General features: G+C 69.7%; 33 protein-coding genes and 3 pseudogenes (2 of these 36 running past the window's edge). 13 read left to right on the forward strand and 23 right to left on the reverse strand.

Going from position 1 to position 57671, the window contains the following annotated elements:
- Both ACN27F_RS23595 and ACN27F_RS23600 read right to left on the reverse strand, forming a co-directional pair.
- Positions 1–1166, reverse strand: partial view of a helix-turn-helix domain-containing protein gene (locus tag ACN27F_RS23595; RefSeq protein WP_421436983.1) — the 5' portion only. It extends 67 nt beyond the left edge of the window; 1166 of the gene's 1233 nt are visible here — the first part of the coding sequence; it begins with the start codon at positions 1164–1166; the stop codon falls past the left edge of the window.
- Positions 1163–1306, reverse strand: coding sequence for a hypothetical protein (locus ACN27F_RS23600; RefSeq protein WP_421436985.1), 144 nt, complete (start codon positions 1304–1306; stop codon positions 1163–1165). The genes ACN27F_RS23595 and ACN27F_RS23600 overlap by 4 nt, the downstream gene beginning before the upstream one ends.
- A gap of 244 nt (positions 1307–1550) precedes the next feature.
- On the opposite strand from ACN27F_RS23600, the gene ACN27F_RS23605 reads away from it, so the two are divergent.
- From ACN27F_RS23605 to ACN27F_RS23625, 5 genes and pseudogenes are all read left to right on the forward strand, one after another.
- Entirely contained in the window at positions 1551–2924 is a 1374-nt protein-coding gene (locus ACN27F_RS23605) for a hypothetical protein (protein ID WP_421436987.1), read from the forward strand.
- Between the two features lie 33 nt (positions 2925–2957).
- Complete coding sequence (locus ACN27F_RS23610; protein WP_421436989.1) at positions 2958–3146, forward strand: DUF397 domain-containing protein; 189 nt, start codon at positions 2958–2960, stop codon at positions 3144–3146.
- Positions 3147–3196: 50 nt separating this feature from the next.
- Positions 3197–3488, forward strand: a pseudogene (locus ACN27F_RS23615) (transposase); the annotation flags it as partial.
- Positions 3489–4022: 534 nt separating this feature from the next.
- A complete protein-coding gene (locus ACN27F_RS23620) occupies positions 4023–5804 on the forward strand; it encodes a reverse transcriptase domain-containing protein (protein WP_421436992.1) in 1782 nt (593 codons plus the stop codon).
- 110 nt (positions 5805–5914) lie between these two features.
- Positions 5915–6058 (forward strand): annotated as a pseudogene (locus ACN27F_RS23625) (IS5/IS1182 family transposase); the annotation flags it as partial.
- Positions 6059–6355: 297 nt separating this feature from the next.
- On the opposite strand, the gene ACN27F_RS23630 reads toward ACN27F_RS23625, so the two are convergent.
- The gene (locus ACN27F_RS23630; protein WP_421436994.1) at positions 6356–6799 is read right to left on the reverse strand and encodes a hypothetical protein; all 444 of its coding nucleotides are present in this window, start codon (positions 6797–6799) and stop codon (positions 6356–6358) included.
- A gap of 28 nt (positions 6800–6827) precedes the next feature.
- Positions 6828–14630 (reverse strand): ricin-type beta-trefoil lectin domain protein, encoded by a 7803-nt coding sequence (locus ACN27F_RS23635; protein WP_421436997.1) that lies wholly within the window; start codon positions 14628–14630, stop codon positions 6828–6830.
- A 395-nt stretch (positions 14631–15025) separates the two neighbouring features.
- Here ACN27F_RS23635 and ACN27F_RS23640 point away from each other — a divergent pair, with 395 nt between their 5' ends.
- Together ACN27F_RS23640 and ACN27F_RS23645 are read left to right on the forward strand one after the other, a co-directional pair.
- Positions 15026–18154 carry a DNRLRE domain-containing protein gene (locus tag ACN27F_RS23640; RefSeq protein ID WP_421436999.1) on the forward strand — a complete coding sequence of 1043 codons (3129 nt, stop codon included), beginning with the start codon at positions 15026–15028 and terminating at the stop codon, positions 18152–18154.
- A gap of 99 nt (positions 18155–18253) precedes the next feature.
- Complete coding sequence (locus ACN27F_RS23645; protein WP_421437000.1) at positions 18254–18673, forward strand: PRC-barrel domain-containing protein; 420 nt, start codon at positions 18254–18256, stop codon at positions 18671–18673.
- 135 nt (positions 18674–18808) lie between these two features.
- Here the strand turns inward: ACN27F_RS23645 and ACN27F_RS23650 are convergent, their stop codons facing one another.
- The gene (locus ACN27F_RS23650; RefSeq protein WP_421437003.1) at positions 18809–20263 is read right to left on the reverse strand and encodes an Nramp family divalent metal transporter; all 1455 of its coding nucleotides are present in this window, start codon (positions 20261–20263) and stop codon (positions 18809–18811) included.
- Positions 20264–20462: 199 nt separating this feature from the next.
- Here ACN27F_RS23650 and ACN27F_RS23655 point away from each other — a divergent pair, with 199 nt between their 5' ends.
- Together ACN27F_RS23655 and ACN27F_RS23660 are read left to right on the forward strand one after the other, a co-directional pair.
- A complete protein-coding gene (locus tag ACN27F_RS23655; protein WP_421437006.1) occupies positions 20463–21719 on the forward strand; it encodes a hypothetical protein in 1257 nt (418 codons plus the stop codon).
- A gap of 61 nt (positions 21720–21780) precedes the next feature.
- Positions 21781–22110, forward strand: coding sequence for a hypothetical protein (locus ACN27F_RS23660; RefSeq protein WP_421437007.1), 330 nt, complete (start codon positions 21781–21783; stop codon positions 22108–22110).
- 39 nt (positions 22111–22149) lie between these two features.
- On the opposite strand, the gene ACN27F_RS23665 is transcribed toward ACN27F_RS23660, so the two are convergent.
- Complete coding sequence (locus ACN27F_RS23665; protein WP_421437009.1) at positions 22150–22803, reverse strand: DsbA family oxidoreductase; 654 nt, start codon at positions 22801–22803, stop codon at positions 22150–22152.
- A gap of 87 nt (positions 22804–22890) precedes the next feature.
- Positions 22891–26610 (reverse strand): RICIN domain-containing protein, encoded by a 3720-nt coding sequence (locus tag ACN27F_RS23670; protein WP_421437012.1) that lies wholly within the window; start codon positions 26608–26610, stop codon positions 22891–22893.
- Positions 26611–26774: 164 nt separating this feature from the next.
- Between ACN27F_RS23670 and ACN27F_RS23675 the strand changes: the two genes are divergently transcribed.
- Entirely contained in the window at positions 26775–26999 is a 225-nt protein-coding gene (locus ACN27F_RS23675; protein ID WP_421437014.1) for a hypothetical protein, read from the forward strand.
- Between the two features lie 46 nt (positions 27000–27045).
- On the opposite strand, the gene ACN27F_RS23680 is transcribed toward ACN27F_RS23675, so the two are convergent.
- The 10 genes from ACN27F_RS23680 to ACN27F_RS23725 all read right to left on the reverse strand — a co-directional run bounded on the left by ACN27F_RS23680 (position 27046) and on the right by ACN27F_RS23725 (position 39295).
- A complete protein-coding gene (locus tag ACN27F_RS23680) occupies positions 27046–28410 on the reverse strand; it encodes a NarK family nitrate/nitrite MFS transporter (RefSeq protein ID WP_421437017.1) in 1365 nt (454 codons plus the stop codon).
- A 128-nt stretch (positions 28411–28538) separates the two neighbouring features.
- Complete coding sequence (locus ACN27F_RS23685) at positions 28539–28886, reverse strand: Rieske (2Fe-2S) protein (protein WP_421437018.1); 348 nt, start codon at positions 28884–28886, stop codon at positions 28539–28541.
- On the reverse strand, positions 28883–31396 hold the full coding sequence (nirB, locus tag ACN27F_RS23690) for a nitrite reductase large subunit NirB (protein ID WP_421437020.1): 2514 nt from the start codon (positions 31394–31396) through the stop codon (positions 28883–28885). The genes ACN27F_RS23685 and nirB overlap by 4 nt, the downstream gene beginning before the upstream one ends.
- A gap of 1 nt (position 31397) precedes the next feature.
- Positions 31398–31745, reverse strand: a complete 348-nt coding sequence (locus tag ACN27F_RS23695; RefSeq protein WP_421437022.1) for a molybdopterin oxidoreductase — start codon at positions 31743–31745, stop codon at positions 31398–31400.
- Between the two features lie 14 nt (positions 31746–31759).
- Positions 31760–33889 (reverse strand): molybdopterin oxidoreductase family protein, encoded by a 2130-nt coding sequence (locus ACN27F_RS23700; RefSeq protein ID WP_421437024.1) that lies wholly within the window; start codon positions 33887–33889, stop codon positions 31760–31762.
- 122 nt (positions 33890–34011) lie between these two features.
- Entirely contained in the window at positions 34012–34503 is a 492-nt protein-coding gene (locus tag ACN27F_RS23705; protein ID WP_421437027.1) for a hypothetical protein, read from the reverse strand.
- A 40-nt stretch (positions 34504–34543) separates the two neighbouring features.
- Positions 34544–35767: an ABC transporter permease gene (locus tag ACN27F_RS23710; protein ID WP_421437030.1), complete on the reverse strand. Its 1224-nt coding sequence runs from the start codon at positions 35765–35767 to the stop codon at positions 34544–34546.
- Positions 35755–36576, reverse strand: coding sequence for an ABC transporter ATP-binding protein (locus tag ACN27F_RS23715; protein ID WP_421440413.1), 822 nt, complete (start codon positions 36574–36576; stop codon positions 35755–35757). Before ACN27F_RS23715 ends, ACN27F_RS23710 begins: the two co-directional genes overlap by 13 nt.
- A 14-nt stretch (positions 36577–36590) precedes the next feature.
- Complete coding sequence (locus tag ACN27F_RS23720; protein ID WP_421437033.1) at positions 36591–37820, reverse strand: efflux RND transporter periplasmic adaptor subunit; 1230 nt, start codon at positions 37818–37820, stop codon at positions 36591–36593.
- Positions 37821–37897: 77 nt separating this feature from the next.
- On the reverse strand, positions 37898–39295 hold the full coding sequence (locus tag ACN27F_RS23725) for an efflux RND transporter periplasmic adaptor subunit (protein ID WP_421437036.1): 1398 nt from the start codon (positions 39293–39295) through the stop codon (positions 37898–37900).
- Between the two features lie 248 nt (positions 39296–39543).
- Between ACN27F_RS23725 and ACN27F_RS23730 the strand changes: the two genes are divergently transcribed.
- Positions 39544–40119: a hypothetical protein gene (locus ACN27F_RS23730; RefSeq protein ID WP_421437038.1), complete on the forward strand. Its 576-nt coding sequence runs from the start codon at positions 39544–39546 to the stop codon at positions 40117–40119.
- Positions 40120–40131: 12 nt separating this feature from the next.
- Here ACN27F_RS23730 and ACN27F_RS23735 read toward each other — a convergent pair whose 3' ends face one another.
- Positions 40132–41367 carry an alpha/beta fold hydrolase gene (locus ACN27F_RS23735; RefSeq protein ID WP_421437041.1) on the reverse strand — a complete coding sequence of 412 codons (1236 nt, stop codon included), beginning with the start codon at positions 41365–41367 and terminating at the stop codon, positions 40132–40134.
- Positions 41368–41761: 394 nt separating this feature from the next.
- Here ACN27F_RS23735 and ACN27F_RS23740 point away from each other — a divergent pair.
- Both ACN27F_RS23740 and ACN27F_RS23745 read left to right on the forward strand, forming a co-directional pair.
- Positions 41762–41851: pseudogene (locus tag ACN27F_RS23740) on the forward strand (N-acetyltransferase); the annotation flags it as partial.
- A gap of 76 nt (positions 41852–41927) precedes the next feature.
- Positions 41928–43193, forward strand: coding sequence for an alpha/beta fold hydrolase (locus ACN27F_RS23745; protein ID WP_421437044.1), 1266 nt, complete (start codon positions 41928–41930; stop codon positions 43191–43193).
- Between the two features lie 65 nt (positions 43194–43258).
- Here ACN27F_RS23745 and ACN27F_RS23750 read toward each other — a convergent pair whose 3' ends face one another.
- From ACN27F_RS23750 to ACN27F_RS23770, 5 genes are all read right to left on the reverse strand, one after another.
- Complete coding sequence (locus ACN27F_RS23750; RefSeq protein WP_421437047.1) at positions 43259–44581, reverse strand: FAD-dependent oxidoreductase; 1323 nt, start codon at positions 44579–44581, stop codon at positions 43259–43261.
- Between the two features lie 35 nt (positions 44582–44616).
- Positions 44617–54162, reverse strand: coding sequence for an SDR family NAD(P)-dependent oxidoreductase (locus ACN27F_RS23755; RefSeq protein ID WP_421437050.1), 9546 nt, complete (start codon positions 54160–54162; stop codon positions 44617–44619).
- A 182-nt stretch (positions 54163–54344) separates the two neighbouring features.
- Complete coding sequence (locus tag ACN27F_RS23760; RefSeq protein WP_421437051.1) at positions 54345–55730, reverse strand: ferric reductase-like transmembrane domain-containing protein; 1386 nt, start codon at positions 55728–55730, stop codon at positions 54345–54347.
- Positions 55731–55925: 195 nt separating this feature from the next.
- Positions 55926–57398 (reverse strand): DHA2 family efflux MFS transporter permease subunit, encoded by a 1473-nt coding sequence (locus tag ACN27F_RS23765; RefSeq protein ID WP_421437054.1) that lies wholly within the window; start codon positions 57396–57398, stop codon positions 55926–55928.
- On the reverse strand, positions 57395–57671 hold the 3' portion of the coding sequence (locus ACN27F_RS23770; protein ID WP_421437056.1) for an AMP-binding protein. Its footprint extends 884 nt past the window's final position; the window shows 277 of its 1161 coding nt (coding positions 885–1161); the start codon falls outside the window, past its right edge; the stop codon is at positions 57395–57397. The genes ACN27F_RS23765 and ACN27F_RS23770 overlap by 4 nt, the downstream gene beginning before the upstream one ends.

Here is a 57671-nt window from a genome sequence, read left to right on the forward strand (position 1 = left end):
AGTGTGGTGATGATGGTGTGGGCGGTGGGTCGGGTGCGGGTTTCGGCGGGGGCGATCTGGTCGGCGGCGATGATGGCGCGGGTGGCGGCGGTGGGGTTGCCGGTGTCGAGGTAGGCGCTGGTGATGTCGATGAGGTGGGCGGCGCGGTGTTCGGCGGGTAGCTCGCGCCAGCCGTGGCTGGTGGTGGCGTGTTGGTGGTGGGTGATGGCGTGGTGCGGGTTGCCGAGGGCCGCGGCGATGTGGGCTTGGGCGAGCGCGACCGCGGTCGGTCCGAAGGCGGTCGTGGAGGTGTCGCTGTCGTCGGGTCGCCGCTGGTGGTGGCTGATGGTGGCGGCGAGTTTGTCGGCGCGGTCGGTGTGCTGGTGGGCGGTGGTGGGGTCGTTGCTGGTGGCGGCGGCGAGGGCGGCTTCGATCAGCAGGGTGCCGGCGATGGCGTGGTCGTCGGGTGCCGGGTGGTTGGTCGTGGCTGGGTCGATCAGTGGTACGGCGGTGAGCGCGGCTTGGGTGGCGAGGGTGGGGCGGTGCAGGGCGCGGAGTGCTTGGGCGAGTGCGATGGCGGCTGTGGCGGTGTGTCGGGGGTGGCCGGCGGCGGTGGCGATGGCGCGGTCGGCGGCGAGCCAGGCGAGGTGGGGTTCGTCGAGTTTGGTCAGTAGGTGGGCGGTGAGCCGGTACACGCGGGTGAGTAGGTACGTGGTGTCGGGTGGTGCGTTGCTGGTGGTGGTGTGGCGGGTGTGGGTGAGCAGGTCGGGCAGCATTCGCAGTAGTTGTGGGTGGTGGGCGTGCTGGTAGGCGGTTTGGGCGTACTGGATGCGGCGGTGCAGGTCCTCGGCGGACGGTGACGGTCGGTCGGGGATGACGGTGTCGTATCGGGCGAGGGCGGCGCGCAGGTGTTCGACGGCGGCCGTGACGTTGGTGGTGGGTTCGGGTTGGCTGGTGGCGGGGCCGAGGATGGTTTCGGGGGTGACGCCGAGGACTGCGGCGACGGTGTGGATGATGGAGATGCGGTCGAGGGAGCGGATGCCGCGTTCGACCTTGTCGACCCAGGAGTGGGATTTGCCGATGCGGTCGGCGAAGACCTGTTGGGTGAGGCCGCGTCGGGCGCGGAGTTGGGCGATTCGTCGGCCGATGGGGAGTTCGGCGATGCGGTGGCGGCCGGGCGCGGTCATTGGCGCATGTTCCGGTGGATGGCTTCGGTGGTCGTGCCGCAGCGGGGGCACCACTGGGACTTGACGCGGAAGGCGAACAGGCCGAGTAGGAAGCCGGGCATCAGGCCGGCGAAGACGATCGGTAGCAGTCTGGCGATCACGAGCACTCTCACCTTCTGGCGAGGCCGGAGGGCCGGAGCGTTGCCGCGCCCCGACCCGCCGACCCGTTTCACCGGAATCGGATTCGGGTCACCGCCGGAATCCGATGTGCCCAGTTGACCTCAGTCGGGTACTGACAGGAGGAGGTGCGCGTGGTGCGTATCGGTGCGGATCAGTGTTGGGGCAGCCTGCCGGACACCGGGTCCGCTACTGTGCGTGTGAGCGACCACTACGGGTGAAGGGTCGATGCCGGTGGCAGTCAGCGGGGACGGGATCACGCGTTTGCTGGCCGAGGCGGGCTGGCAGCCTGAGCAGCTTGCTCGGCGGCTGAACGAGTGCGTCGAGCGGCATGGTCGTGCGGAGCGGCTGCATCTCAAGACGCCGTACAAGTGGAAGAAGGGCGAGGTGCCGCGTAGCCCGTGGCCGTCGCTGGCCGTCGCGTTGCTGTCCGAGCAGTTGCAGCGGACGGTGACCCTTGATGAGCTGGGCTGGCCCGATGACGGCTTCGACGCCGCACCGGCGTCGGCTGGTCTGGAACTACCGTGGACACCCGCCGGGGCCTTGCAGGCAGCCATGGTCGTGAACGAACCTGAGACAATGACGCACCGACGGATGTTCCTCGCTCTGCTCGGTTCCGCGCTGACGTCACCGGCGCACGAGTGGATCATCGCCCAGCAGTCGTCGGACGTCGCTTCCACGTCCGGCCGCCCGTTGTCCGGTGAGGTCGTCGACCACCTGGATGCCATCACGGCGAGCCTGCGGCGGATGGACGACCATCTCGGCAGCGGCCAGACGCTCGGCCTGGTCCGTCAGCATTTGGCGTCCGTGGTCCAGGTGCTACGCGAGCGGCGCTACACCGACTCGGTGGGGCGGCGGCTGCACGGCACCGCCGGTGAGCTGATGCGCCTCGCCGGCTGGCTGTCGTTCGACGACGGCAACCACAGCCAGGCGCAACGGTTCTGGATCGCCGGCCTCTACCAGGCCCACGCAGCCGGTGACCGTGGCCTCGGCGCGAACATCCTCGGCTTCATGTCCTGCCAGGCTAAGGACCTCGGCCAGCTCCGGCAGTCGATCACCCTCGCCGAGACCGCGCGGGCCAGCTACCCCGCAACCAGTCCGAAAGTCGGGACGATTCTCGACCTGCGTGCCGCTGAGGCGTACGCCAACAACCACGCAGTCACCGACACCCGGCGCGCGCTCGACGGCGCCTTTGACCGGTTCACCGACGAACGTCCGGACCACGGCGACCCGGACTGGGCGTACTGGATCAACGAAGCCCAGGCCCACGCCCAGGCCGGCTACTGCTACGTCAAACTCGAAGACTGGACCCGAGCCCGCGAACACCTCCGGGCAGCACTGCGACTCCAGGACGACGAGTTCAGCCGCGAAGGCGCGCTGCGCAACGCCCTGCTCGCCACAACCTACGTCCGGCAGGACCAGCCCGAGCTGGACAAGGCACTCGCCCTCGGCGACCAAGCCGTGCAAACCCTCACCGGGCAGGTCACCTCTGCCAGGTGCATCAAACACGTACGCAACCTCGTCGGCGCTCTCGGCCCCTACCGGCGCACCCCCGCCGTCCGCCGCTTCTGCCAGGACGCCAAAGACCTGATCGCCACGTGAATACGCCAGCAGCCGTTGGACGAGGGAGCGAGCATGGAACGTAACGCCTGGCGGACGTCGAGCCGGTCCGGCAGCAACGGCCAGTGTGTCGAGGTCCGTGACCGGGGCAGCCAGGTCGACGTACGAGATTCCAAGGCCCCCGCCGCCGGGATGCTGACCTTCGATCCCGCCGCTTGGACCGCCTTTACCACCACCATCAAGACAGACGGCACCAACCCATAGTCCCTGGCTCCACTGCTCGTGGGGCTTTATGCCGATCCCGGCATAAAGGCAAGAAGATCGTAGGCCCGCAAACGCGGCATCATCACCGACGCGCTCGGCCTGCTCCTCGCCGTCATCGTCACCGCGGCCAGCGCCAGCGACAACGCCATCGGCGCAGACCTGCTCGACCAGGCCACCACCGCCTACCCCACCCTGACCAAGACCTGGGCCGACGCCGGATTCAAGAACCGTGTCGTTGAACACGCCGCCACGCTCGGTATCGACGCCGAGATCGTCCCACGTAACACCGAAACCCGAGGCCTCCACGTGGTCAAGCGGCGCTGGGTGGTGGAGCGCACCCTGTGCGCCGCGAGGCGCCCTGTTGTATCCCCGGTTCAGCCGGGAGGGACTTGGAGGGAGGTTCCTGGGTCGAATGGCTTACCTGACGACGAAAGGCTGAGGGGACAAGAGCATGCCAGCTAACCCGGCGACCGGGTCCAGTGGTCAGGGACGGTGTGCCGGGGGGACCCGCGTGATATGGCGAAAGCTGGATTGCCTGAATCCTAATCTCCAGTCGATGCAAGTTCCCATCCACCGGAAAGACCTCTGAAACCGGTGCCGTGCTCTGCGTCGGAATCGAAGTGTGGGCTGACGCAACCTCCAGAGCGCGGGGCGACGCCCAGCGAGGGTGTTGAAGGAGATGAGTGGGGCGCCTACGTCACGCTACTACGTACGACAGGGACGAACGCGGGATCGCCTAACGGACGCGAGTCCTATGGCGACGGAGGCCTCGTAGTAGTCGCCGGAGTAACGCCCGGCCAGGGAGGACGGGAAAGCCGTCTACACGGGCGAAGGGGGCCAGGTGATGGGACACCACCAGACCGGGAGGTATGCGTAATGCAGAGCGCCACAACGGTGCTGGGTGTCCTGCGTGAGCGCGGCAGGCGCGGCCTGCCGCTTGACGAACTGTATCGACAGCTGTTCAACCCGCAGTTGTATCTGCTGGCCTACGGGCGCATCTACGCCAACCACGGCGCGATGACTCCCGGGGTCACGCAGGAAACCGTGGACGGCATGTCCCAGGCGAAGATCGGCCGCATCATCGCGGCGATGCGTCACGAGCGCTACCGATTCGCCCCCGTCCGGCGGGTCCACATCCCAAAGAAGAACGGGAAGACCCGTCCGCTGGGACTGCCGACCTGGTCGGACAAACTCGTCGGCGAGGTGGTGCGCTTGTTGTTGGAGGCATACTACGAGCCGGCGTTCTCCGACCGGTCCCACGGATTCCGGCCACGGCGAGGCTGTCACACCGCACTGCGGGAGATCGCCAACACCTGGACCGGAACGGCCTGGTTCATCGAAGGAGACGTCGCCGACTGCTTCGGGTCGCTTGATCACGATGTGATGGTCACGATCCTGTCGGAGAGGATCCACGACAACCGGTTCCTGCGGCTGGTGCGTAACATGCTCACGGCCGGATACCTGGAGGACTGGAAATGGGGTGCGACTCTGTCCGGGGCTCCCCAGGGCGGGGTGGCCTCACCGATCCTGTCCTCGATCTACCTGCACAAACTGGACCAGTTCGTCGAGACGGTCCTGATTCCGGAGTACACCCGAGGGGGACGCAGGGCGCGTAACCCTGCCTACCTGGACCTGCAAAACCAGCTGGCCAAGGCCCGGCGACGTGGTGACCGCCCACTGACGCGAGCACTGCGACGGCGGATGGTCAGCCTGCCCAGCGCCGACCCGGACGATCCGGGATACCGGCGGCTGCGGTATTGCAGGTACGCAGATGACCATCTGCTCGGGTTCACCGGCCCGAAAGCCGAAGCTGAGGAGATCAAACAGCGCCTGGCCGAGTTCCTGCGCGACGAACTCAAACTCGAACTCTCCCAGGACAAGACGCTGATCACCCACGCCCGCACAGGCGCGGCCCGCTTCCTCGGCTACGAGATCACCGTCCAGCACAACGACACGAAGAAGACCGGCCGTTACCGACGTATCAACGGTCAGGTCGCCCTCCGGGTCCCGCTGGACATGATCAAGGCCAAATCCGGCCCCTACCTGCACCGCGGCAAACCCGCCAAGCAGAAGGCCCTGACCAACGGCAGCGACCACACCATCGTTGCCACCTACGGGGCCATCTACCGGGGCATCGTCCAATACTACCTGCTCGCCGGGGACGTCTACCGGCTTCACCGGCTGCGCTGGGTCATGGAGACCTCCATGCTCAAGACCCTGGCAGGCAAGCACCGCTCGACGGTGACGAAGATGGCGGCCAAGCACAAGGCCAAGATCCAGACACCATACGGGCCACGCACCTGCTTCGAGGCACATATCGAACGCGACGGCAGGCAGCCACTGGTCGCACGGTTCGGTGAAACACCGCTCCAGCGGCAGAAAACGGCGACGGTCACCGACCGTCAACCGACCCGGGTCGACTACCCGCACAAGGAACTCGTCACACGACTCCTCGCGGACGTCTGCGAGGTCTGCCAGCAACCCGGCGAGGTGGAAGTCCACCACGTCCGCAAGCTCGCCGACCTCGGCCAACCCGGGCCGCTGCAGCCCCAGTGGGCCAAGGCCATGGCCAACCGGAGACGCAAGACCCTCGTGGTCTGCGCTTCCTGCCACAGCCTCGCCCATACCGGGCAACCAGCCACACCGCTCACGCAGTAGTCACTGGAGAGCCGGACGATCGGGAAACCATCAAATCCGGTTCGGCGGGAGGCCGCGCGGAAAAGGACCAGCCCCAACGGCTGGCACCTCGCCGCGCGGCCCACCCATCCGGCTGGCTCATGCACCACCGCCGACTCGTACGCGACTACGAAGCCCGACCCGACAACTCCGCCAGCATGATCACCATCGCGATGATCGACAACCTCGCCAAACGACTCACCGCCGAAACCACCTCAACCTGGCGATACGGCTAAATCAGCATTATTGACACAAAATATGTGAATCAGACGTCCTCTGAGTGCGCCAGGAGCTACAGGCCAAGAGGGCGATTCAACTTGTTTGACCTTGTCTACGTGAAATCCTTTGAGTGACGCCCCGATACCCCGCCTCTTCAGATCAACTCGAACATACCGCCACCTGCAGACGCTACTGCGGCGGCTTGTACTGCACCCATTTGGCACCACTCACATCTAAACCACTTGAAGGGCGGAGTCAAACGGTCATGGCGACACCCAGCTATTTAACCGCTGTAGCACCAGCAACGATCCCGATCAACTAGCTGGGGCATTCTCGGCTCGGATACCTACAAGCCTCTCCGCAGCCTCCTGCAGCGTGGACGTCAGTGCCTTGATCGCCGTTACTCTCCGCTCGAGCAGCACAGCATCGGGGGCATCAAGCTCACTGACGGCATTGAGTACTTTCCACGCCTCGTAAACGATCCGGGCCTGCTCCATCGGCACCTCCCGGAGCAATGCAGACTTCTTCATCTCCCAACCAGCGGTCTGGACTTTCTCGATAAACCACATGTCGTACAGCGCCTCCTCCGTAACGAAACGCCCAATCGCAGCACGCGCCTCAAACCCAAGGAACTCGCATGAGAGTAGCCGAATTACCAAGTTGACCTCGGGGTACGGAGTGGGAGTTTGCAGGTCAGGGGGCGCTTCCCACTCATCCGGTAGATCCTCAAGCCACTCCCACCCCTGCGGCATCGACATCGCCCAACTCCTTCCCTGCATCGGACACTTACCCGAGTTGCTCAAAGAACCACCTCTGCGCCGCACCCGGAGTCGTCGGCACTCCCTTTACACCTCCAGCCTGTAGCACCTTTGCACAGTAGGTCACGCAACTCTGAGTCCTCAGACTGTACGCCGGATAAGTTCCCTTGGCCGTCTTGTCCATCATAACTTCAGCGTACGCCATGGCAGCGTCCGCATTTGGTATGCGAATATTAACATTGATGATTTTCTTGGAATCTAGCGTGGCGGGATCGAAGGTTTCGACCCCTGCCCGCGGATTTTGCGGGCTCCCGAACTGGTGCGTGGAGAGCACTTCCCCAGCGTCGCTCCTGACGGTGATTAGTGCGTGCTTCGCCTCAGGGTTACTGAAGTCCAGGTGGACAGTCGCCTCACCACCGCAGTTGTGGGTGAGTACGGGTTGGTTGCCGGCGAGTACATGGTACGTGTGGGTGTGGCTGGTGGTGAGGTTGTGGACCGTGGCCTGAGACACGGTCCAGTGGTGGATTGCGGTGATTTGCACCCAGGTGCCGGCGCTGGTCTGGAGCCATTGGCCGGCCTGCAGGTCGGTGGCGTCGATCCACTGGTTCAGCTCCGGCACCCAGAAGGGGTGTCCGTCGGTGGCGGTGACCTGGGCGGTCTCGGAGTCGTTGCCGGTGTCGATGGTGATGGTGACGAGGTGTTTGACGCCGTCGCCGGTGATGGTGGCGGTGACGGTCTCGGTGGTGGTGGTGCCGGTTTCGGGGTCGGTGGCGGTGACTTTATCGCCGGTTTTGACCTGCTCGATGGGTTTGGTGGTGCCATCGCCCAGGAGGACGTGGGTGCCGGGGGTGAAGCTGTTGGTGAGGCAGCTGTCGTTGGCTTTGCCGTTGCCGCCACCTCCGGTGGTGCCGGCGTTGCTGCGGGTGGAGCCGCCGGCCGTACCGCCGGGTTTGGAGCTGGCTTTGCTTCCGCCGCCGCTGCCGCCGCGTCCGCTGGCGGCGGTGGAGGCTTTGGGGTTGGTTTTGGCTTGCGCCTGTTTCTGGACGGGGTTACCGGTCTTCTTGCTGGTGGTGACGGCGCGGTTGCTGGTTGTGTTGACCTTGTCGGCGGCTTTCTTCTTGGCGGCCTGGGCGGCGCGTTTGGCGCGTTCGAGGGCAGCCTTCTTGGCGTTCAACGCGGCGGTTTCGGCGGCGCGTGCGGCGCGGAGGATGGCCTGGGCGGCGCGTTTGGCCTTCTGCCAGGCCTGGATGGCGTTGATCGTGCGGTTGACTGCCTTGATGACACGGGGGATCGCCTTGAACGCCTTGGTCCAGGGAATGGCTTCGGTGATGAGGTCGACGCAGGACCACATGTTTCCGCCGAAGCAGCCGAGGGCGGCGTTGAGGCCGATGAACTCCTTCAGCACGTCCCAGGCGACGGAGAGGATGAGCGAGGCCAGGGAGCGGCCCATGGTGGACTGGGCCTGGGCGACCTGGGCGGCGGACAGGCCGGCGCCGGCGAGCGCGGCGGCTTTCTCCGAGGGGGTGAGTGAGATGGACAGGCCGGTGGGGTCGGCGTGGGTGACGGGGTTGTTGTGGGCGTAGGTGTAGCCGTTGGCCTGTGCCGGGTCGGTGAGGTCGAGGACCGGGTCGGGGGAGAGGAACCGGCCCACCGCGGGGTCGTAGAGGCGGGCGCCGAGGGGAACGTAGCCGGACGGGTCGTCGCGGGTGGCGCCGAGAAAACCGGCCTGGGTTTTGAGGTTGGTGGCGAGGGTGTCGGTGGCGCGGGGGTTGCCGAACGGGTCGTGTTTGACGATCCGGACGGGCATGGTGGCCTGGGTGGTGCCGATCTCGGCGTACGGGCTGCCCTGGTGGTCGGTGGCGATCGCGGTGAGTTCGGCCGGGGCAGCGCCGTAGGCGTAGCGGAGCATGCTGCCGCCGGGGACGGGGTAGCTGCGTTGGCTGTTGATGTTGACGCCGCCGGCGGCGACGGTCACCACCGAATCGGCCAGGTGCAAGGTGGCCTGCTGGTTCTGGATGGTCAGCAGCCGGGTGCCGTCGGGGCCGTAGATGTGGTGGGTTTCGTCCTGCGCCGCCCACTGTTGGGCGGTCGCGGTGGCGTCGCAGATGGCGAGCTCGATCGGGGTGCTGTTGGCGGTGGCACCGCCGCGTACGGCGAGGCACAGGTCGGACGCGGTGTGGCGGAGTTGCCCGGCGGCGGTGCGGGCCAGTTGCTGGCCGGTCGAACCGTCACATTCGTGCAGTTGGACGGCTGATCCGGCGGTGTCCATGGCGGGTTGGACGCACCAGTCGTCGTAGATCCGCAGGGTGCCCAGATCCGCGTCGGGCTGGCCGTCGACCGGGGCGAAGGTCCATTTCTGGGCGGTCGTGCCGTTGCATTCGAACAGTTGGATCGGCCGGCCGGCAGCCGCGGTGCCCGTCAGCAGGTCCAGGCACCTTCCGGCCGGGCCGACGTACGCGGTCCGGCCGCTCGCGCCCTGGCCGGAGATCCGGTCGATCTTGCCGTCGTAGGTCCAGGTCAACTCCTGGGCGTCGCCGGTCTGGACCGACGTCACCGACTTCGTCTCGCCGGTCAGTTCGTACAGCCGCTGCGCTTCGGCGGTCACCTCGGCGCCGGCCGGTGTGACGTAGTCCTTCGTCACCGTGGTCAGGGTGCGCGGCTGGCTGCCGTCGGCCCGGCCGTAGTCGTACGTGGTGGTGGCGTCCTTTGACGTGTCGCCGGTCAGGTCCTTGTCGACCAGTGTGGTCCGGTTGCCGAGCAGGTCGTATTCGTACTCCTGCCAGTAGCCGGCACCGTCCGGGCCGGCGGCGACCGTGCCCGGCCCGGGTGCCGCCGCCGCGCACGAGGCCTGGTTCACCGCCGTCCAGGCGCGCAGCAGCTGACCTGTCGAGCTGTGGTTGAAACACTGCCGTTCCTCGATGCCGGTCGCGTGTTCCCGGATCGCGAGAACGTTGCCGGATCCGTCGTAGAAGTAGCTGCGCCGCGACACGAGGTTGCCGCCGACGACCGAGGTGTCGCCGGTCTGCTCGCGGTAGACCTGCTGGTCCAGCAGGGCGCCGCTGGCGTCGTCGTACGACGCCATGGTCCACACCCGGTACGGCTGGGCGCCCAGCGTGGACCGCAGCACCTGCCCGTACGGCGAGTAGACGGTCTCCGAGCCGTACCAGTCCCGTCCCGACACGGTCAGCGGCAGCCCGTCGGCGGTGTAGCGGACCAGCACCTTCTCGGCCGGCAGGCTGCCGACCGCCGGCAGGCTGGTGGCAGCCGGCAGACCGGTGTCGGTGTACGTGTACCCGTAGGTGTACGACGTGGCCAGCCCCCACGCGTCGGCGACCGACTGCGGCAGCGTCAGCGTCGTCGACGTCGGCTGGTAGTCGTCGGTGTAGCCGCCGACCTGCTGGGTGTACGCCGATCCGTCGGTGTAGCGCGTCGCGCTGGCCGGCAACCCGACCCCGCCCGGCGCGGTGTCGTAGGCGTACTCGGCCAGCAGCGTGCCACCGGCCCCGCCGAGCCGCTGCTGAGTCGGCCGGGACAACTCGTCGTAGCCGTTCCACACCGTCACGCCACGGGCGTTCGTCGAGGTCAGCGGTCGGTCCCGGTGGTCGTAGCCGAGAGTGGTGGTGCCGGCGTCCGGGTCGGCGGCGGTGACCAGCCGGCCGCGTTGGTCGTACTGCCAGGTCCATGGGTGGTCCGGGTCGGCCGAGTGCCACGCCCTGGCCAGCTGGCCGCGCGGGTCGTACTCGTAGCGCGTCGAGGTGAACGCGGTGCGGGCGTTGTCGGTGAAGGTGTCAACCCGTACAGTGCGGCCGACCGCGTCGGTGAACAGCCGGTACGACGCCGAGTTGATCGGGTTGATCACCGTGGAGTGGTCGGTGCCGTACTCGTAGCGAGTGGCCCGGTCCGGGGTTTCCACGCCGGCGAGCACCGGCATCTCGGTGACCACCCGGCCGAGGCCGTCGTAGGCGTAGCGGGTGGCGTTGGGCACGGCGGTGTCGGCCAGCGGGGTGAACAGCTGGCCACTGGGCGAGCCGTCGGCGAAGTAGGCGTTGTTGGTCTGCCACACCTCGCCCGAGTTGTTGTAGAGGGTGTCGCTGATCAGCCGGCCGCCGCCGACGGCCTCCTGCTGGCTCTGCCGCTCCCGGCCGAGCCCGTCGTAGAGGGTCACCGCGGTCTGCACCCGGCTGTCGTGGCCGCGCACCTTCGTCACCACGTACGGCGGTTTGCCGGCCGGCAGGTGGTACTCGGCACGGAAGTCGGGCACCGCGCCGGGCGCCGGGGCGCGGCCGGGCGCCCACGCCTCGACCAGGCGGCCCAGCGGGTCGTACGACGCCTGGCTGGTGTGCCCGTTGGCGTCGGTGGTCCGCCCGACGGTGCCCCGACCCGGCTCGATCTCCTGCGTCTGCTCGTGGCCGAGCGGGTTGCGTTCGGTGACCTGATAGGTCTGGCCGGTGGCCGGGGTGAACGTGGTGGTCGAGGTTTCGCCGTCCGGGTCGGTGCGCGACACCGAGCGCCCGATGGCGTCGAAGCCGGCGGTGCCGTCGGACTGGAAGCCGGAGCCGTCGGCCTTGACCGACCAGGTCTGGGTGACCAGGGCCCGGGTCGAGGCGGCGAGGGCGGCACCGTACGCCTGGCCGTCGTAGCCGACGCGGCTGGCGGCGCTGAGCGTGGTCAGGTCGTCGAAGTCGGCGTCGGCGCACAGCGTCGGGCTGGTCCGCAGCTGCCGGGTCAGCCCGATCAGGTTCTTGTCCGCCCGGTGCAGGTATTCGACGTACGTGCAGGATTCGTCGCCGGGGCGGCCGGTGTCGCCCCGGGACTCGATGTGGGTGGGTAGCCCGTGGGTGGCCTCGTACGTGGTGCGGGTCTCGACGACCCGCTGGGTGCGGGTGTCGTCGCCGGTGCCGGAGGACCGGGTGTACGTGATCTGCCGGGGTTCGGTGACCCGCCAGGCGCGCAGCGGGCTCAGGCCGTCGTCGCGGTCGCGCCGGCCGAGTTCGGTCGCGGCGGGCACGGTGACGCTGCGGGTCAGCCAGCCGCTGTCGGCGTCGTCCGGGCTGGTGTAGGTGAGTTCCTCGGCGATCCGCCCGGCGTACGGCTCGGCGTCGGTGGCGATCGCGACGCCGTCGATGTCGAGCACCGGCACGGTGTCGCCCAGGCCCCGGAAGTAGCGGGTGACGGCCTTGGTCCGCCGGGCGCCCAGCGCCGGGTCGTCCGCCCCGGTCAGCACGGTCACCTGCGCGAATCCGGCGAACCGGGAATACGTGCGGGTGGATTTCTTGGTGAACTCCTGCTCGGCGAGTTTCCAGCCGGGGTCGGTGTAGGCGTACCGGGTGACGGTGCTGAACGCGCCGTCGATGTTGGGCAGTTCCTCGACGCTGTCGACGACGTACTTGTGGAACCAGTCGATGTCCTCGACGGCCGGGTCCGGGTGCCAGAACGACGGGTAGCAGAGCCGGTCGTTGTCCCGCAGCGCCGCCGTGTCGTCCTTGCCGGGCAGCCCGACGCCGGTGGCGCAGGCCCCGGTGGGCTGCTGGTACGTGACGATGGTCTCGCCGCCGTACTCGTTGATGACCCGGCCGACGCGCAGCCGGGAGAAGCTGGGGCGGTCGTCGCGCCGGACCCGGTTGGGCATGTCGTCGGGGTTGGCCTCGAACCGGACCGCGTTGAGGCTGATCGTGTCGGTGCCGGCGCCGCTGCGGCCGTAACCGGTACGGGTGACCGACTCCAGCCACAGCGCGGTGTTCGGCCCGGTCCGCAGGATCGGGAACGACTGCTTGAGCTGGTACTCGTCGACCTTCTGGCGCTGTGTGCCGCCGGACTGCCGCTGCGCCCAGGTGGTGATGGTGGCCAGGCGTTTGCGGGTGAAGAACGACGGTGACGCGTTCCAGCACTTCTCGCCGGCGGCGCAGCGCAAGTCGGCCGGGGTGTCGTACCAGATGCGGTACTTGCTGGGATCGGTGCTGGTGAAGTTGGTTTCGGTGCAGGTCAGCGGACCCTCGGCGAAGCAGCGCTCGGCGACGGTGAAGGACACCTGGGCCAGCGGCGCGGCGGAGAACATGGTGTCGGCGCGCTGGCCGTAGTCAATCCGGGTCAGGTAGCCGCCCCGGTGGTAGGAGACCGGATCGGCGAAGGCGAAGTTGCGGGCGTAGTGGTTGCTCTCCCGGGCCCACCACAGGCTCATCGCGTTGCCGTGGACGTCCTCGACGTAGTCCAGGGACCAGCGCCAGGCCTGGGTGCAGACCGAGCCGGCCCAGTTGCCGGCCTGGTAGCACGGCTCACCCGGGTGGTTGCCGTACACCGGTGCGGTGAGCACCGAGTCGGTCACCGGGTCACCGGACGACCAACCGGGCAGCCGGTGCCGGCCGAAGTGGTGCCGGGTGCCGTCGCGGGTGGTGACCACCCAGTACTCGCCGTCCGCGTCACCGTTGGCCAGCCCGGTGTCGGTCAGCAACTGGACCCGCGACCCGTCGCCGTTGGCGGTGAACCAGGTCTGCTCGCCAACGTCCCACACCAGCTCGGTGGTCGTCCCGCCGAGCGACAGGGTGGCGTTGTTCGACCCCCAGCACAGGTCGCCGGTGCGGTGGGTGGCGTTGTTCGACCCGGCCTTCTTCGAGTCCTGGGTGCAGTTGGCGTAGCTGCGGGTGATCGCCCCGGCGCTGTAGTCCCAGCCGTCGCCGAGCCAGGAGGCCTGGTTGTTGGTGGCCGAGGTCCGCCCGTCCACCGATTGCGACGAGTATCCGAGGTTGACCTGCGGCATCAGGCCGCCGGAGGTCTCCGGCACCTGCACCTGGTACGAGTAGGTGAACGCGCCGGAGGAGGCGCCCGCCGCCCAGGAGCCGGAGGAGAGCAGCGGGGTGGCGGTGAAGTCACCGGCAGCCGAGGCCCCGGTGTCCAGCACACCGACCACGCTGGACGAGGCCGCAGCGGCGGTGACCTCGGCTGTGGCCTCGGCGGCGGCCGGCGCTGCAGCGGCGAGCAGCGCGCTGACCGGGACGGTGCCGGTGACCACCCGCCGGGCCGGCGGTGCCGGGTCGTCGTCGCTGGTTTCGAGGTGGCCTGCCGTGTTTCCGGCGGCGGCCCCGCCGGCCGGCACCAACCGCACCTCGCTGCGCGCGCGGGTCGGCACGGCGGCCGGCTCCTTGGCGCTGGTGGCGGCGCTGGTGGCGGCGCCGGTCGCGCAGTCGCCGCTGTCCGGGGCGTCGTAGACGCAGTCGGGCAGCAGCAGGAAGCCGAACCGGTCTGCGGCCAGTGGCCCGTACAGGTCGGCGAAGGTGGTGTAGTCGACGGTGAGCGCGACCTCGGCGGCCGGATCGGCGGTGGTCGGTGGGGTGATCTTCATGATCAGGCCGGGCACCCGGGCGGCCTGGGACGCCTCCGGACCGGCCAGGCCGACGGCCCAACTGCCGGCGAGTCCGGCCGGGTCGCCGTCGGCGGGCACGCCGAGCGCGACCGGCAGGTCCTCGACCGGCAACGTTTCGCCGGGCGCCAGCCCGGTAAGGTCCACAGTGCCGTCGCCGGACTCCCACGGCGTGACTGCCACGGGCTCGTACGGCACCACCGGCACCTCGTCGCCGGTGGTCAGATCGGACTCGGCCGACTCGTTCTGGTCGACCTGGCCACTTTCCGGCACGTCGGGCAGATCGACACGCAGCGACTCCCGGCTCATGCCGGGGCCGGGCACCGCCCACGCCTCGGCCGGCACGACCGTCACCGCCAGCGTCGCCGACAGCAGGAGCAGAGCGGCTCGCCTGGTGCGCGACCAGCCACCGTGGACCGATCCGGTACGGGTTGCTCGGTCATCCCGCTGCGGCGACAGCGGACCGGTACCACGCATACGCGTCGACTCCCAGGCGTGAAGAGAAGGTGCGGACGCCGACCGCGTGGACCCGGATCGGGACGCGGCACGGTCGTGAGCACTCTGCGCCAAGTCGGACGGTTGCTCAACCGCCTAATAGCGGTCCGGATCGGATTGGGGTGACGTGTGTCACGGTGCGATCACGGGCAGAAGGGATGATTCGCCGCAGGCGTGACATCAAGTTATGAATAGCCATGCGTGTATCTGTTGTCGCTGATGGGAAGCTACCTGTAGCTAGCCTGTCGATGCGCTCGGTTGCTGTCCCGGCTGGGAAATAACAGATTCGTAACGGTAAAGAGACACGCGGTGACGGCCCGGGTCATGCGATCGTTTGCGGACCCCTGCCCGCCTGGTCCCACCGGGAGTAGACCGCAGTGACCGCGCCTCGCCTGCTCAGCTCGTTCGTGCGTACCCGTACCAGGCTCGCCCTGACCGCAGGTCTGCTGTCGGTGGCCCTGATGGCAGCCGCGCTGCCGTGGCTGCGGCCCTCGGCCGGCGAACCGCCGCCCGCACCGGACGCCACCGAACCGGTCGTCCTGCGTGACGAGGCGACCGCCATCGAGCAGGCCCGCCGTACCGGCGAGGACGTGCTGATCGAGACCGCCACCGACGCCACCTCACTGACCTGGGCGCGCCCGGACGGACAGCTGCGGACCTCGATCCACGCCATCCCGCAGCGGGCCCGCGACACCACCGGGCGATGGGCGGCACTGGACACCACCCTCACCCACGCCGCGGCGGACCCGGAACAGCGGACGGCAGCCGCCGACGGTCTCGTCGTACGCCCGGTCAACGCCCCCGACCCCATCCGGCTGGCCAGCGGCACCGGCGCCACCGGCACGACCAGCGACGCCGGCGACACCGTGTTGGCCGAGGTGAACGTCGCCGGCCACACCGTCACGTACACCTGGCCCGGAGCGCTGCCCGAGCCGGTCCTCGACGGCCCACGGGCGCTCTACCCCGAGGTGCTGCCCGGAGTGGACCTGCTGGCCGTGGTGCGCGACGACGGCGCTTTCGCGCAGCTGCTGATCGTCAAGACGCCGGCCGCCGCCGAGGCGGGATCGGTACGGCAGCTCAGCTACGGCCTGCGGTCGGCGACCGCGGTCTTTCGCCGGGACCCGGTCACCGGCAGTGTGCTGATTCTCGACCCGGCCACCGGCGAGGCCATCAGCTCGATCTCGACTCCGTTCGCGTGGGACTCGTCGGCACCGGACCCACACCGCCCCGACGGCGAACCCCGCACCTCAGTGGCGACCGTCGAAGACGTGCTGCGCCTGTCCGGCCTGCACGGCGCGGAATCGGGTGCCACGATCGGGCAGCTGCCGACCGGCCTCGACGGCGATGGCACCGGCGAGGCCCGGCTGCGTCTCGACGCCGCCGCCAGCGGCCTGCTCGACGACCCGGACGCGCGTTTCCCGGTCTTCCTCGACCCGACGATGATCAGCGGCACCCTGGCCTGGGCCACCGTCTACAAGAACCATCCGAACACCAACACCTGGAACGGCACGAACTTCAACAACGGCACCACCGTCGCCCGGGTCGGGTCCGAGAGCGACAGCTGGCTGACCACCCGGTCGTTCTGGCGGATGGGCTTCAACAGCAGTATCAAGGGCGCGACGGTCAGCTCGGCGACCTTCCGGGTGCGCAACACCCACTCCTGGAACTGCACGTCCAAGGAAATGCAGCTGTGGCTCGTCGGCGCTATCTCGTCCGGCAACACCTGGAGCAGGCAGCCGGCCTGGCATACGGAGCAGCAGCGGCGCTCGTTCGCGCACGGGCGCGCCGACTGCGCCGACGCGTACGTCGGTTTCAACGTGCAGCACGGTGCCCAGGTGGCGGCGGACGGCGGTCTGTCGAATGTGACCTTCGGAATGAAGGCCACCCACGAGTCGGATTTCGAGACCTGGCGCCTGTTCCAGGTCTCGGCGACCGAGCTGACCGTGGTCTACAACCGCAAGCCGAACGAGCCGGTGAACGGTGCCATCGCACCCGGTGGGGCCTGCGCGCCCGGACCGGGTAACGGCACCACGGTCGCCCGGACCAACCTGGTGCTGTCCGCCACCGGATCCGACCCCGACGGAAACCTGCGCGGCCTGCGGTTCCGGCTCTGGAAGGTCGGTGACCCCGTGCCCACCGGCACACTGGTCACCAGCCTGAGCAACGGTCGGGGCAGTGTGACGATTCCCGCCACCAGCCTCCAGGACGGCGCCACCTACTCGTGGGACGTGCGGTCCGAGGACACCGAGGGGGCCGTTTCGTATTTCTTCCCGCCGGGTCAGGAACCCTGTCGCATCACCATCGACGCCAGCGGGCCACCGGCTCCGGTCGTCACCAGCGACGTGTTCCTGGCGGCCACCCCGGACGGGGCCACCTGGGCAACCGTCACGTTCGGCCAGACCGGGCCGATCACCTTCACCGCCACCGACGCCGCCCAGTTCAGCTACGCGATGGGCGGCCTGAACCTGACGTACGTCACGGCCAGCGCCGGTACCGCGACCGTGCCCGATCTGCGGCCACGGCACTCCGGCCCCATCACCATGCAGGTGTTCGCGTACGACGCGGTCGGCAACCGCAGCGCCCGTACCGACTACACCTTCTATCTGCCGCCCCGGGACGCGGCCGACGGACCCGGCGACACCGGTGGGGACGGTCGCCCGGACCTGACCGTGGTGACCGACGCAGGCGAGCTGCGGACCTATCCGACCGACACCGACGGCGCACTGTACGAATCCCTGGAGGCGTCGTACGCCACCGGCAACACGCTGAATCCCGTCGGCCACTGGTACGACCCGGCGTCCGGCTCGGCCGCGCTGATCACCAAGTATGCCGACGCCTTTCCCGGCGACGGCGTCACCGACCTGTTCGCCCGTACCCCGGATGGCCGGTTCTGGCTCTATCCCGGCGACGGTTACGGCAGCTTCAACGTCGACGACCGGATTGGCGTGCAGTTGCCCGACGGCGTGCCGGACCCGGCGACCTGGACCCAGCTCAAGGCCGTCGGTGACATCACCGGCGACCGGCATCCGGACCTGGTTCTGCGGGCCGGCACCGCGTTCTGGACGCTGAGCGGCTACACGGGCGCGAGCTTCGCCCAGGCGACCCTGATGGACGGCGCGTCCTGGGGCCGGCAGGAGATCGTCAACGTCGCAGACATCGACCGGGACGGCACACCGGACCTGCTGTGGCGGCATCTCGACAACGGCACCATGTATCTGCGGCACGGCCTGCCCGGCCCGGTCACCGGCAGTGTCGACCTGGCGTCGCTCAAGTCGGCGGCCGCGTCCCGCGACGGCGACGTCCCCTATGGCACCGGCTGGACGGCGGCCGCGATGAACGTGGTCCTGGGGATGCCGGACGTCAACGGCGACGAGATCCCCGACCTGCTGGCCAGAGCCGGGTCAACTGGCCAGCTGCGGGTACACCACCTGTCGGCCACCGGTGCGGGCAGCCCGGCGTTCGTCCAGGACGCACCGGTCTGGCCGGGCGCGAGGGCCTTCGGGTGAAGCTGATACGGAAGGCGGAGCTGAGGTGGGAGTGGCAGCGGGAGGTTTGCCACCGCCCGTCGACGGGAACAGTGAGCGGATGACCCGATGGGAGGTGTCATGAAGACCGAGGGTTACGCAAAGCTGATCAAGATGAGCGATGCCCACGAAATGGTGGCCGACCCCGCCGAGGACATCCGTGGCAGGAAGGTCCACGACACCGACGGCAACGAGATCGGTAAGGTCGACGACCTGCTCATCGACGAGGCCGAGCACAAGGTCCGGATGTTGCGGGTCGAACACGGCGGCATCCTGGGCATCGGTGCCACCGCCTCGTTCATTCCGGTCGACGCGGTCACCCGGATCACCGACGACGTGGTGCACATCAACGAGTCGCGCGAACGGGTCTCCGGCGCGCCCGCCTACGATCCGGACCTGGTGTCGCAGGACAAGTACTACGAGGACCTGTACGGCTACTACGGCTACCTGCCGTTCTGGGGCGTCGGATACGTGTACCCCGGATACCCCTACTACCGCTGAGCAGGTACCTGAGCTCCTGCCGGGGCCGCGGCGAGCAGTCGCCGCGGCCCCTGATCGTGTGTCGGTCGGCATCGTCTGCCGGTCGGCCTGTTCACACTGCCGGTCGGCCTGTTCACACTGCCGGTCGGCGTCGCATCAGCCGACGATCTGCTGCCACAGGTAGTAGCCGGCGAACCCGGTGAAGAAGGCCACCGCCGTGACGACCAGGGCGGTCGCGATCGGTCCGGCGCGCAGCGCCGGTGGGACCGTGCGCCGGTTGAGCCACAGCACCAGCGCCGCGACCAGCGGGATGTGCACGGCTTCGATGGAACCGGCCAGGGTCAGCAGGGTGACCGGGTCCCCGGAGATCAGGAACACGGCGAACGGCAGCGCGGCCAACCATCCGACCACCGCGCTGCGGCCGATGACCACCGGGCGGGTCCACCGCCGGTCCACCAGCCGCGCCGGCAGCAGCCGCCGTACGCCGTCGGTGTAGAGCCGCTGCCAGCCGTCGATGTTCGTCAGGGTGGCCGTCCAGAAGGCCGACACCAGGCCGACCACCATCAGCCAGAACCCGACGCTGCCGAACACCTCGCTGAACAGCCGGGTGAGGTCCCGGGCGACGTCCGCCTCGGCGGGCACGACTCCCTCCGGGCGTAGCAGTTCCGCGCCGAGCACCAGGAACGCGACGGTGATGACGGCGACACCGACCACGGCGAACGTCGAGTCGAGTGTCATCGTGCGCAGCCAGCCACGTACCTGGGCGATCTGGCCGCCGTCGAGATCGCGAGGGTCGGGGCGTTCGTCCGCCGGCGCGCCGGCCATGCCGACCCCCTTGGCGGTGATCCAGTACGAGTACCACATCAGCCCGGCCGCGCCGTTGGACAGGAAGCCGAGCCATGGCAGGATCTCCGCCACCACGAGATCGTCCGGCGGCACCGGCACGAACCCGGCGGCGGCTTCACCGAGGTCCGGCCCGACCTGGATGGCGGCGACGACCGCACCGACCGCCAGGCCGATGCCGAGAATCCGGGACACCCATTCCACGCCGGCGTAGTGTCCGAACAACACCAGCCCGGCGGCTGCCGCGATCACCACGCCGGTCCAGAGCTGGATCGGCCCGGGTACGGCGATCGCGACGGCGCTGCCGGCGGCACTGGCGATGCCGGCGATCGCGGCGATTCCGACCACCAGTTGCGGCAACAGGATCACCCAGATGGCCCAGCCGCGCGGGCCAGGTAGCCCGGCCAGCCCGGTGAGCAACCGCCGGCCGGTGACGACGCTGTAGCGCCCGATCTCGCGGGTCACGAACAGCTTGAGCGCGAGCACCGCTACCAGCGCCCACATCAGCGTGTAGCCGTACTGTGCACCGACCCGTGGGGTGAACAGGAGCTCTCCGGTGGCCAGGGCGGCGAGGGCCCACAGGATGCCCGGTCCGATGTAGCGGAACCGGCGCCAGCCGGTGGGCGGATGCGGCACCACCGACTGGTGGTGTGGCGTTTCCGCACCCGCTGGCGCGGCCCCGGCCTCAGCCTTAACCTTAGTCTCGGCCTCGGTCTCGTCCTTCGCCTTCGCCTCGTCATCGGCGTCGGTTTCGGTCACGTGACTCATGCGACGTCTCCTCCAGGGGGTCGGCCAGTTGGCCGGTACGTTGCATGGGCCCGTACCCAGGGTCTGGAAGATTCACGCGGGATCGGTGCCCCGGCGCAGGTCTGTTACCGCGTTGACCCACTGTCGTAGTGTGACGTACATAACCATCGTCGGTTTTCGATCATGTTCTCGGTGATCTGGCTGTCGGTTAGGGGTCTACGTGTCGACACCGGAGCAGTATTCGCGGCGCTCGTTCCTCAGCGGCGTCCTGGCCACCGGGACGTTCTCCGCCATCGCCCTCTACGCGGCCCCGCGAGGTCGGTCCACACCAGCGGTCGAGTTGCGACTCACCAGCGGCACGGACAGCACCGGTGCCCGTGACCTGATCATCACCATGTGGAATCAGACCAATCCCGACATCACCGTTCGCGTCGATGAGATCTCTCTCGGCTCTGGCGACGAGCGCCAGATCATGCTGGAACAGGCGGTACGCGGCGAAGCGGATCTGCTCAACCTCGACGTCATCGACGTGCCGGAGTTCGCCGACCGGGAGCTGATCAGCCCGATCGCGCTGGACGGCGGCCGGCAGCTCATCGGGCCGCTCGACTGGATGAACCGGGTTTCCATCGACGATCCGCGCTACTGGGCGGTCCCGTTCAACACCGACGTCGGCATGCTCTTCGTCCGCACCGGCGACGACGACCGGCCAGCCTCGCGCTCGCTGTCCGAGCTGATGGCCACTATTCCGGACGGTTCGCAGCAGTTCGTCGGCCAGCTCCGGCCCAGTGTGTCGGCGTACCACGAAGCCTTCGTGGTCAACGTTCTGGAACATGCCGCATCCTCGCGGCCTGGCGTGCTGAAGGTGCCCGATCCATCCGTCCCTGGTGTGGCCGCCGACCTTATCTCCCAGGACATCGAACTCTGGCGGTCCGCGCTCACTCCGCTCAAGGAAGCTGTCGAGGCGCAACGGGTGCTGGTGTCGGGCAGCGAAGCGGAATCCCGTGACCTGTTCATTCAACCGGACTCGCCCTGCCGCTACATGCGCAACTGGCCGGTGAAGTACCGCGAACTGCAGCAGCTCGAAAATCCGGACGTGCGCACCGGACGGATTCAGGTGGCCGTCATGGACGCCGGCGTTCTCGGCGGCCAGAGTCTGGCCGTGGTAGCCGACTCACCGCACGTCCCGCAGGCCCGCGCCTTCATCGCCTTCGCGAGCAGCGAAGTGGTGCAGAAGATCCTTGCCACGCACGGGTTGGCGCCTACCGCGATCGGTGCCTACAGCGACGACAACCTCAAGGCGTCGATCCCGCACCTCAACGGCGTGCGGGAAGCGGTGGAGAACGCGTTGCCCCGGCCGGCTCATCCCAACTACCGCCGGTTCTCCGCGGTGGTCAAGGACCACGTCGAGCGGTTCCTGCACCGCGACGAGCAACTCGCGCCGCACTTCATCGACGAGATGATGGAAGCCCTGGCGTGACCGACGACGCGAACAGCCCGGCGAGAGTGCCGCCGACCCACGTCCAGCGGAGGTGAGTGTCATGCAGATCCAACCCTGGCAGATCCCGCTGCTGGTGATGGCCGGCATCATCGTGGCCGAGGCACTGGCGGTGCCGGTGCTACGCAGATGGGCCGGTACGGTACTCAAGCGGACGCTCCGTACCGCCTCGCTCGGCCTGGTCGCGGCGATACTGCTGGTGGTACTGGTGGTGGCCGCCATCGGCCCGTCGCTGGCCGACCAGCTGGCGAGCGTGGCCGCCGCGATCGCCGGCATCGCCGCGTCGTGGTTGACCTACCGGTCGCATCGGGCCCCCGGGCCATCGGCCGCTGACCGGGCCGACGCGGTCGCTGGGCAGAAGGCACCACGGTAGTCCGGCCACCGTTCCGGCACCCTTCCACGACCCCGCCGGTCAGGCACCGGCTGCGGCGTGCGCGGCGCGTAGCGCGGCCACGAAGGCGTCGACCGGTTGCGCTCCCGAGATCCGCCACCGGTCGTCGATGACGAAGAACGGGACGCCGGTGGCGCCGAGCCGGTGAGCCGCCCGGGCGTCGGCCGCGACGTCTGCGGCGTACCCGTCGCCGTCCAGCACCCGCCGCACCGCGTCGACGTCCAGACCGACCTCGGCGGCGAGCCGGATCAGGGTCGGCGCGTCGTCGAGCACCTCGCCGTCGACCAGGTGGGCCCGTAACAACCGTTCGTGCAGCTGTCCGCCGAGACCATGCCCAGCGGCCAGCTGGTTGAGCCGGTGTGCGTCGAGCGTGTTCACCGCGATCGCCCGGTCCAGGGCGTACGTCAGCCCTTCGGCGGCGGCCAGTTCGCTCACCTGACGGGTCATCGCCCGCACCTGCGCCGGCGGTACGCCGTACTTGCCGGCCAGCATGTCGTGCACCGGCTGGCGCTTGCCCGCCGGATGCCCGGGGTCGAGCTGGAAGCTGTGCCAGCGTACGTCGACCCGGTCGGCGTACCCGGTCTGGCGCAGCGCGGCCTCCAACCGGCGTTTGCCGATGTAGCACCACGGGCAGATCACGTCCGACCAGACGTCGACGCGTAGGGCAGCGGCCATCGTCCCTCCTTCGGCACCCGCGCCGGCGGGGTGGTCCGGTCCGGACCACCCCGCCGACACCACGTGCGTACGATCAGCGGGCCTTGCTCAGCTGGCAGCCTCCCACAACCAGGTCTGGATCAACTGCGAGTCCCCCCGCTCGACCGTCAACTGGTTGCCGACACCATGATCGGACAGGTAGAGATCGGTCGGCACGCCGGCCACCACCGTCCGGTTGGTTAGGGCGAATGACAGCGATTCGTCGATCTGACACCAGAGGTAGCCGTCGGTGTTGCCCCGGAAGTGGTGCAGCGCGACCGGTGCGCCAGCGGTGGACGCCCCGGTCGGCGCGGCGCTGAGGTAGCCGCCGGCGTTGGCCAGGTAGTAGCAGTTGGCGCCCTCGGTCTGGCCGGCCGGGATGAGACTGAACCGCTGGTTGTCCCCGTCGTTCTCGGGATGCAGGATCGCTGGCGTGCCGGCCGCGTTACCGCCGCCGGAGATGTCGACCACCAGGTCGGTGGCCTGCTGCGGCGGGAAGTGGTTGATCTCGCGGGAGTCCTCCATCGACGCCTCGGTCTGGAAGAACCAGCGTTGTTCGGCCGAGCCGTTCCAGTCCCGCCCGGCCAGCCGGTGCGCGCCGGGCAACGCGGTCAGCAGCTGCTGGGTGACCATGTTGCGTAACGTCCACGTTCCGTCGCCCTGGTAGTCGGGCCGCCAGAGCTGATCCGCCGCCTCGTTGGGCCACTGCACCACCGGCGCGTCCGCCACCCCGCTCTCCTGGCCCAGGAAGTCGCCGGTGAGCAGGTTGACCAGCCGGTAGTAGGACGGGAACTCCGCGCTCGGATCCAGCCACCACCGTTGCTGGAAACCCGAATGGAACGGTACGTCGAGAATCTCGTTGCCACTGCCGAAGCGGTCGATGTCGGCGACGTTGGTGGTGCCGGCGTTGCGCAGCACCGCGTTGCCGGGTGGGGTCGGCTGCGCCACCAGCGGCGGCGGCTCGGCCGCGGCTTCCAGGACCAGCCGGAACCGGGCCGGCAGATGGTCCGACAGCAGGATCTGCGACAGGGTCTCGGAGCCGGTGACCCGGGGTACGTTGCCGGTGTCCGGCACCACCGCGTAGTCGAGGTACCGCTGCGGATCCTGGGTCGGGTGGGTCGGCGTCGGCGGAGCGTGCACCCGGAACTGTCCGGCCGGCAGCGCGTTGGCCAGGTTGTCCGGATCGCGGTTGAAGTCGCCCATCGCGACCCAGTCCAGTGGCTGGTTGCCCGGCCCGGCGACGAGCATCCGCTGCCGGATCGCGCCGAGCAGCCCCGGCATGTCGTTGCCGTTGCCGGAGAAGCCGTGCACCGTGAAGAAGACCGTGCCACCGACGTTGACTCCCAGCGCCGGCCGCCCGCCCAGCGGCGAGGCGACCACGAAGATCCCGTCCGCGGGCACCTGGGTCCGGGTGGCGACGGCCAGGTTGACCCGGCCCGGTCCGTTCGCCGAGGTGTCGGTGTGCAGCCAGTAGAGGTAACCCTGCGGGCGGCGATCCGTCCCGCCGTGGCGGTACTCCCGCACCGGCGGGAACGTCCCGTCGGCCCGTTGGAAGTCGACCTGCGGGTGGTCGGTCGGCGGCCCGCCGCTCGGTGGCGGCGCACCGGCCTCCTGCAAGGCGATCACCGAGGTGCTGCCGCTCACGGCCAGCGGCAGGACTCCGTTGGCGTACTTGTTCTCGTACTCGCCGGCCTGGCCGGTCCAGCCGCCGGACGTGCCCGCGCCCTGCATGTTCCAGGTGGCAGCCTGGCGGACCTCCTCGTCCCGGGGTTCGAGCTGCCCGACGTCGCTCAGGAACAGCGACGGGTGCCGGTATCCGGTGGTGGCGACGACACCCCGCCCGCCGGTGTAGTCGAGGGTCTCCCGATCCGACCAGTCGGGGATCACCGATCCGGCCGCGCTCAGGTGGCGGAACCGGCGCGGGTGGGCCGGGTCGGAGCCGAACTGGTAGATGGTGTCGGCCGGGTCGGCGCTGCCGGTCACCGAGTACGGCTCGTACGTCACGTACGGTCCGCCAGGGGTGAGCTGTTTGGACAGGTCGTTGTGGTAGAAGACGTTCTGCGGCCCGGCCGATCCGGACCACTTGATCGCTTTCGGGCCGGCCGCCCACCAGATCGGATACCAAGTGCCCTCGTCGACCTGGCCGCCCTCGCCACCGCAGTTGGCGGTGCAGCTGCCCGAGCTGTGCTCGTACGGCACCCGTACGGTGTTGGCTTCGAACAGGTTGTACCGTTCCCAGCCGCCGTGCAGGTTCAGGTCGGAGTCGAGATCGTTGCGGAACACCACGTTGCCGCTGGCCGACCACTGGAAGGTGAAGTGCCGCAGGTTGCGGCTGGTGTTGTACGCGTACAGCGAGTCCCAGACCCGGCTGCCGCGCAGGTAGCCGTTGCCGCCCTTGCCCTTGTTCCACGCGCCGTCGAAGGTGTTGTCCTCGATCTGCAGGTTGCGGGCGACCTCGGTGACCACCGGGTGGGATCCGGTCATGGTGCCGGCCAGGCCGCGGACCCAGCTGTTGGCCGCCCACTTGAACAGCACCCCGTTCATGGCGTACTCGGGGGCGAGGTTGCCGTAGTTGTGCACCGCGTCGGCCGGATCGAGAGCGTACGTGCCGCCGCCGAGTCGGGGCAGCCCGGTCATCTCCTGGGTGAAGGCGAAGTTCTCCAGCCCGACGCCCTCGACCGCGGTCAGCGGGGTGACCTTGCTGGCGAACGGTGTCTCGGTCAGCAGCGGCGGTGAGCCGTCGGAGACCGAGTCGACCGGCAGGTCGTACTCCAGCGGCCGGTCCAGGGTGATCGTCTTGACGGATGAATCCACCCGGGTCACCCGGAACATCTGCTGTCGCATGTGGAGGTTTTCCATCATGCTGGCGTGTTCGGCGTAGGTGACGCCCTGCTGCTCGTAGAAGTTGATGCTGTTGGCGGCGCCGACCCAGACGTACCCGCCGGGAGAGAACTTGTTCATGTTGGTGTTGCCGGCGAGGTGGACGACGGTCTGCCCGGCGCGGGCCGAGAATCCCGGGTCGTCGGCCCGGCCGGCCAGCTTCTGCCCGGAGACCCAGTGCTGGTTGACCGATCCCTCGAACAGGTCCTTGCGGTTGGCCGGCGCTGCCTGCCACTCGTCCTGGTAGCGGCTGGCGACGTCGCGGGTCTGCACCTTGAACAGCGCCCGGCCCGGCCAGATCCAGCCGCCCTTGCCGACGTCGTTGCCGCTGCCGTAGCTCATTCCGTTCGGCTCCCAGCGGCTGCCGTCGCTGCTGAGCGTGTCGTAACGGGTGTCGGTGTCCGGCCGGAACACCACCCGGGTGCCGCCGGCGCCGGCGCCCTGACCGCGCAGCACCAGGAAGTTGGCGTCGACGTAGATCTGCCGGGACACGTCGATCCGCCCGGCCGGCAGGCTGATCAGTGACAGTCGGCGGAAGTTGGCCGACGGCGAGCAGACGTCGCGGACGTGATCGATGGCGGCCTGCAGGCCGGCGCTGTCGTCGGTGCTGTCGTCGGCGACCACGCCGAACTCGCCGGCCAGCCGGGACGCGTCGATCCGGCAGGCGGCGTCGCCGTTGATCAGGTCGTCGGTGGGCAGCGGCTGACCACCCTGGTAGCCGGCCCGCGACCAGTCGGGTAGCGCGTCGAGCGGACCCAGCCGGTTGGCCGCGCTCAGGTCGGGTCGGCTGGTGGCGGCGGCCTGATCCGGGCCGCTGGCGGCCCTGGCCGCGGGTGCCGGAGTCCAGACCGCCGTGGAGACGGCCGCCGCGAGGGCGACAACGAACAGTGAATGGTGATGATTGGTCACCTGCCCAGGGTTACCGGGCGGCGTCGGGCCGCGCATACGTCTCCGTACGTATTTCGCCGATCGTCGATGCGTGCGGTTCTGGCCGTGGTAACGCCGACGAAAACAGCGACCGGGAGGCCGAGGCCAGCCTGAAGTACATCGACCCCAGCTACACGATCCGTGGGGTGCCTGCCAATCCGTACGACAGCGTCTACTGTATCCGGCTGGCGCACGCTGCGGTGCACGCGGCGATGGCCGGGCGTACCGAACTGGTGGTGGGCCGGTGGCGTGGCCGGTTCGTCCACGTCCCGATGCCGTTGGTGACGAGCATCCGCAACCAGGTCGACCCGCACGGCGACCTGTGGTCGTCGGTGCTGGAAGCCACCGGCCAGCCACCTGCCTTCAGTTGACCGTCGGCGCCGCTCGGGTGACCGGCGACGCGCTGGTCGCGTCCGTTCAGACGCCGGCCTGCGCCATCCGCGAGCCGCGCCGCAGGTAGGCGAACCAGGTGACGGCCAGCATCACCAGGAACAGCGCGACGTAGAAGCGCAGCGCCGGCTGGATGTTGCCGTACGTCGACTTGGCCCAGGCGTAGCAGATCGGCACCAAGAACCCGCCGAACGCGCCGACCGAGGAGATGATGCCGAGCGCGCCGGCTGCTTCCCGGCGCATCCGCAGCATGGTCTCCGGCGTACCGCCTTGGTCCTCGCCCTTGACCCGGAAGATCTTCGAGATCATCCGGTACGTCGACCCGTTGCCGATGCCGGTGGCGACGAACAAGACCATGAAGCTGACGAAGAAGACGCCCAGGTCCTGCCGCTGCACCGCCCACAGCGCGGCGTAGGCACCGGCCGCGAGCACGACGAAGCTGGCCGCGGTCACCCGGGCGCCACCGATGCGGTCGGAGAGGCGACCACCCAACGGCCGGCTGACCGAGCCGATCCCGGCGCCGAGAAACGCCCAGCCGAGCGCGATGTCCGCCCGGTCGAACACCGCGGTGAGCAGGGTAGGGAACGCCGCCGAGTAGCCGATGAACGACCCGAACGTGCCGATGTAGAGCAGCGACATGGTCCACGTGTCGGAGTGCCGTAGCGACGACCAGACCGGCTCGACGTCAGCTTTGGCCTCGGCCAGGTTGTCCATGTAGAGATAGGCGCAGACCGCCGCGACGACCGCCAGCGGGATGTACATCAGGCCCGCTCTGGACAGTGCCAACCCGCCACCGAACACGATCACCTTCGGCACCAGGAACTGCACCACCGCCACCCCGATGTTGCCGCCGGCCGCGTTCAGCCCGAGGGCCCAGCCCTTTTCCCGTTCGGGATAGAAGTACGAGATGTTGGCCATGCTGGATGCGAAGTTCCCGCCGCCGAAACCGGCGGTGGCGGCGATCAACAACAGCGGTACGTAGCCGATTCCCGGATGGTTGACCGCCCAGGCCAGGCCGGCGCTCGGGATTATCAGCAGAAGCGCAGAGACGACCGTCCAGTTCCGGCCGCCGAAGATCGGCACCGCGAAGGTGTACGGCAGCCGTAGGAAGGCGCCGACACCGCTGGGCACGGCGGTCAGCCATAACGCCTGGCTGACGCTGAGCTCCCAGCCCACGGTGCCGAGCCGGACCACGACGATGCTCCACAGCAGCCATACCGAAAAGCCGATGTGCTCGGCGAAAATGGAGAAGATGAGATTGCGCCGGGCTATCGGTCGGCCGACGGTCTGCCAGAACCGGTGGTCCTCCGGCTCCCAGTGTGCGATCCAGTGCTTCCGGTTCTCTTGAAGTCGGCTGTCGATGGTCTCCGTAACGGCTGTCTCGTTGGCCATCAGGGGTGTCTCCTTAGCCATCGGTTCGTAGGAAATCAGGTTATGAACCGAATGTTTCTTGGCATGGAAAACGTCGATGTCGATGCGTGGTCGGGGTCCGCACCGGTTGACCGCCGGCGTTGTGAGATCTATCCGTCGGCCGCCGGCGCCGACACCCACACGATGCCCTCCGGATCTTGGCGCACTGGGTAGGTCCGCAGCGGCGGCTGGCCGCTGCGCGAGCAACCGGTGGCCAACTCGAATGTGTGCTGGTGCAGTGGGCACACCACCACCTCGGCGTCGATGATCCCGTCGGCCAGCGGGCCACCGGCGTGCGGGCAGACCGCCGAGATCGCGCGCAGCGCCCCGCCGGTCAGCCGGAACACCGCGACCATCCGGGCACCGACCGGGTAGGCCCGCCCCTCGCCGGGCGGAATGTCGTCCGCCGGGCCGATCCGGTACTCCACCAGCTGCTCGCCGGCTGCGGCCGTGGTCACGGCCGTTCGCCGTTGCTCGCCGGCTCCGTACGGATCGGCACCGCCGGCAGTTGTACCAGCGGCAACGCGGTACGGAACTGACCCGGGGTTGCCTGGTCGTCGCGTTCCCGCCACGGATCCCGGTACCCGGCCACCGACGCCGCCATCCGTTCGTCCAGCCCTGCGCCGAGCCCGTCGGCATCGTCGACGATCAGTTCGCGCAGCCGGTCGATGCCGATCCGGGGCACGAACGCGTAGCTGCGTTCCAGCCAGTTCGCGTTCTCCCGGTAGTACTGCAGGAACCGGCCGGTCAGCGTCATCACCTCGTCCGGCGTGTCCACGGTGGCCAGCAGGTCGCCCTTGCGGACGTGGGCGCCGGCCGCACCGCCGACGTAGATCTCCCACCGGCCGCCGTCGATCGCGACCACGCCGAGATCCTTGACGTACGCCTCGGCGCAGTTGCGTGGGCAGCCGGTGACCGCGAGTTTCATCTTGCCCGGCGCCTCCAGCCCCTGGAACCGTTCCTCGATGGCGATGCCGAGTGCGGTCGAGTCACCCATCCCGAACCGGCAGAAGTCGCTGCCGACACAGGTCTTCACGGTCCGGAAACTCTTGCCGTAGGCGTATCCGGAAGGCATGTCCAGGTCGGCCCACACCTTCGGCAGGTCCTCCTTGCGGATACCCAGCAGATCGATGCGCTGCCCGCCGGTCAGCTTGACCAGCGGCACCCGGTACTTGTCGGCCACGTCGGCGATGCGCCGCAACTGCTCCGACGTGGTGCAGCCGCCCTTCATCTGCGGCACCACCGAGAAGGTGCCGTCCCGCTGGATGTTGGCGTGCACCCGGTCGTTGATGAACCGGGCGCCGCGCTCGTCGACGTACTCGTCGCCCCACATCATCCGCAGCAGCGACACCAGCCCCATCTTGCTCCTGGCGTCCTCGCGCCCGTCGGCGAGCGCGTCGAACACCGCCGACACGCTGCGCAGGCCACGGGCGCGGATCTCGGCTATCAGGGTCGGCTTGTCCAGCGGCACCCCGGGCACGTACCAGTCGGCGCTCGGGTCGGCCGCCACCTCGCCGCCAGCGGCCCACTCGACGATCTGGCCGACCAGGCTCCTGCACGAGCCGCAGCCCTTGCCGGCGCGGGTCGCGTCCATCACTCCGGCGACCGTGCGTACCCCACCGGCCACGGTGGCGACCAACGCACCCTTGCTGACCCCGTTGCAGTTGCACACCTGCGCGTCGTCGGCGAGCTCGGCGGCGGACACCTCGGCCGGCGGCCCGCCGAGGTCGAACAGCAGCCGGACCCGCTCCTGCGGCAGCGGCGACCCACGGTCGAACGCCTGCATCAGGAAGCCGACCTTGCTCACGTCCCCGACCAGCGTGGCGCCGATCAGCCGGTCGTCACGGACCACCACGCTCTTGTAGACCCCGCGCCGGGGTTCGGCGAAGACCACGAACTCGTCGTCGTCGCGTTCCGGCGCGGTCACCCCCATCGCGGCCACGTCGACCCCGGCGACCTTCAGCTTGGTGGCGGCCCGCGAACCGTGGTAGGCGGCCGTCGGATCGGTGCCGGTCAGGTGCCCGGCGAGCACCTTCGCCTGCTCCCACAGCGGGGCGACCAGGCCGTACGTCTGACCACGGTGCTGCACGCACTCGCCGACCGCGTAGATGTCCGGCTCGTCGAGCACCCGCAGTTGGTCGTCGACGACGATCGCCCGCTCCACTGGCAGCCCGCTGACCTGCGCCAGCGTGGTGTTCGGCCGGATCCCGGCGGCGATCACCACCATGTCGGCGGCGACGACGCGCCCGTCGGCGAGGCGGACCCCTTCGACGGTGTCCCTGCCGAGGATCCGCTCGCTGCGGGCCTGGGTGACCACGTCGATGCCGAGCCGTTCGACGCTGCGCCGCAGGATGTCCCCACCGGTGGCGTCGAGCTGTGCGTTCATCAGGTGCCCGGCGGCGTGCAGCAGGGTCACCGACACGCCGTACTGCTGCAGGCCCCGGGCGGCCTCCAGGCCGAGCAGGCCGCCGCCGATCACCACCGCCCGCTCGTGGTCGCGGGCGTAGCGGATCATCGCCCGGGTGTCGTCCAGCGTCCGGAACGTGAACACTCCCTGGTGGAAGCCACGGCGCGGGTGGTGGGCGCCGTCGATCGGTGGCACGAACGGCACGCTCCCGGTGGCGATGACCAGTTTGTCGTACGGGGTGGTGGTGCCGTCGGCGGCCTGGACCACCCGGGCGAACCGGTCGATCCGGGTGACCTCCACCCCGGCCCGCAGGGTGACGCCGTGCTCCTGGTACCAGGCCAGGCTGTTGAGAAAGATGCCGTCCTCTTCCTCGGCGCCGGCGAGCACGTTGGACAGCAGGATCCGGTTGTAGTTGCCGTACGGCTCGGCGCCGAACATCGTGATGTCGTACCGGTCCGGGCCGACCCGGTCGATGATCTCCTCGACGGTACGGGCGCCCGCCATCCCGTTGCCGACCACTACCAGCCGTGGTCGCCGCGCGACCGTGTCAGGTGCCGTCACCTCAGACCTCCACCAGGCCGAGGTCGAGCACTACCGTGCCGCCGGTGCCGGCCGGTGCGGCCAGGTGCAACTCCACCACGGTCCCGGCGGCCAGGTCCTCGACCACCCGTAGCGGCACGTGCATCGCGTCACGGGCACCGATCGGGAAGTAGCGCATCGGGGCGCCGTCGCGGAGCAGCAGTACGTAGATCAGCTCGCCGGAGCTGTTGCCGCCTCGGAAGTAGACGGTCTGTGCGACCAGCCCGTTCGGGACGGTGTAGCGCAAAGCACTGTCCAGCGGTAGGGGAGCGTCCAACCCTTTGCCGTCGAACGCGAACACTCCTTGCAGGAAACGTGGGGTCGACCGCATCGTGGTTCCCTTCATCAGGTGGCTGCCTCGTCCGGCCCGGCGAGGCGGCGCACCGCCACCGCGCAGACCTTGAAGGCCGGCATCCGCGAGTGCCGGTCCAGGGTCGGGTCGGTCAGCGCGTTGGCGCTGGCCGGACCGCCCCAGTGGAACGGCACGAAGACGGTGTCCGGGCGGATGTGCTCGGTCAGGTAGGCCCGGAACACCGCCCGGCCACGGCGGGTGGTCAACTCGACCAGGTCGGCGGTGCCGATGCCGAGCCGGCGGGCCAGGTCGGGGTGTATCTCGGCCTTCGGGTCGGTGGCGCTGCCGCCCAGCGACGGTGCGCGGCGGGTCTGGTTGCCGCTCTGGTACTGGCCCATGATCCGGCCCGTGGTGAGCAGGTACGGGTAGCTGCGGTCCGGCAGCTCGGCCGGGTCGCGGTGCGCCACCCGGAGGAACCGGGCCCGCCCGTCGGCGGTGGCGAACCGCTCGGTGAACAGTCTCGGCGTACCGGGATGGTCGTCGGTCGGGCACGGCCAGAACACCCCGTCCTCGGCCTCGATGCGCCGGTAGCTGATGCCCGCGTAGTCGGCGATGCCACCGGCGCTGGCGCGGCGCAGCTCGTCGAAGACGGTCTGCGGGTCGGCGGAGAAGTACGTGCCCCGGCCGAGCCGGTCGGCGAGCGAGGCCAGCACGCTCAGATCGTCACGTATCCCGTCCGGCGGTGGCAGCACCTGCCGCCGGCGCAGCACCCGGCCCTCCAGGTTGGTCATGGTGCCGTCCTCCTCCGCCCACTGGGCGGTGGGCAGCACCACGTCGGCCACGGCAGCGGTCTCGGACAGGAAGATGTCCGACACGGCGAGGAAGTCCAGCGCCGCGAGCCGGGCGGCGACCCGGTTCCGGTCCGGTGCGGAGACCAGGATGTTGGCGGCGAAGACCAGCATGGTGCGCACCCCGGCGGGGGTGCCGATCCGGTCGATCATCTCGGTGGCGGAGACCCCCGGTCCGGGTAGTTCGTCCGGGTCGACGCCCCACACCGCGGCCACGTGCGCCCGCGCGGCCGGGTCGTCCAGGCGCCGGTAGCCGGGCAGCTGGTCGGCCTTCTGACCGTGCTCGCGTCCGCCCTGCCCGTTGCCCTGCCCGGTGATGGTGCCGTAGCCGCTGGCGGGACGGCCGGGCAGGCCGAGGGCGAGCGCCAGGTTGATGTACGCCTGCGTGGTGTCGGTACCGGTGCTGTGCTGCTCGGCGCCACGGGCGGTGAGGATCATCGCGGTCGGCGCGGTGGCCAGGGCGCGCACCGTGCGCTGCAGCAGTGCCTCGGACACGCCGGTGATCCGTTCCACCCGGTCCGGCCAGTAGCCGGCGACCGCGGTGCGGACCGTGTCGAACCCGGTGGTGCGCTCGCGTACGTACGCCCGGTCGACGTAGCCGGCCCGGATGGCGATGTGCAGCAGCCCGTTGGCCAACGCCAGATCGGTGCCGGGCGCCACCGGCAGGTGGATGCTGGCACCACGGGCGGTCGCCGAGCGGCGGGGGTCGGCGACGATGTGGGTGGCGCCGGCGTCGCGGCCGGCGTCGAAGTACTGCATCGCGGGTGGCATGGTGTCGGCCGGGTTGCCGCCGACGACCAGCACCGCCCGGGCGTCGGCGATGTCGGCCAGCGGGAACGGCAGGCCACGGTCGATGCCGAAGGCCCGGTTGCCGGCGGTGGCCGACGAGGACATGCAGAACCGGCCGTTGTAGTCGATGTGCGGGGTGCGCAGCCCGACCCGGGCGAACTTGCCGAGCTGGTACGCCTTCTCGTTGGTCAGTCCACCGCCACCGAACAGGCCGACACTGGCCGGCCCGTACCGTTGCTGGCTTGCCTGCACCGCGCCGGTGATCCGGTCCAGAGCCTCGTCCCAGCTGGCCGGGCGCAGCGGGCTGCGCCGGTCGGTCGGTTCGGTACGCACCAGCGGGGTGAGCAACCGGTCGGGGTGGTCGAGCAGCTCCGGTGCGCTCCAGCCCTTGGCACACAGTCCGCCCCGGTTGGTAGGGAAGTCGGCCGGCGTGATCATCGGCGGCCGGGGCGGCGCCGGCCGCATCCGTACGCCGCACTGCAAGGAACAGTATGGGCAGTGGGTCGCCACGTTCCCGTCGAGGTCGCGAGCAGCGGGCTCGTCCATCGCCCGATACTCGAAAATCGACGTTGCACTATCGTGTTGGTCGGATCACATCGGTGTTGCCAAGAGCTGTCGATCTTGATTTCGTCGATGTGATCTGCGCAACCGGCACAGGCGGTTTCAGGTCAGTCGCTGGCGACGATCGACTCCGCGCTGACGGTGCCGTCCGCCGCCGTCTCGCCCTCGACGGTCACCGCCGCACCGACCGCCAACCCGTCGAGGCTGGCGGGCACCCGGACCGCCGTATCGTCGTCGGTGCGCACGATCACCACGGTGCCGGCTTCGGTCTCGACGTACACGGTGTCGCCGTCCACCAGCTTGACCACGCCGGTCGCCGCCGATTCTCGACCACCGTCGGCGGCCGGCACCGACTGCTGGCCGCCCGGTGGCTGGAACTGCCCGCCACCCGCCTGGTACTGCCCGCCACCCGCCGCGCGCTGCCCTGGCCTGGCCGTCGCCCCGGCGTCACGCTGGGGCACCGTCACGCCGGCGGCGAACCCGGCGGCGAGCAACAACCCGGCGGCGAGCCACGGGGTGACCCGGTTCGTCCACCGCCGGGGTGCCCCGGCGGCCAACCATCCGTCGTCGTCGCGCACGTCGTCTCCAACAGTCGTCATCGATCAATCGCCTAACTGGACGCCTACTCGCCCCGGCCGCCTACTCGTACCGGAGCGCGTCGATCGGGCGCAGGTTCGCCGCGCGCCGGGCGGGCACACTGCCGAAGAACAGCCCGATCGCCACCGACACACCCAGCGCCAGCACCACCGAGCCCGGAACGATCACCGGCTCGACCCCGACGATGGTGAACCGGGAGCCGAGCACCGCGACCGCCACGCCCACCCCGCCGCCGATCACGCTCAGCAGGGTCGCCTCGACCAGAAACTGGGTCATGATGGTGCCCGGTGGGGCGCCGAGTGCCTTGCGGATGCCGATCTCCCGGGTTCGCTCGGTCACCGTCACCAGCATGATGTTGGTGATTCCGATCCCGCCGACCAGCAGACTGATCGCGGCCACCGCACCGAGCAGCACGGTGAACGTCTCCGCCGTCGACGCCTGGGTCTCCAGCAACTGTGACGCGTTCTGGATCCGGTACGCCTGCGACGAGCCGCCGCCGGCCGCGGTGCCGCCTCCCGACCCGGTGTCGCCGGTGCCGAGCCGGCGATCCAGGATCGCGCTCACCTGCGCCTGTGCGGCGTCGACCCGGTCCGGACCGGTCGCCTCCACCAGCACCGAGTTGATCGCGCCGTAGCCGGTGAGCGCCTGACGTACCGCGGTCAGCGGGGCCACCACCAGGTCGTTGGCGTCCTGCAGCCCGCCGCTGGAGGTCTTCTCGGCCAGCACGCCGACCACGGTGAACAGGGTGCCGTCGACGGTCACCTGGCTGCCCAGCGGATCCGCCCCGGTGAAGAGCTCGTCGACCACGGTCTGGCCGACGAGCGCCACCCGCCGGCCCTGGGCGACGTCGACGTCGGTGAACGCGACGCCCCGGCCGACCGCCGTGTTCGACGCCGCGAGGTAGCTCGGGTAGGTGCCGACGAACTGCCCGACCGAGTGATCGGCATCCGCGTAGGTGACCGTCGCCGAGGTGCTGACCACCGGAGACACCGACCGTACGTCCGGGGCGAGCACCGGATCCTGCAGCGCCTCGGCCACCGCCAGGGTGAGGCCGGCGTCGCCGCCACCGGACGCCGACACGGTGATGGTGTTGGTGCCGAGCGCCTCGATCCGTTCGGCGATCGATCGCGCCGACCCGTTGCCCACCGCGACCAGCAGGATCACCGCGGCCACCCCGATCAGGATGCCCAACGTGGTCAACGCCGAACGCAACTTGTTCGCACCGATCCCGCGCGTCGCGGCACGGACGATCTCTACCGGTCCCACCGGGCGACCTCCCCGTGTCTGCCGCGCTCCCCGTACGGCTGCTCCCCGTACGGCTGCTCCCCGGAGGACTGCTCCCCGTACGGCTGCCGCTCGTCGGAGACGATCCGCCCGTCACGCACCCGGAGCAGCCGACGGGTCCGGGCGGCGACCTCCGACTCGTGGGTGATCAGCAGAATGGTCCGGCCGTCCGCGTTGAGCCGGTCGAAGATCGCCAGCATCTCCTCGGTCGAGGTACTGTCCAGGTTGCCGGTCGGTTCGTCGGCCAGCACCAGGGCCGGCTCGGTGACCAGCGCGCGGGCGACCGCGACCCGCTGCTGCTGCCCGCCGGAAAGCTGGTTCGGCAGGTGCCCGGCCCGGTCGGCCAGCCCGACCAGGTCGAGTGCGGCCAGCGCCCGACGGCGCCGTTGCGCCGGGCGGACCCCGGCGTAGGCCAGGGGCAGTTCCACGTTCGCGACGGCGGTGGTCCGCGGGATCAGGTTGAACGACTGGAAGACGAAGCCGATCCGCCGGTTGCGGACCAGCGCCAGCTGCCCTTCGGTGAGCCGTCCGACGTCGACCCCGTCGAGCAGGTACCGGCCGGCGCTCGGCACGTCCAGACAGCCGAGGATGTTCATCAGCGTCGACTTCCCGGAACCGGACGAGCCCATGACGGAGACGAACTCACCCCGCTCGACCTGTAGCGACACGCCACGCAGGGCCGCTACCGCCGACTCGCCGGTGCCGTACACCTTGGTCACGTCCCGCACGTCCAGGACGGCCGGTGACCCGGTCGACCGTGGCTGCGCCGGGTGGCGCTGGCGCGCCGCCAGGAACCCGGTCGGGCTCACCGCCCGCCTCCGCCCGGTCCGCCGCCGCCCGGCCCGCCGCCGGAGAAGCCGCCGCCCGGTCCGCCACCGCCGGGGAAGCCGCCGCCGCCGGGGAAGCCGCCGTCGGTCTCGCTGTCCGACTCGGTGGGGATGGTGATCACCACCTGCTCGCCCGCGGCGAGCCCGGAGACGATCTCCACCGCGTCGTCGCCCTGCAGGCCGACCTCGACGGTACGGCTCTCCTGCGCGCCGTCGACGAGTACGGTGACGGACTGCTGGGTGCCGGTGCCGGTCAGCGCCGCCGGGCTGATCGCCAGCACGCCCGCCGCCTCGCCGACGACGACGGTGACGGTCACCGTCTGCCCGGGTCGCACCCCGTCCGGCACCGAATCCAGGTCGAGCGTGATCGGATAGCTGACCACGCCGTTGGTGGTGGTCGCGTTCGGATCGACGACGCCGACCGTCGCGGTGGCCTCGGCGTCCGGCAGGGCGTTCCACCGTATGGTCGCCGGCTGCCCGAGCTCCACCTGCGTCGCGTCGGTCTCCGAGATCGAGGCGGTGACCTCCAGTCGGGTCAGGTCGGCGAGGTCCACGAACCCGCTGGCCGACGAGGATCCGGACGACCCGGTTCCGGACGCGGCCGAACCGGTGCCGGCACCGCCGGACGCGGTCCCGCCGCTGGATCCGGTGCCACCGCCGACCGACTCGCCGACCGTGCCGTTGACCGCGACGACCGTGCCGCCCATCGGCGCGACCAGGGTGGCTCCGTCGACGGCCGTCTGCGCCTCGTCGACCGCCAACTCCGCCTGAGCCACCGCGGCCTCGGCGTCGGCCGTCGACCCATTGGCGGCCTCGGCGGTGTCGAGAGCATCCTGTGCGGCGTCGAGGTCGGCCTGTGCGGCGTCGAGTTCCCGCCGGGCCACCGCGTCGTCGACCCGAGCCAGTACGTCACCTTCGGCGACCTGCTGCCCGACGGTCACCAGGATCTCGGTGACCGTGCCGCTGGTGACGAAGTCGGCGACCGCCGTGCGGGCGCTGCGTACCGAGCCGGAGGCGGTGACCGTCGCGGTGACCGTCGTCTGCTGGACCGCCACGGTCGCGGTGCCCGACGAGCCGCCGTCGGCGGCGGCGGTGCCGGGTCCGGCCACCGCGTAGTAGGTCCAGCCGAGCGCACCGAGCACCGCTACGACGAGAACGGAATTGAGGATCAACGGTCGGCGCGGACCGGCGAGGCGACGCACAGGCATGGCGGACAGCTTCTGGTGCCCGCCTCGGTGTGTCCTCGGCGTGTCCTCGATGGAAGCTGTGAATCGACCGGTGGCGGTCACGAACCACTCCCGACCGTGGTATCGGGCGTGCCGAGCACCCGGTCACCGACGACGAGACCGTCGATGACCTCCACGTACTGGTCGCCGCGGACGCCCACGGTCACCACCTGCCGCCGCTGACCTTCGGAGCCGGCCGGTACGACGACGATGTCCTCACCACCACTACCACGGCCGAGCGCGGTGACCGGAATCCGTACCGCGTCGGTCACCTCGTCGACGACGATCCGTACCCCGGCGCTCTGGCCGATCAGCAGGCCGTCCGGCATCTGGTCGAAATCGACGAGTACGCCGAAGCGGACCAGTTGGCCGTCGACGCTGCCCACCGGGTCGACCTGGGTGACCCGGGCGGAGAACTCCGTACCCGGCCGGGCCGGCAGGGTGACGACGGCTGACTGGCCGACCGCCAACCGCGCGGAATCGGCTTCGGGAAAGCTCGCCGTCACCTGCATCTGGGCGACCGCGCCGAGCTCGACGAAGGTGTCGCCGGCGCGCACCGCGCTGCCGATGGCTCCTGCCACGGCTAGCACCTTGCCGTCGATCGGGGCGCTGATCACCGTACCGGTGAGGTCGTCCTCGGCCGACGCCAGCCGCAATGTCGCTGCGGTGACCTGCTGCCGGGCCCGCAGCACCGGGTCACCGCCGGCTCCGCTACCGGTCCCGGCTCCGCCCGAGGACTCATCGTCCGTGCCACCGCAGCCGGTGTCCGCGCCGGATCGCTGTTGCGGGCTGTCCGTAGCCGCGGTGCCGGGACCGGTAGCGGCGGTCGCGGTCGGGGAAGCCGAGCTGGCCGGGCCGGACACGGCGGGTGACGGCGACGGTGACGTCACCGTGCCCGGGGCGGTGCCGGACGGCGTTGGCTCAGTCGGATCAGGGGTGCTCGACGGGGTCGGGTCGGGCTGTGGACCGGCGGTCGGGTCGGCCCCGGTCCAGGCCGTGAGAGCGTTCGTGGCGCAGGTGGTGCCGACGTCGTCGGTCGCGTCGTCGGCTGCCTGCGCCTGTGCCACGCCCAACGCCTGCCGGGCAGCGGCCAACGCCTCCTGCGCCTGCTCGACCGCTGCCACCGCGTCGCTGTCGTCGACCGCGGCGAGTATCTCGCCGGCGGTCACGTCCTGACCGAGCCGTACGTCCAGCCGGGTCACCGTGCCCGCTACCCCGAAGCCGAGCTGGCGGTCCTGGGCCGGTTCGACGGTGCCGGTGGCGGCGACCGCGACGGTGACCGTTCCCTGGTCGACCTGCACGGTGCTCGCGGGTGCCGCATCATCGGCGCTGGTCGGGAGGGCGATCGCGGCGGCGAGGACACCAGCGCCGACAAGTGTCGCGCCCGCTGTCGCGACGGCGAGCCGGCGTCTTGCGGGTCGCCAGCCGGTTGGCGCCCACCACGGGCCGAGTTCCATGAGCGGGCAGTGTTCCGGCAACTGCTCAGGGCCGGCTCAGCGACACCTCGACGTTTCCTGAAAAGACCTGCCGCCAGGCGCGAATACCCAGCCTGGTCACAGCAATCCCTGATGCGGGTCAGAGGTTCCCACGGTCTGCTGGCCCGCGCCGGTGGCGACCGTCGCGGGCTTTGTCGGACAGGGAGGGTACGGCTGTGCTCGCTACGCTCAGGCGTTCGAGGTGGGGCGCTACCGCAGGTGCCTGTCTGTTGTTGCTTGCCGCCTGTGGCGGCTCCGACACGGACTCCGGCTCCGGCGCGGCCGCCGCAGGCGCGATGAGCGCGTACGTCGAATGCCTCCGGGAAAACGGGATCGACGTCGCGGAGGTTCCCGGCCCGGGATCGGGCGGCGACAACGGGCGGTACGGGCCGCGTGGCGGTAACCCCGACGGCATGCCGTCAGGATTTCCTTCCGGGACGCCGTCGGCCCGGCCGTTCGGCATGCCCTCGGGCTTGCCTTCCGGGGCACCGGGTGGCGGCGGGCCGGGCGGCGGCGGGCCGGGCGGCGGGTTCGGTGACATGCTACGGCCCGCTGACGTCGACGACGCGACCTGGGCGGCGGCGCAGGAAGCCTGCCAGTCCGCACTGCCGGCGGGAAGAGGAGCCAGCGCGGCACCCGGTGGTCCCAGCGGGGTCGACGGCACCGAGGCAGAGCGCAGCGCCACCGCTGCCTACCGGAACTGCCTGGCCGAGCGGAACGTCGAGTGGACGGCGGACCTCGACGAATCGGATCCGGCCATCGCCGAGGCGATGGCCGCCTGCGAGCCGTTGCGGCCAGCCGGCTGACTCGACCGAAGGTCACGCCACCAGGAACGTGTCGATCTGGGACAGGAACTCGGCCCAGGCCGGTTCGGCCGCGGTGAGCAGGTGATTGCGGCTGTCGAGTAGGACCAGTTGGCTGTCCGGGATGAGCGTGGCCAATTCGCTGGCCTGTGACAACGGCACCCGTACGTCATCGCGGGAGTGCAGGATCAGCGTCGGGCACTGCACGCGGTGGGCGATGGCGGAGACATCGATTTTGGCAAATTCCTCCAAGAAGCGGACCGCGTTGGCCGGTGATGTCGTCCGTCGCTGGAAACCGGTGAACTCCTCCAGCTCCTCCGGAGTGCCTTCGGGCAGGAACTGGGCGGCGAAGACGCCGAGAAAACTGGGATCCTGATGTGCCCATCCGACCCGGGCCAGATCGAGATCGAGGGCCGCCTCGTCACGTTCGGCCTGGTTGCGGGCCCGGACCTGACGCCCGCGGGCATAGGCTCCGGCGAGGATCAGCCGACTGACCCGTTCGGGCCGGCGGACCGCGTAGGCCACCGCCACCGCACCGCCCTGCGACACTCCGAGCAGTGGGAACCGGTCGAGCCCCAGTGCCTCCACCACGGTCTCCAGATCGTCCACCCAGTCGTCGAAGGAGAAGCTCGGCACCTCCCAGTCAGACAGGCCACAGCCACGTTCGTCGTAACGGACCAGCTGCCGGTTGCGGGCCAGGCCGTTGAGCCAGTGTGACCAGACCGGAGTCGTCCATTCGAGGTCGAGGTGGGTCATCCAGTTGGCCGCCTTGAGCAGCGGCGGGCCTGATCCGACGGTGGCATAGGCGATCCGGGTGCCGTCGTCGGCCCGGCAGAACCGGACGATCTGCTGGTCCGCGCCGCTGAGCCCGGCGGCGGTGGCACCAGTCCTGTCGCCAGGCCCGCGTCGTGAGCCGGTAGCCTGGCCGGACCGGGCCACCGTCACCGGAGCCGCGAACTGGTATCCGCGTCGATGTACGGTGCGGATCAGCCGCTGTTGGCGCATGGTGTCGCCGATGGCCAGGCGGGCGGTGCGCAGCCCGGTGGTCAGGGCGGCCTCGCTGACGAAGCGATCCCCCCAGATCCTGTCGAGCAACTCGTTCTTCGACACCACCCGGTCGCGGTGCTCGATCAGGTAGTGCAGCAGGTCGAGGGCCCGGGGCTCGACATGGACCGGCTCGCCGGCCCGGCGTAACTGGTAGCGAGCCATATCCAGTTCGTACTCGCCGAAGCTGTATGTGTCGCCAGCCATCGGGTCAGCGTACCGCCCTTGGCCCGCCGTCCATCCATCGGATGATCTTGTGTTCCGCACGGCGTCCGGGCAGGTCAGCGGGTGGGCGGTGGTGAGGTCGGGCCAGCCTGTTCAAATCCCGACAGTTCCTGTGTAGGATTTTGGTCAGAAATCGTGTTCCCGATGTCCTCATTAAATCCTCAGGAATTCCTGAGAATTTCGCCAAGTCGTCGTCAATTCCGATGAGCACACTTGGTGCCCATGGCTATCTGGAGACATCGCAATGCGCTACGTCGCGTCGGGACCGTGACCGTCACCGATCACTGGTGAAAGTGGTACGGGCAGCGAGCACCACCTGACACACTTCGGGCTCGTGGAACGCGCAGGGAGTGACCAACCTGAAACAGGTCATTGGCTCGAAGGCACGCTGCGTGAATCCCACCGTTACGGTGACGGTCGTCGCTACGACGAGCACTTGCACGCCCGACTGGCCACCGACGTCTGATTTCAGTCGGGATCCCGACGGCCGGAGTCCATTTTCTGATAGTGATATCTGAATATTTATTTCATAGAATTTGGCAGTGAATACTGAAATATACTGCTTTGGACGTTTCAATCTTGATCTACGACTCGGGCGCCTCTGCCGCGACCAACGGCCGATCCGCATCGAGCCCCGGGCTCTCGCCCTGCTCTGCCACCTGGTCAAGCACCGTGACCGAGTGGTGTCCAAGAAAGAGATACGGGCTACGGTCTGGAATGGTGCACCCCTGACCGATGCCCTCCTCGCCGCTCGACTGCGTACCGTTCGCCTGGCGATCGGTGACACCGGTGACCGGCAGCAATTCGTCCGGACCGTGTACGGACGGGGATACCAGTTCGTCGCCCCGACGACGGTGCGGCGGGGCGAAGCCGACCCGGCCGTACCGGCGGCCCCGACCGCCGGACCGGGCTCGCAGGCGGGCCCGCAGGCGGGGGCGGTGGCGGCTGTCGGGGCCCGCGATCTGATCCGGTTCTGCCGCACGGCAGACGGCACGCAGATCGCCTGGGCAGCCATCGGTAGCGGGCCGCCCCTGGTCAAGGCCGCCAACTGGCCGAGCCGACTGGACCTGGAACGCATGACGCCGTTGTTCGCCCACTGGTTCGAGGGCCTGGTCCGTGGCCGGCGGCTGATCCGCTACGACGAGCGGGGCTGCGGCCTGTCGAACTGGGCGTGCGGCTTCACTCTCGACGAGTACATCGAGGATCTGGACGCCGTGGCCGATGCGGCGGACCTCGACCGCTTTCCGTTGCTCGGCATCTCCCAGGGCGGCTCCCTCGCGGTCGCCTACGCCGCGCGGCGGCCCGAACGGGTCAGTCGACTCATTCTCAACGCGGCCTACGCCCGTGGCCGAACAGCCCGGGCCCGCGACGACGCTGAGCGAGACGCGGCGATCCTCGATCTGGATCTCACCCTGGCCGGCTGGTTCGCGAAGAACCGCAGCTACCTGCGGTTCTACGCCGCCCAGTTCTTCGCCGACGGCGCACCGCACCTGTGGGACGAGTTCACCAGCCACCAGCAGCTGACCACATCGGTGGCCAACGGGGCCCGCTTCCTCGAGGAACTCTCCCGTCTGGATGTGTCGGATCTCGCCCCCAAGGTGTCCTGCCCGACGCTGATCACGCACTCCCGCGACGACCCGCGCGTTCCCGTCTCGCAGGCGATGGAACTGGCCGAACTCATTCCTGACAGCAGGCTCGTCCTGCTCGACGGCCGGAATCATCTGCTCACCCCGGACGAACCGGCCTGGCCCGCCTTCCTGGCCGAGCTGTACGCGTTCTTGGCCGCAGACGACGTCGATGGCGGCTGACCGGGGCGACCGAGACGCGTCCGGGTCCGGCGCCTGGCAGCTTCTTCCGGCGGGTGCCCGGCAGGTCAACCGCCCCGTCGGACCGCCAGCAATACCCGCAGGATCATCGCCGGGGTCAGCAACGACTCCGGCCGGGCGAGCAGGTTCTGTACCAGCAGCGCCTGGCGGGCCACTGGCAGCGATGTGTGACAGGCCCGGGACACCATGTCCAGATAGCGGTTGAGCAGACCTGCACCGGTCGATTTCGAACCGGTGGCCCGTGGGTCGGCGAAGTAGGCCCCGGCGGCGATCCGCCACGGTCCGTCGACCGCCTTGCCGGCCCGTCGATAGAAGGCGCGGGCCAGCTCCGGCGAGGTGGGACCGTGCCGGTCGAGCGCCTGGCCGAGGGCCTGGGCCTGCAGCGCCGCCGACGTCATTCCCTGGGCGTATATCGGGTTCAAACTGCAGACGGCGTCGCCCAGCGCGATGAAGCCCGGCGGGTTGCGGTCGAGCCGTTCCACGTGCCGGCGCAGGTTGGTCCGCATCCGGTGGGTCAGCACCGGGGTCAGCGGTTCGGCCCGGGCGAGTACGTCGGCGAGCGCAGGTGCCGGCAGGGATCGGGCGAAAGCTTGATACTCGTCCGGATCGTCCGGGGGAACCTCGCCGAAAAAGGACCCGAGGGTGATGATCCACCGGTCGCCCTCGACCGGCACCATGGTGCCGACCCGATGCCCGTTGGCCGGGCCGCCGATCACCACCGCGAGATCGCCGTCCAGGTCATCCGGTTTGCGCCGGACGACCTGGGACGCGGACGCCATGTCGATGCGAACCGCCGAGATCTCGGGTGCTGGGAATCCCTGCGCGGCCAGTTGATCGAACACCTGCGTGTTGCGACCGGAACACGCGACGACGAAGTCGGCCCGATGCGCCACGCCATCGACGAGCACGCCCATCACCCGGCCGTCCACGACGATCAGGCTGTCCACCGCTGTCCGGTCGACGACGCGGACGTTGGGTGCCTGTTGTCGTAGCCGTCTACGGACGGTGACCTCAAGCAGTGCCCGGCTCATGGACATGGCGAGGAATCCGAGATCGGAACGTACCCGGTAATCGCCGATCTGGTGCCACACCAGGCCGGACGCGTGGACGGGAACCGCGCCGCTGGCGGCGAGGTCGTCGGCGAGGCCGGGAAACCAACCGTCGAGGAGCCGCTGCCCGGCGGCCAGCAGGAGGTGGCTGTGCCGTCCCTGCGGGACGCCCCGACGTGGAACCGCCTCCTGCGGTAGCCGGTCCCGCTCCAGGATCGTCACCCGGTCGAAGTGGTCGCTCAGGATGCGGGCGGTGGCCAGGCCAGCGATACCGGCGCCGATGACGATGGCAGTGGTGCCGTCACCCGCACTCGTCCTCATTCGACCTCCGGTTGACTGATGGTTCCGCCCGCCCTTCACCGTCGGACGAATCGCAGATAGGCGGAGAAAGCGGCGTCGATCTGGTCCGGTGTGAGGCCGTACGCCTGCGACGAGTAGCTGTGCCGGGGGTGCGCCCGCCGCTGGGCCACCTGTGCTACGTGCCACCGGTCGATGCTACGGCGGGTCTCATCGTCGAGCGCCCAGCCGAAGTGCCGGTAGACGCCGTCCATTGTACCCATTGGATCGTCGACCAGATCGCGGTAGCTGACGTCGGCGAAGCGGTGCGCCAGCTCCGGGTGAGCGGTGCGGAACCGGACCGCGTCGGTCAACATGCGACTCGTCGCGTCGAGGAGCTCGGCACCCAGCGCGGTCCGCTCAGGCGTCTCGGCGGTGAGTTCGCGCACCGACTCGACGACGCTGAGCCAGGACGGCATGAACTCCTGCGGGTCCCGATGCGTCTGGATGAAGACCGCGTCCGGATAGGTTTCCAGCAGTGCTGGCAGCCGAGCGAGGTGGAACGGCATCTTCAACAGCCACCGTTTCGCCGGGCCGCCCAGCCGGGTGCCCCGCTGCCAGCTCAGATGCTGCAGCGTACGTCGGTGCAGACGGTAGGCGAAGTCGCCGGGCTGATCGGCCAGCCACTTCGCATAGTCCGGTACGAAGTACCGCAGCGGATATGTTGCCGAGGCGAAGGAGTCCTCCAGGAAGCCGAACTCCTCCTCCGGCGCGGTCAGGTCAACCGGGTGCATGCCGCGCATCGCCTCGGCCGCCCCGACCGCGGTCATGATGTCGGCGGCGTAGTGCTCCCGAGCCGCTTCCGGCCGCCCGACCGGCAGCGCCGGGTGGGCGATCTCGTACGGGTACGGCGCCCAGAACCGGTCGTCCCTGGCGAGCAGCCGGTGCAGAAACGTGGTACCGGTGCGATTGACCCCGAGAATGAACACCGGCCGTTCGACGGTTTCCCGGCCGATTTCGGGTATCCGGGCGTACTCGCCGGCCAACGCGGCCCGGTTCCACAGCTTGCGGGTGAGTTCGAAGAAGACCGCCGACACCCGGTCGGTGCGGATCTCCGCTGCCGGCGTGTTCAGCGCGTCGACAAGTTCCCGCAGTCCGTCGACCAACGCCGGCGGGTACGCCTCGCCGAATTCGACGGCCATGCGGTCGGCGAACCGGTCGGCCCGCCGCAACAGCGCAGTGGAATCCAGCGAAGCCTGAGCGAGGCGGTACGGCCAGGTTTGCTGGTGCCGGGTGACCCAGCCCTGCAACCGTACCGTGCTGGTGATCAACCCTGGCCAGACCGTCGTCGACGGCCCGTCGTCGCCAGTTGAGCTGTGGTGCGCCGGTTCGCTGTGGTGCACCGGTGGGTGGTCGTCCCGACCGGTGGCCGGCCGCGGCGCGAACCAGTAGCTGGCGAACTGGTCGACCAGCGCCCAGTGCCCGTACAGCGGTGACTGTCTGCCACGTGCCTGGCAGGCCCGCTTGAACTCGGCGTAGCCGCATTCGTGCACCGGCACCCCGAAGTCCGGCAGTTCCAGGTCGTGGTCGTGCGGCTGTGGATTGACCAGATGGTGGATCGCCTGCTGGCGTGGGCGCAGCGAGATCCTGGTCAGCAGTTCGCTCACCAGATCGACCGGCTCGGTCCACTGCAGCCGGAAGCCGGCCGGCACCAGACCGACGTCGTGCGCCGCGAGCGTTATCCGGATCTTGATATCGCTGCTCTGGGCGTAGCCGGTCGACGCGGCGATGCCGGTCTGCGGCAGGCGCATGATCGTCGCCGGCAGGCCGACTGTCTGGCCGAACAGCAGGCTCTGCTCGGCGACGAGCTTCGTCCACGGGTAGCCCACCAGCTGCGGCGGGCAGATCGACGCCAACTCGGCCAGGTCCGGCTGGCCGCCCTCGACGATTCGCCGGCCGTTGAACTCGTTGGCGAAGTTGCAGAAGTACGCCGGGAAGACGCCCATCGTCGAGGCGTACACCAGATGTTTCGTGCGTCGTCGCAGCGCCAACTCGACGACTGCGGCCAGGCTGCCGGTGTTGACGTCGCGGATTCGCGAGTACGACGAGAACAGGTTGAGATCCGCGGCGAGATGGTAGACGGCGTCGACGGTCTCGCACAGTTGGTCGAAGTCCGGCTCCGGCAACCCCAGCCGCGGCCGGCGGATGTCGCCCGGCCAGACCCTGATGCGCTGCGGGTAGTCGTCGTCCCAGATCTCCGCGTACTCCATGGCCGCCCGGATCCTGGCCAGCCCCGCTGCCGGGTCGGCGGCGCGGACCAGGCAGTGCACGGTCACCTGGTCGGTTTGCTGGAGCAGGTCACGCAGCACGAACCGGCCGACCAGACCGGTGGCACCGGTCAGCAGCACCGCTTGGTACCGATCCGCCGGCCGGGGCTGGGTGACCGGGTGCTGGTCGACCAGGGTGGCGATGGTCCGTCGCAGGTGGTCGAGGTCCTCCCGACACTGCGCCGCGAGGGCCGACCGGAAGTCCGCTGCCGGCGCGGCCGTCACCGCTCTGCCCCCCGCCGGCCCGGTACCGGTCGGCGAGATGCTGGTCGGCTCGGCGTTGGTCGGCTCGATGCTGGTCGGCTCGGCGCTGGTCGGCTCGGCGCTGACCGGCCGCAGGATGCTGGTCGCGATCGATTCCGGCGTCGCCGTCGTCATCAACTCCAGCGTGCTGGTCTGGTGCTGAAAGCGGTTGGCCAAAAACACGCCCAGCTCGACGACCGAGATCGAGTTGAGCCCGAACGAGGCGATCGGCTCCTGCGGGCTGATCTGGTCGTGCCCGGACAGTGCGGTGATCTTCTGGGAAACCTCCCGCACGATGCCGTCGGCGGTCAGCCCCGACCCCGTGCCCTCGGCGATCCGTGCCGCGTCGTTGGGGATCCAGCGGCCGATGCGCAGATAGTCCGGGTGCTCGGTGCGGCCCGCCAGTCGTCCGAACTCGACCCCGACCAGATGCCCGTCCGGTGGCAGCGTCCGCATGGCGAAGTCCAGGTTCGCGATGGCCGTCGCGGCACTCATCGGGGGCAGCCCGGTCGCCTTCATCAGCCGCAGTACGGCGGGATTGCGGGCCGCCATGCCGACCTCGGTGACGCCGGCCATGTTGTACGCGAGCGCGGGCCGGCCGAGGCCATGCCGATGGGCGGCCAGCCCGTCCAGGAACGCGTTCGCCGCCGCGTACACCGTCTGCCCGGCGTTGCCGAAGACCGACGCGACTGACGAGAACATCACGAAGTGGTCCAGGGGCGCCTCTGCGGTCGCCTCGTGCAGGTGCCATGCGCCGCCGGCCTTGGCGGCGAACACCGTGGCGACCGACTCCGCGTGGATCTCGGCGAGCGGTTGGTCGTCGAGGACCGCGGCGAGATGGAACACCCCCTTGAGGGGACGGGTGAGGCCCGCGACGCTGGCGATCACGTCGTCCCGGCGGGAGACGTCGGCGGGCACGATGTCGATCTGTACCCGGGTATTCGGGAAGTACCGCGCGATGCCGCTGGCCTGCCGTACCCATCCGGGGTCGCGCCGGCGCGTCGGATCGCGGTCCAGCAGGGTGAGGTGGCGGGCACCGGCGGAGACCAGGTATGCGACCAGTCGCAGCCCGAAACCGCCGAGCCCACCGGTGACCAGGTAGGTCGCGTCCGGGTCGAGGAACGGCCGGCGGTCGACCACAGCCAGCTCCCGGGCCGCCGCCGGTCCGGCCGGCGCGGTCAGCACCAACTTGCCCTCGTGCCGGCCGCTGGTCATGAACCGCAGGGCAGCCTCGTAGTCGGCGTAGTCGTACGTCGTCACCGGCAGTGGCGGCACCACCCCGTCCTCAAGCAACCGCAGGCACGCCTCGGTCATCGTCCGGCAGTGCGCCGGATCGTCGGTCATCAGCCGGTCGGTGTCGATCGCCGCGAACCGCAGGTTCTTGCGGAACACCGACAGCCCGACGGCGGAGTCGGCGTAGATGTCCATCTTGCCGATCTCGCAGTGCCAGCCGCCCGGACGCAGGATCTGCAGGCACAGGTTGAGGTGCTGGCCGGCCAGCGAGTTGAGGACGACGTCGACGCCTTCGCCGCCGGTCGCCGTGAGCAGATCGTCGTACCAGGAGTGGCTGTGCGAGTCGAAGGCGGCCTCGACGCCCATGGCGAGCAGCCGGGCGCGCTTGTCGGCGTTGCCGGCGGTGGCGTAGATGGTGGCGCCCCGGTGCCGGGCGAGCGCGATCGCCGCCTGACCCACTCCGCCCATCGCGGAATGGATGAGGACCCGTTGTCCGGGACGCAGCCGGGCCAGGTCGATCAGCGCGTAGTAGGCGGTCACGTAGACGGAGATCACGCCCGCCGACTCGACCATCGACAGCTTCTTGGGGTGTCGGAACACGGTGTCGGCGTCGACGACGATCCGATCTCCGACGCAGCCGCCGTGAGTGAAGACGACCCGCTCGCCCACGTGCCGCCCGGTCACTTCGCCGCCGACCCGCACGATGGTGCCGCTGGCTTCCAGCCCCACCTCACGGCCGACCGCCGACCGCTCGTACGACGACAGCGGAAGCAGATCCAGCGCCACCATGACGTCGCGGAAGTTCAGCCCGACCGCCGCGACGTCGATCTCGACCTGGCGCGGCCCGATCGGGTCGAGCGGCTCGGCGCGCATCGTCAGCCCGGCGAACCGGCCCGGCGCCGCCAATCGGAGCCGGTACGGGCCCGCGTCGTTCGCCGGCATCACCGGTTGCTCGCCGGGCCGTCTGACCAGGCGCGGCGCGTACAGCTGGCCGTCGCGTACCGCCAGTTCCCGTTCGCGTACGTCGTTGCGCGCCAGCCAGGCCAGCACCGGCAAATCGGTGGCCTCGCCCAGATCAACCAGGCGCCAGTCCAGCAACCCGGGCCGGAGTTCATGGTCGAGGGCCCGCAGCGCGCCCCACACCGTCGCGGCCCGGGGGGACCGTACGTCGGACACCGCCCGCTCGGTCACGACCGTCAGTCGGCACGGCGTGGTCGATGGCTGCCCCGCCCCGGCGGCCCGTTGCCCCGTGCGGGCGGCCGACAGCGCGTTGACCAGCGCCACCAGCCGTCGGGTGAGCCGTTCACCGAGTGGATCACCATCGTCGGCCGGCTCCGCCTCGGCGGCGTCACAGAAGACCTCAACGGATCGTACGGTGCGAAGCCGGTCCTGGACATGGTCGGAGAACAGCCAGCGTTCGTCGAGTGTGCGCAGCGCGACCCGGCTGTCCCACTCGTCGAGCAGACCGGCCCACAGCTCACCCAGCCCGCCGTCGTCGCCGACGATCAAGCGCTCCCCGCCGGCCTGCTGCGGCTCGCCGGCCTGCTGCAGCCCACCGTCGAACAGCTCCGACGGCGCGCTCCACAGCGCCAGCTGCCCGTCGTCGGCGAGGGCCGTCCACCCCGGACCGGGCGTACTGTCGCCCAGATCCGGTCGACGGACCGCAGCGATCCCGCCGGGCACCAGCAGCCGCCGCAGGAGCGCCCACGCCTGCTGGTCGAGTGTGGTCGTGGTCGCGTCGACGACAACCAGGTCACACGATGCCGCCCGCAGCAGTCCCCGGCGCAGGTCGATCGACACCGGGTCGCCCAGGTCGGCGGTCGCGAAGCGCACCGCCGCCTCGCCGGAGGCGAATGCCTCGCTCAATGTGTCGGTGTCGGCCGTCGACGCTCCGATCAGCCACATCTCGATCCGGTCGTCGGCCGGTGACTGCCGCAGCCGTCCGGCGAGCACGAGCTGGTCGGGAACGGTCCCGGGGCAGAACTCCGCGATCCGGCTCAGCCGGGCCGGTCGTCCGGTGGGACCGGACACGATGGCGTCGATCAGCTCACCGATGTCCAGCCGGCCGGCCGGGCGGAGCAGGCCGGCCGGGTCGGTCAGGAATTTCGGCTGCCAGTCGACGGTGAATCTGCTGCGGCCGGGGGAGTCGAGCTTCGGATTCGCGTGAAAACTGGTGTAGCTGGCCAGGTGTGCGACTCGGGCGCCGGTCGCGGTGTCGTAGAGGGTCACCGCGCCGCTGTCCCGCTCACCGAGAGGTAGGCTGAGTTGGCCCTGCTCGTGCCGCCGTGCCCCGACGGGCGGGACGAAGTGGCAGGTCAGCCGGCCCGAGCTGGGCCGCCCGTCGACGGTCAACCCGGTCATCCGACGCGGGATGCCGGACACGTCCGAGCACTGCATCAGGAAGTACAGGCAGGCCTGCAGGGCACCGTCGAGCAGTGCCGGCGCCAGCAGGTACCCCGACGCCTGGCTGGCCTGCCAGGTCTCGTCGTCCAGCCGCAGATCGAGCAGCAGCTCCTGGGTCGTGGGGTTGCACCGCACCCCGGCCACCGTCTGGAAGCGCGGTCCGTACTGGAAGTGGTCCCCGATCACCGCGTCCATCCGCCCGTAGAAGGCTTCCCGGCTGTCGAACTCGTCAGCGAGGAAGCCGGATCCGTCGAGCTCGGTGCAACCGGGCGGCGGCACCGATCGGTCGGACAACCGGCGTACCCGGCCGGTGCAGTGCACGACGCTGTCACCGTCGTCGTAGGGCAGCGAGCGGATGCGGAAGGTGAACTCTCCGGCGGCCGTCGACTCGGTCAGTTCTGTCTGCAACCGGACCGGGACGTTCCCGACCGGGCACGGCTTGAGAAACTCGACCTGCTCGAAATGAACGGGCGCGCCGCCGACGGCCTCCAGCACCATCTCGACGTAGCCGGCGGCCGGCACGATCGGGGTGTGCTGCACCCGGTGCTCGGTGAGCCAGCCGAAGTCGGCCGCGCTCATCCGCACCTCGTAGCGTGCCGGCGAGCCAGGTATCTCCCGGCCGAGCAGCGGCCCCGCCGAGTACTCACCCCGCCGCAGGTAGTGGCGGTCGTCGATCAGTGGGTCGAGTACCCGCGTCTCCTGCCGAGGATGCGGCGGCAGCAGGTGGGTGATCGGCCGGGGGCGGGGAAACTGTGTCGCGAAATCCAGTGCCAACCCTCGGCGGTACAGCGCCGCGAGCGCCTCGTGGAACGAGATCCGTGAGTCGGTGTCCCGGCGCAGCGTCGGCACGCCGACCGGAAGCGTGCCGACGTCGTGGCCGACCTCCTCGAAGGTCTGCGTGACAGCGGTGAGCAGCACCGGATGCGGTGACACCTCGATCACGACGTGCGGGCGTACCTGGGTCGCGGCGGTGCGTACCGCGGCCCGGAACCGCACCGGCTCGCGTACGTTGGACCACCAGTAGGCGGCGTCGAGATGGTGCGTGACCGTGCCGGTGACGCTGGAGACGAACGGAACCGACGCGGCGAGCAGGCGTTCGTCCAAGAAGGACAGCTCTTGGCGCAGCGGCTGCTCGATCGGATCCATCGCGCGGGAGTGGAATGCCACGTTGCCGGGCAACAGCCGATGGGTGACACGATCACGGTCGAGCCGGGCCAGCAGCGGTGCCAGGTCCGTCTCCGAGCCGCAGACCACCGTACTGACGGCCGAGTTTTCGCAGGCGATGTCGAGCCGGCCGGCCGGAAACCCGCTCAGCAGCTCCTCGGTGGCGTCGCGGTCCAGGCCGACCGCCAGCATCCGGCCGGTGCCGGCGGTGCGTTGCTGCAGGGTGGCCCGGGCGTACATCAGCCGGGTGGCGTCTTCGAGCGAGAGGATCCCGGCGGCGTAGGCCGCGGCGGCTTCGCCGGCGCTGTGCCCGATCACCCCGTCGGCCCGCACCCCCCAGGAGGTCAGCAGCTCGAACATGGCCACTTCGATCATGAAGATCGCCGGTTGGGCCAGTCGTGTTTCGTCCAACCCTGCCTGTGGTTCGTGGAAGCAGACCTCGCGCAGGGAAAAGCCGGCCCGCTCGCGCCAGATGGCGTCGACCGCGTCGACGGTACGGGCGAAGACCGGCGAGGTGGCGTACAGGTCACGTCCGCAGCCGGCCCACTGGGTGCCCTGGCCGGCGAACACCATCAGCACCCGGGGCTGCGCGGTGCCCTCGTTGACGTGCGTCACCGAGGACGGGTCGGTGGCGATCTCGTCGAGCCGGGTCACCAGGCCCGGGATGTCCGCGGCGGCGACGGCGGCCCGGGCGGCGAAATGGGTCCGACGCCGGCTCAGGTTTCCGGCCAGAGTGTGCAGATCGAACTCGGGCTCCTGGGCCGACTCGGATTTGTCGGCCGGTGAGGGCTCGTCGGCCGGTGAGGGCTCGTCGGTTGACCTCCGCTGGCCGGTCAGCAGGTCGCGGTAGGCGGCGGCGGTTTCCCGCACCGCGTCGGCGCTGCGGGCCGACAGCGGGATCAGGTACGCCGCGTCGGGCGCAGCCGGCCGCGAGTAGTCCGGCGCACGGGTGGGGACGTACTCGGCGATGAGCGCGTGTCCATTCGCGCCACCGAATCCGAAGGAGTTGATCCCGACCACGACGGGCCGTTCGCCGAACGGTTCGCCCTCGGTCTGTACCCGCAGGCCGGTGAAGTCGATGTCCGGGTTCGCCACCATGAAAAGGCGGGAGATCGGGGCGTACGTCCGGTGCTCGAACATCAGCAGGACCTTGAGGAGCGCGCAGGTGAACGCGGCGGACTCCAGATGGCCCAGGTTGCTCTTCACGCTGGCCACGCGTAGCGCGACGGCCCGCCCCGCCCCGCCGAAGACTTCCCGGATCGCGTTGCCCTCGACCCGGTCACCGACCCGGGTCCCGGTGGCGTGTGCCTCGAGGTAGTCCACGTCGTCGGGCAGCAGCCCGGCCCGGGCGCACGCGGTGCGCATCAGCTCGACCTGTGCGTGCTGCGTCGGCGCGACGATCATCCGGCCCGTGCCGTGGCCCTCGGCACCGTCCGCCGCACCCGCGGTGTTGACCGCGGTGCCGGCGACCACGGCGAGGATGCGGTCCCCGTCCCGCTCGGCGGCGGCCAGCGGCTTGAGCACGTACACGAAGGCACCCTCGGAACGCATGTACCCGTTGGCGGTCGCGTCGAAGGACCGGCAACCGCCGTCCGGACCGATCACCCCGAGTTGCGAGAAGCCGGCGCTGGCCGGGGCGCTGCCCAGATGGTTGCTCGCGCCGATCACCGCCTGGTCGCAGTCTCCGATCGCCAGCGCGGTGACCGCCGCGTGCAGGGCGGTGGCGCCGGACGAGCAAGCGGTGAGATAGGCGGCGGAGGGGCCCATCAGATTGAACGTGTACGAGATGCGGTTGGCGAACATGTCGATGCTGGTGCCGGTGACGGAATGCTCGTTCGGCCCGAGCAGCGGTCGCCAGCCGCCCGAGGAGGACACCTGCGCGCCGATGAAGACACCGGTGCGGCTGTTGCGCAGCCGGGCGTGGTCCCAACCGGCCTGCTCGAACGCCTCCCACGCGCAGGTCAGCAGCAGCCGGATCTGCGGATCCATGGCCTCGGCCTCGCGCGCTGACACCCCGAACAGGCGGCTGTCGAACAGGTAGGGTTCGTCGCCGCGCATCAGGCCTTCGTACCGGGAGATCAACCGGCCCGGACCGAGATCACCTATTCCGGGTTCGTACCCGGGTCCGTAACGGTCGGCGACCGGCTCACGGACGAATCCGCGTTCCATGAGCAGCTGCCAGAACTGGTCGCGGGTGTGGATCCCGCCCGGCAGACGGAAGGCGTACCCGACAATGGCGCACGGCTGCTGCTTCATCTGTGATCCTGCCTCCGGCACGGCTCAAGACACGGACTTCTACCGTCTGATCATCGAGCCCGGACCGGTGTCGTCGCTTGGCGGCGAGTTGAGGATTTTCTGAGGAGCACCTGAGGCCGGTGCGCTGGCGACACCAATGCACACCGGCCGATCAGGCTCTACGGTTCGCGGTCGGCCCGACCTCAGCCGAGGCCGAAGCGTTCGGCGTGGATCTGGGCGCTCGGCACCCCGATGGCGCGCACGGCGTCGACCACGGCTGTGGTCATCGCGGGCGGACCGCAGACGAAGACCTCGCGTTCGGTGATGTCCGGCACCCGGGCGAGCAGGTTCTCCGGGTCGAACGGCCGGTTCGGCGGCGACCCGGATCCGGTGCGGCCGGTCAGCAGATGCAGTTGAGCGCCCCGCGCCGCCGCCAGCCCGTGCAGTTCGCCCAGCAGCACCGCGTCGGTCTCCTTGGCCGCCCGGTAGAGCACCACCGTCGAGCCGCCGGACTCCTCCAACAGCGCCCGGATCGGGGTGACACCGACGCCGCCGGCGATGAGCAGCGTGTTCTCCCGCTTGCGGTGCAGGTTGGTGAAGGCCCCGTACGGACCCTCGATGAAGACCCGGTTGCCGACCTTCAGGTGCCGCAGCCCGGCGCTGGTCTTTCCGGCGGCCTTCGCGGTCAGCCGCAGCGTGCGCCCGTCCGGTGCCGCAGACAACGAGAACGGGTTCGCCTGCCACCAGCGGTTGTGCCCGGGAAAGCGCCAGACGCAGAACTGGCCGGCGCGGGCCGGTAGCCGATCCAGATGCCGGCCGGTGACGTACACCGAGGTGACGTTGTCCGCTTCGGGCACCACCGCGGCCACCCGGAACCGGTGGTACGCGTTGCGCCACAGCGGCACGGCGACCCGGTTGACGATCAGGGCTCCGAGGACCAGCGTCCACAACAGCCACCAGTAGGCGTTGGCCAGGGCCGAGGAGGCGAACGTGGTCATTTCCATCATCTGGTGGAACAGGCCGGCCAGCAGCGCCAGGTAGATCAGCACGTGCACCGCGTGCCAGGTCTCGTACGGCAGGCGCCGCCGGGCGTACCGGATGGAGACCCCGACCACCACGATCATGATGCCGGCGGCGATGATGCCGAGCAGCGAGGCGAGCACACCGGCCAGGCTGAAGAACGTCTCCCCGAACCCCATGTCGTAGAGGGTCGCGTAACCGGCGATCACAAACACCGCGTGCAGCATCACCGTCCAGAACAGGCCGAACCCGACCAGGCGGTGCCAGGCAGTCAATCGGTCCATTCCGATCCGACGGTCCAGCCAGGGAATGCGGGCCACCAGCGTCAGTTGGAACATCATGATCAGCGCCGCGTGCAGGCCGAAGAACTTGGCGATGGTCAGCACCCAGTTCTTTCCGCCGCCGTGCGTGAAGAACAGTGCCTCGACGATCAGCAGGTTGACCAGTACGACGGCCCACAAGACCACGCGTGCCAGCGTCATCGGCGGAATGCCGCGCGGGGCGACCGGGGCGGTTGTCGCTGCCAACGACTGTCGTGCCCGGGCGGGGTCGCCGTATACCCGACTCACTGCCTGCTCCCTATCGCCGTCTATTTCGATGATTTTCGTTCTCCGTCCAGCGCCGCCGACGCAGATCTGATCGCGACCGGCGGTCGTCCGGGACCGACTGATCATCGGACAGCCGGCACGGCCATTACTTGGGGAAATTCTGAGGATTCTCTGAGGAGTTGGCGACCCGTGCGCTGCTGTGGATAGCCGGAGAGCCTACGGCAACGGTTTCGTGCTGGCCAGGGTCGGGCGGGCCAGGTTCGGGCCGGCGGCCAGGCAGGCGAGACCGCCGAGCACCGCCACCCCGGCCAGCAGCAGCATCGCCGCGCGCGCCGACCCGGCGCTGACCACCTCGCCGGCCCGGGTGTGCAACAGCGCGCCGACCACGGCGGCACCGAGCATCGACCCGATCTGCAACGCCGTGATCAGCACCCCGGAGGCGGCACCGGCCGCCTGCGGTCGGACGCCGGACAGCGCGACCACGGCCAGCGGGGTGAACAGGAACGCGTTGCCGACGCCGATCACACACATCGGGGCAACGAACGCCACCCACGTCGCGCCGTGGCGCATCTCGACCGCCGCCCACCCCATGCCGGCGACCGTGCACACCGCGCCGACCAGCAGCAGATACCGCCCCTGGACCCGGTCGGCGAGCTTGCCGGCGAGCGGATCCAGCAGGGTGGAGAACAGCGACGCCGGCACGATCATCAACCCGGCCGCCCACGGGCTGAGGCCCAGTACCTGCTGGAAGTACAGCGACAGCACCAGCACCAGGCCGATCACCGTGCCCGAGGTGGTCAGCGAGAAGGCGTTCATCAGCGGGAAGTTGCGCTGCCGGAACAGCGTGAACGGCACCAGCGGCTCCCGCTCCTGCCGCCGTCGCTGCTGTGCCAGGAAGACCACCACCAGCAGCCCGGACAGTCCGAGCAGGGTCCAGATGCCGGCGCCCCAGCCGTACCGTTCGCCCTGGCTGATGCCGAACGCCAGGCAGAACAACGCCGCCGAGGCCAGCACCACGCCGGTCACGTCGAGGCGGTGCCGGGTCCGTTCGGTGATCTCCGGCAGCACCAGGGCGCCGATCACGAGCATGACCAGACCGAGCGGTACGTTCAGGTAGAAGATCCAGCGCCAGTCGAGGGTGCTGACCAGCACTCCGCCGGCGGCCGGTCCGCTGATCGCCGCCACTCCGCCGACCGCGCCCCGGATGCCGAACGCCATCCCGCGTCGGTCCGGTGGGAAGACCTCCATCAACAGCGCCAGCGTCTGCGGGGTGAGCAGGGCGGCACCGAGCCCTTGCGCGGCCCGGGCCACGATCAGCTGCCCGGGACTCTGCGCCAGACCGGCCCCGATGCTGGCGGCGGTGAACACGGCGACGCCGATCAGGAAGATCCGGCGACGACCGTACAGGTCACCGAGCCGTCCGGCGGTGATCAGCGCCATCGCCAGCAGGAAGATGTAGGCGCTCAGCGACCACACCACCTGGTCTGCCGAGGCACCCAGATCGGCCATGATGCTGGGCACCGCGACGGCCAGCACCGCGACGTCGAGCTGGGTGAGGAAGTACGCCAGCGCCAGTACGGCCAGCACCGCCCACGGGTTGCCTCGCACCCTCGCCAGCACCGGTTGCCGGCCCGCGGCGGTGCCGTCCGGGGTGGCGCTGTCCGCGGCGGTGCTGTTCTGGGCGCTCATGCCACCTGCTCCAGCCACACCATCGGCGGGATCTTGTTGGTGCGTTCCACCCGGTGCAGCCGGTCCACCCGCTCGACCGCGACCGCGTCCGGCTCGTGTCTGGCTATCACGCCGAGATCGTAGAACTGGTGCAGCAGCCGCCGCCGGACCGCATCCACCGTGGCCTCACCGGTGAAGTGGACGGTCAGCTTGCTGACCGAGTGCCGTTCGCCGGCCGCCCTGGCCAGCACCAACTGCGCGTCGCGTACTCCCGGCTCGCCCTTGACCACCGCC

The organism is Solwaraspora sp. WMMB335 (assembly GCF_049179075.1).
Classification (GTDB): Bacteria; Actinomycetota; Actinomycetes; order Mycobacteriales; family Micromonosporaceae; genus Micromonospora_E.

Coding starts and splice junctions, on each gene's coding strand:
- ACN27F_RS23605 (WP_421436987.1), top strand. CDS start 1,551: ATGCCGGTGGCAGTCAGCGGGGACGGGATCACGCGTTTGCTGGCCGAG.
- ACN27F_RS23610 (WP_421436989.1), top strand. CDS start 2,958: ATGGAACGTAACGCCTGGCGGACGTCGAGCCGGTCCGGCAGCAACGGC.
- ACN27F_RS23620 (WP_421436992.1), top strand. CDS start 4,023: ATGCAGAGCGCCACAACGGTGCTGGGTGTCCTGCGTGAGCGCGGCAGG.
- ACN27F_RS23630 (WP_421436994.1), bottom strand. CDS start 6,799: ATGTCGATGCCGCAGGGGTGGGAGTGGCTTGAGGATCTACCGGATGAG.
- ACN27F_RS23635 (WP_421436997.1), bottom strand. CDS start 14,630: ATGCGTGGTACCGGTCCGCTGTCGCCGCAGCGGGATGACCGAGCAACC.
- ACN27F_RS23645 (WP_421437000.1), top strand. CDS start 18,254: ATGAAGACCGAGGGTTACGCAAAGCTGATCAAGATGAGCGATGCCCAC.
- ACN27F_RS23650 (WP_421437003.1), bottom strand. CDS start 20,263: ATGAGTCACGTGACCGAAACCGACGCCGATGACGAGGCGAAGGCGAAG.
- ACN27F_RS23660 (WP_421437007.1), top strand. CDS start 21,781: ATGCAGATCCAACCCTGGCAGATCCCGCTGCTGGTGATGGCCGGCATC.
- ACN27F_RS23665 (WP_421437009.1), bottom strand. CDS start 22,803: ATGGCCGCTGCCCTACGCGTCGACGTCTGGTCGGACGTGATCTGCCCG.
- ACN27F_RS23680 (WP_421437017.1), bottom strand. CDS start 28,410: ATGGCCAACGAGACAGCCGTTACGGAGACCATCGACAGCCGACTTCAA.
- ACN27F_RS23695 (WP_421437022.1), bottom strand. CDS start 31,745: ATGCGGTCGACCCCACGTTTCCTGCAAGGAGTGTTCGCGTTCGACGGC.
- ACN27F_RS23700 (WP_421437024.1), bottom strand. CDS start 33,889: ATGGACGAGCCCGCTGCTCGCGACCTCGACGGGAACGTGGCGACCCAC.
- ACN27F_RS23705 (WP_421437027.1), bottom strand. CDS start 34,503: ATGACGACTGTTGGAGACGACGTGCGCGACGACGACGGATGGTTGGCC.
- ACN27F_RS23720 (WP_421437033.1), bottom strand. CDS start 37,820: ATGCCTGTGCGTCGCCTCGCCGGTCCGCGCCGACCGTTGATCCTCAAT.
- ACN27F_RS23725 (WP_421437036.1), bottom strand. CDS start 39,295: ATGGAACTCGGCCCGTGGTGGGCGCCAACCGGCTGGCGACCCGCAAGA.
- ACN27F_RS23735 (WP_421437041.1), bottom strand. CDS start 41,367: ATGGCTGGCGACACATACAGCTTCGGCGAGTACGAACTGGATATGGCT.
- ACN27F_RS23750 (WP_421437047.1), bottom strand. CDS start 44,581: ATGAGGACGAGTGCGGGTGACGGCACCACTGCCATCGTCATCGGCGCC.
- ACN27F_RS23755 (WP_421437050.1), bottom strand. CDS start 54,162: ATGAAGCAGCAGCCGTGCGCCATTGTCGGGTACGCCTTCCGTCTGCCG.
- ACN27F_RS23765 (WP_421437054.1), bottom strand. CDS start 57,398: ATGAGCGCCCAGAACAGCACCGCCGCGGACAGCGCCACCCCGGACGGC.